The organism is Shewanella sp. SM95 (assembly GCF_025653595.1).
GTDB lineage: Bacteria > Pseudomonadota > Gammaproteobacteria > Enterobacterales > Shewanellaceae > Shewanella > Shewanella oncorhynchi.
The window spans coordinates 57,672-115,342 of record NZ_JAKKSE010000012.1 but is presented as its reverse complement, the minus strand read 5'-3'; the positions used below and the strand labels follow the sequence as shown (position 1 = coordinate 115,342).

Sequence of the window (57,671 nt, the reverse complement as noted above, 5' to 3'; positions counted from 1 at the left end):
TCCTAAAGCCTATATCGATGCGATTGGCGAGAATATGCAGGTATTAGCTGAGTCATTTCAGCATTCAACCGCTATGGTGTATTTGAACTTTTTGCCGGACGAATGGCTGCCATGGAATGACAAAGGCTATATGCGAGGCTTATTTGCGCAAGCCAAATCGCTCAACATGGGTGTGGGTGGCCCAGATTTGATGCCTTACCGTAAAAGTCATATGGCACAAAGTTATGCCTTTATTAAAGATTACCCAGCGACACTGGTGAAAGGTATGGCGGTGCAAGACGGTAATTTGCGGCAGATTAATCCTAAAACGGGTAAAAAGAATACTGTGCCTGAGCTGTTGGATTTTGCGCAAAACTACCTAGGCTTAGACTACATTTTTTGGGTTGAAGATGAACCCTATTTTACGGATGAAGTCCTGCAGCAGTTGCCAGATACAAAGGCGAATTAACTTAGGTTGCCGTTTTAGGCTGTTTTTAAGGCAGTGATTGTTCAAGCCGATTATTGTTCAAAGCGTAGATAACGAGCTAAGCATCGATAAAGACAAACTAAGACAAACTAAGACAAACAAAAACGCCCAATTCCATACGGAGTTGGGCGTTTCTGTTTAGGACTTAATACGGCTAAATCGCTAAGCAAGTTCGCTTAGCTTTTGCATTAATCCTGTGAATGTCTTGGACGACTCGCACCATTATTTGGGCGACGGGTGTTTTTCTTTGGGCCATTGGCGTAAGGATTCTCACCCGCTTGGCCACGATTCTCGCCAGCACCTGAACGGCTTTCAGTTGGACGACTAGCGCCTGTGCTATTGGCTCGGCCATCGTTTGAACGTGGTGGACGAGGTTTGGCATCACTGCGGGGGGCGCTACTGGCTTCACCGCTGTGTCTTGGATTCTTGTCATTTGGTTTGTGACCGCGCGCGACGTCACCGCTGCGTTGACCGTCTTTATGCTCGGCGCTTCTTGGAGCACCATCGCGTGAGCTAGGTTGGTTTGAGCTGCGGGTATTTCTACGGCTTGGTACTGATTTACCGCTACTTTTTCCGCCGCCACCTAAACGTGACTCAGGCAATACATGGTTAAAGCCTTCAACCATTTCTCGGTCTAATACGCGATTGATCAAACGCTCGATATCGTTCAGCAGTTTGATTTCTTCGTTACTTACCAGTGACACTGCTTGACCCGATGCGCCAGCGCGGCCAGTACGGCCGATACGATGCACATAATCTTCTGGCACGTTCGGTAAGTCGAAGTTAACCACTTGTGGTAATTGGTCTATGTCTAAACCGCGGGCAGCAATATCGGTTGCTACCAGTACGCGAGCTTGACCATTTTTAAAGTCGGCCAAGGCTTTAGTACGGGCGGTTTGGCTCTTGTTACCGTGGATAGCGGCGGCTTTGATACCTGCCTCTTCAAGGCTTTTCGCCAGACGGTTAGCACCATGTTTAGTGCGCGAGAATACCAACACTTGTTGCCAATCGTTTTGCTTGATGAGTTGGATCAAGAGTGCCGATTTTTGGCTCTTATCAACAGGGCAAACCCATTGTTTTACTGTGGTCGCTGCCGCGTTACGCGGCGTGACCGAAATTTCGACTGGATCATTGACTAGGCCTTTGGCCAGCTCACGAATTTCATCGGAGAAGGTGGCTGAGAACATCAGATTTTGGCGTTGCTTAGGTAAAATGGCCAAAATCTTACGGATATCGCGGATAAAGCCCATGTCGAGCATGCGGTCGGCTTCATCTAACACTAAGATCTCAAGCTGGCTGAATTTCACCGCTTTTTGATTATATAGATCCATCAATCGACCAGGTGTGGCGACTAATACGTCGACACCGTGGCGCAATTTCGCGATTTGTGGGTTGATAGGCACGCCACCAAATATCACCGCTGAGCGCAGTGGTAAATTCTTACCATAGGTTTCAACACTTTCTGCAACCTGAGCTGCCAATTCGCGTGTCGGAGTTAACACTAATGCGCGCACTTGGCCTGCTTGGGCACGGTTACCTTTACTCAGGAGTTCGAGCATAGGTAGGGTGAAACCTGCTGTTTTACCTGTTCCTGTTTGGGCGGCCGCCATCACATCTTTGCCTTGAAGCACAGCGGGAATTGCTTGAGCTTGGATTGGCGAAGGTGTGTCGTAGCCTTGTTCGGCAACGGCTTTAAGTATCGGGGCCGATAAGCCCAGGGAGGTAAAACTCATAGATTGGTCTCTTGTGGCAACACTGTGCTGCATTTATGGTCAATAGCCAGGTCTGCTGGCGGGCGTGCAGCTTACAGGATCAGGGCTTTAAGTGCCATCTAATAAAGGTTTTTGGGCTGGGTTTCATTCATATTGGCACATAAATCGCTTGTCGGCGGCTTTCACTCGGCCTCGCTTATCTTTTAGGCGCAAGTTTCCTCAGCCGAATTTGAGCTTATTGAGGGCGAATCTGCGTCCTACGAAGTGCCGTTTTGTACTGGTAGAGGCTTTGTGGGCGCACTTTTACTGTTATTTTGGGGTGCGGTTGAGACTAATGGACTCACCAAATGTACAGTATGGCTATCAGGCTGATTCAATCAGCGAAACAAGCCGGTTTAAAGTTAACTCGTCGACTTTTATATCTAAAAATTAGAGTGAGTTAGCGGTAGATCACGCTAGATTAATTTGAGTGGTATAAACTCAAGACGATAGGAGTAGAATTCATCAATATCTATTCTCTGCATGCTTGCGATTACTCTTGTGTTTATTTTAGGATGAGCCAACGCGGGAAACGGTTAAACGCCTCTCATTTATAGGTGGATTATGACAGCGATACAGCATATTGAACGCCTTGCACGAGGACGCAGTGAACAAGCCGTCGCTGTGATTAAAAATGTTCAGCAGATGTCAAATATCCCCATGCATGAGATGCAACTCGCGCTTAAACAATTGCTCAACTGTGGCCGAATTGCGCTGCATTTTCACCCCGATAGAATCGACAGCCGTGGTATGACTGTGGCCGAAGGTTTACTGCGCGATGGTCAATACCGCAGCCAGTTTGAGACGCATATTTCCAATGGTCAGTTGTCACCAGAGTTAGGTGGCCCACGAGATCATTGGGAAAATCAGCTTTTTGGGGATGTATACAAGGGCACTAAATCTCGGCCTAAATACGGCGCACTCGATCTGGGGATGTGGCAGGACGGTCCCGCGCCACGTTTTGGAAGCTGTTATTTTTTGACTCATACAAGTGCGATGGCGCGCTCAACCTTTAGTTATCTCGACTCGTATCGTAATCCGAAAGAGAAGGGCACGCTGTCATGTTTCGATGATATTTTAGCGGCGCTGCTGACTGAGAGTTTTGAGCGTCACTATGCCTTAGGCAAAACCGATTTTAAGCCGCTGAATGTGATCCATTATTTGGGGCATCAGCTCAATGCTTCCTTGCTGTCACGTTTCGAGCGGCCGCTATCGAATAATCTTGACCATTATATAGAGGCGCAGATCCATGGCGATGTTTCCCTCGATGAAGATATCGCCATGCTGGTGGCGGACCCCAGTTTTAAGGGGACTGATATTGGCGCAAGCTTAAGTAAAATTTGCGATAAATATGATATTGAGCTGCAATATCATGGTGGCTTTAGCCTGCATACGGCGCAGATCCCCAGTGATTTCCGTGGGCCAACTATGCCATCGCTGGCTAATCGGATTGCCATAGAAGACAGAGTCGATGCCTATGCCATAGGCGTGGCGGCGCGGGATTTATACCATTCGCCCCAGCATTGGCGTGACCGCGGTAATCGTGCGCAAGTCGCCCATGAACTTAAGTTGCTCTGGCATGTGCTAGTGAAATACGGTGGAGTGCAATAAGCGCGAACTCTTTAAAAATGCTTAATTGTAAACGTAAGCATTAACAACAAAATGAGTTTAGAACGTAAATAAAACAGCGAGATAACCTCAGGTTAACTCGCTGTTTTTATATAGATATTTTATCGTTAAGGTCGCCTAGCAACCAGTGTCGACTTTTTTATAAGTGGGAACGCCCGTTGTCTCCCATTTATAGTCGATATAGCAATTTGTCGCTTCGACTTGCGCTTCTGTGGGCGTGGCAAGGTTCAGTTTTTGCTTTGGTGTGGCGATAACTTCATAGGTGCCGTTGGTGGTGTAAATTCGATAGGACCACTCATTCACATTTAGCCCTGCCGCTTTAAAAATTTCTGGCGGAGTCGTGTAAGCCGTACTTGGCGTTATACCGCTGGTACTGGCAGCCCAAGGCTGATAGTTTTCGCCACGGATTTCGTCGTAAACGACTCTATTCGTGGTGCCGCTGTTAGCAATTTCCGACTTTGCCTTGAATAAAGTGACGGCGGATTTCATCGAAGCCAGTGCACCTGAGAGCTGACTCTTATAGGCATCTGATTGTAAATTAATGAATTTAGGTGCAGCTACTACGGCTAATACGCCAAGAATAATAATAACCACAACGAGTTCAATCAGGGTGAAACCAGCATTTTTATTTGGCATAGATAGAGGACATTTAATACAAAGAGCTTCATGCTACCTAAGTTTTTAAAATCAGGCTAGTACTAGGTAAAGTTCCGTTAACTCCTAGATTTATTTATCTTTAGCTCGTTTTTGTGAGTCCGCTAGCAAAAGTCTGTGATAGGGTTTCATCTGTTGTAGATGCCTGCGATACTGCGTCCCTATCGGAACTTTTTAGCTGTTGCAAGCCCCTTAAACTGAATTGTTATCGATAGTCGATCCCCGCTACGAGTCGCTTAATTGTTTTCTTGTTGGAGCACCATGGATAAGTCGTTAGAAAAATCCCTGCTTGTTTGGCTTAAAGCCCAGAAAAAAGCCTGTGGCCTGTTCCTTAAATTGTCGTTATGGCTTGGGATGATAAGCGCCGTCGCTATGGTGGCACAGGCTTATATTATTGCGACGATTCTGGATGGCGTGATCATAGGGCAGCAAGTCGTACCGCTAACTGACAATGCCCAAACGATCAGTTCCAGCGTGAGTATTGATACCTATATTCCTCATTTTATTGCGTTAATTGCCTTGATGTTACTGCGTGCCTTGCTGGCTTATGGGCGTGAGCGCGCCAGTTTTGAGGCGGGTAAGCGTCTACGTGGCCATATTCGCGCGGCAGTGATGGACAAGTTGACTAAGCTAGGTCCGGCATTTATTAAAGGTAAACCCGCAGGGAGTTGGGCCAGCATAGTTTTAGAGCAAGTCGAAGATTTACAAGATTTTTATGCCAGATATCTCCCACAAATCAGCCTTGCTGGTTTTATTCCCGTACTCATTTTAGCGGCGGTATTCCCGATTAACTGGGCGGCAGGCTTAATCCTGTTACTCACAGCGCCATTAATCCCTATGTTTATGATCTTAGTTGGCATGGGCGCTGCTGATGCTAATCGCAAGAACTTCAGTGCGCTTGCAAGATTGAGCGGCCATTTTATGGATAGATTAAAAGGCTTAAGCACGTTGAAACTCTTCCACCGTGGTGATGCCGAGCTTAAGGTGATCGCTACTGCTTCGGAGGAGTTTCGTAGCCGCACTATGTCGGTGCTACGCATGGCATTTTTAAGCTCGGCAGTCTTAGAGTTTTTTGCCGCGGTATCGATTGCAGTATTGGCGGTTTACTTTGGTTTCAGTTACTTAGGTCACTTAGATTTTGGCTATTATGGCGCCCATGCCAATATTAGTTCAAGTACAGTGCCTGACATGGGCGGTATTCCTTTCAGCTTATTTACTGGGCTATTTATTCTGATTTTAGCTCCTGAGTTTTATCAACCGCTGCGCGACATGGGGACTCATTACCATGCTAAGGCGCAGGCTATAGGCGCGGCAGAAGCTTTGATTACCTTGCTCGAACATCCGGAACCTGAGTTGGTGGGGCACGTCCGCATCAATAGCATAGAGACGCTGAGTGCCGACAATCTTGAGGTGTTCAGTGTCGATGGAACGCGTTTACTTGGCCCGCTGAGTTTTGAGTTCAAAGAGGGTGAACGCTTAGCCTTAGTTGGCCCGAGTGGGGCGGGTAAAACCAGTTTACTCAACGCCTTATTGGGATTTTTACCCTACAAGGGCCATTTGTTGATTAATGGCCATGAGTTATCCGCATTAGACTTAGCCCATTGGCGACAGCACTTAGCTTGGCTTGGACAGGAACCGCAGTTATTTCATGGCACAGTGCGGGATAACGTGGCCTTAGCCGCCCCCACTCTGCCCGACGATACGCTGTGGCACTTACTGGCTGAGGCCAATATCAGCGAGTTCGTTAAGGCGCAACCACTGGGTTTAGATGCGCCGGTCGGTGAACAATCTTCCGGTTTATCCGTCGGCCAAGCTCAACGTATTGCTTTAGCAAGGGCGATTGGGCAGCAGGCGAGTTTGTTTGTCCTTGATGAACCCACAGCTAGTTTAGATAGCCAGAGTGAACAGGCGGTGAGTTCTGCGCTGAATCGCGCCATGGCGGGTAAGATGTGCATTATGGTGACCCACAGATTAGCTCAGTTAGATCAAATGGATACTATTCTTGTGCTCGATAAAGGCTTGATAGTGCAGCGGGGCGATTACACCACTTTGTCTAACACAAACGGCTTATTCCAAACTTTACTGCGCGAGAATATTGAGTCCGTGGCGGATATTGAACTTGTACCGTTATCGGCCAGCGCAAGTGAGACGCAGCTTGATAGTGACGCTCCACTCGACATTGCCGCCGAGTCTACTAAAGGAGATGCCCAATGAAAGTGCTGATCCCCTTTATTCGATTGTTCTCGCGCCAGTGGCTGATGATGTCCGTGGGCTTGCTGCTGACCATTATTACTTTGATGGCCGGCATAGGTTTACTGTCACTTTCGGGCTGGTTTCTTTCCGCTACCGCTGTTGCAGGTTTGACGATAGTCACGGCGCAGTCCTTTAACTTTTTCACTCCCGCGGGCGGGGTACGTTTCTTATCAATTGCCCGTACTGCCAGTCGTTATGGCGAGCGTTTAGCGACCCATGAGGCGACCTTTAAGTTGCTGACTGAACTTCGTGTTTGGGCGTGGCGTAAACTCTTGCCGCTAAGTGCTAAAAATCTGCAGGGGCTGCGCCGTGGCGACATGCTCAATCGCTTAGTGGCCGATATCGATACCCTAGATCATCTTTACCTGCGACTGCTCACGCCTATGGCGGCATCCCTTCTGATGACGGGGCTCTTGTATCTATTCCTCGCTTGGTTCGATGCCAAACTTGCTCTCAGTCTTTGCTTATTCTTAGTCGCTGTTTGGCTGGTGATGCCACTGCTATTTTATCGCCTTGGACACGCGCCAAGCCGGACTATGCTCGAAACCAAGCGTCATTATCGGGTGCAGTTGCTCGATATGTTGCAAGGCCAAGCCGAACTTAGCCTATTTGGCGCGAACAACAGATTCAGGCAGAAACTGAATGATGCTGAAATTGCACTTTTTCGCAGCCAAAGCGCGATGGCCAATATCACTGCTCTCAGCCAAGCCATGTTGATCCTCTCCACGGGCTCAGCCTTGATCATGATGCTTTATTTAGCCGCTCAAGGTGTGGGTGATGCCGTGCCGCCGGGGCCCATGTTTGCACTTATGGTGTTTGCGACTATGGCCTGCGTCGAGATGATGATGCCGATTGCGGGCGCGTTTCAGCATTTGTCAGGTTGCGTATTGGCCGCAACGCGAATTAATGAAATCACCGAACAAAAGGCCGATATTCAATTTGCTGTCGATACTGGCTTGAGGGCAAAGTCTGGCGCATTACAGATTGAAGGTATCCACTTTGGTTATCGAGACGATCAAAATGTGCTGCAAGGTTTGTCCCTTGAGATAAAAGCTGGGCAAAAAGTCGCGTTACTTGGACCAACGGGGTGCGGTAAGTCGAGCTTATTGACGCTGATTACCCGAGAATGGCAAGCGCAGCAAGGGCACATCAAGCTCGATGGTCATGCACTTTCAGAGTACAGTGAGCGCGGTCTTAGGGATGCGATTACTGTGATTAGTCAACGCATCTATTTGTTTGCAGGTACTTTGCGGGAAAATTTAGTATTAGCCTTACCTGTTATCGAGGGCGAGAAACGCACGGCCCACGACGCACGCTTGATTGATGTGTTACAACGGGTTGGGCTTGGCGCTTTACTCACGGGTGATAAGCCGCTGGATATGTGGATAGGTGAAGGTGGACGTCAGCTTTCGGGCGGCGAGCAGCGCCGTATTGGTGTTGCTAGGGCGCTGCTGCGTGATGCACCGCTGTTATTGCTCGATGAGCCAACCGAAGGGCTAGATAAACGCACCGAGCGGGAAATTTTAAGTTTACTGTTTGAATTTGCTCAGGATAAAACCTTGCTGATGATTAGCCATCGTTTAACTGCTATGGCGAAGATGGATCAAATTCATTTACTCGGTCAGGGGAAGATTATTGCGTCTGGTACTCACCAGAGCTTAATTGAAGACAGTGCAGAGTATCAGGCCTTGTACCAAAGACTCGCTTAAGGTTTTGGATTTAATCTTTTGGAATTAAGACGTTGGCGCTCAATATTATAAATAGCGATATATTTTACCCATTAAAAGCGGATATGAATCTATGAACCCTGCGATGCCGGAAGCATTAGCCCCACAAATTAATGCCCATTTTAATGGTAAGTTTGAGGTCGAGCTTAAATACCACTTACTGGATCGCCACGCTTTTTTCGCTGCCTTACAAATGAGAAATCCCGAGGTCATGCTCGAAGATAACCTTGAGCATGACTGTTACTTTGATCTGCCATCACAGTCACTTAAAGGTGAGCACAAGAGCTTGTGTATCCGTGAGATGCAGCCATCGGGGATAATGCTGTGGATAGTGAAAGGGCCAGAAAAAGACCGCTGTGAAGCCGTGAATATCACTGAAGCAACAAAAGCAAAAAGTATGCTGCAGACCTTAGGCTATGAGTGTGTACTGGAAATTAAAAAGCGCCGCAGTATCTATTTTCTGGGTGAATTTCATCTAACAATCGATCATATCGAAGGTTTAGGGGATTTTGCTGAACTCGCGATTATGACCAATGATGAAACCCTATTGCCTAAATATGAAGTGCAATTACAACAACTCGCCGCTGACTTAGGCCTAAGTGAAGTGCAGCGGGAGTGGTTATCCTATCGGCAGTTGCAGCAGGCTTTAAATAATAAGTAATGGTTCAATCTTTTGGATTAACAGCTTGAGGCTTAATAGCTTAAAGTTTCATAGCTTAAGTTTTATGGTTTACACCGCTAGATTTTGCCTAACCAATCCTTCGCAACAAACCGCTATGGCTAAGTTCAAATCCCTTTGAGCGTCACTGTCCATATCGCATTCACTGTCTGTTTTAACTTGCTATCGACGACTTAAACTTAAGCAGCATACTTAAATTCGAGTATCACATTTCAATTCAAGCCACCTTTACAAATTCAAACGGCTTAAATACTGATGACTCAGTTTTATTTGCCGTGAGTTACTTGATGCGTTTTAGCCTAAGCGTTGTGAAAAGGCGAGGTAGCGTTTAACTTCCGCTTCAGGGAATTTTAATTCGTCACCATCTTGAACACTTGAGAGTAAATTCTCCCGAGCGAAGCGTTTAATGGTCGCTGGTGTTTTATCTAGCATTTTGCACACTTCATCTAAGGTTAATAAGTTATCGCTCATGGCACTCTCCCAGTAATTCAATAGAAACATGACCCAAAGAGTATAGAACAATAATTCCAATCAAGATGACGCCAGCGGCCTAAACCGCCAAGGCTATGATTCTATTTTGTGGTTGCGGGCGGTTTCCCGCACTTGGCTCTCTATTTGGAGATGGCCTTTCGCTGCCGTGATCGCCAGAACGGCACGGGACTTGAATTCGCGGCGATATAAGGTTGCGACCACAAATAAGCTGGCCGAGATAAAAAGTATCGGGTGTACAAACCAGCACAATACCGCCATTGAAAAGTAATAGGCGCGTAAACCATAGTTATAGGAGTGCGCCGCTTGATCTTGCACTGTTGCCATTTGTCTTGCATAGGCTTTGAGATTGTCATTTGAGCCATCGGTGTCCAGAGGACCCGCGCCTATCATCACGTTCACAAAGCCGTATTGGCGCATTGACCAAGTAAACTGGAAGAAGGCCATCACAAAAATGCCGACTAGCAGGGCTAACTTGACTTGCACCAGCGCATGATTCGGTGGCGTGGCGAAGGGAATCGTCGCAATAACACTTTCTAGTCGTTCAACTTGTGCAAATAAGGTCAGCACACCCGCGAGCACAAACAGCGTGGTCGATGCAAAAAAGGCAATATTGCGCTCAAGGTTGGCCAGTAGTGCCGCATCACCTACACGCACACCGCGGGTCATCACCTCAAGCATCCAGTAAATTCTATGCTTATGCAGACCACGGGCAATACAGTCTGTATCTCTCGCCTTGCTACGGGCAAAGGCGGTGTAGCCAGCCCAAGAAACGATAAACCACACCAATGCAGAAATATCTAACAACGAAAATGTCATAGCCACCTTAGTAAAATGTAATATGGGGAGAAAGAGAGAGATTAGTCATGTGCAGATTATGAGGTCTATGAAAGATTTGGTGCAACTGAGAAACGATTCCCAGTAATGATTTTTTTGCATAGTGATTGTGACTTCACATTAGGATAAAACTGTTTTATGACAACTCCTGTGTCAGTCGCTTAAATATCTTCGATATAAAGTTGCTCACAAATTTCAGCCTTAATTAATATTTTGGTTACATCAGTATCAACTTTAGATTGACTTTTTAGGGCTAATTCCTTCTAATCCTTAACTTAATTTATTGCATCTAAAATTCAATTTTGAATTTTTAAAAAGTTAGGGATGACTATGAAGTCAAATTTGAAATCCATATCGCTCGCAGTTGCTGGCGTATTAGCGCTTAGCAGTTGTGCCATCACTCAATCTGTTGAAGATAATAAAGAAACTGTTATTGGTTGTGCTATTGGTACTGGTTTAGGTGTATTGATTGGGAATTATTTAGGTGGCAATGAAGGTATGCTTTATGGCGGTGCCGCTGGTGCTGCGATTGGTTGTACCGTTGGTTATGATTTTCAGCAAAAACGCGAAGCATTAGAACAGTTAGCGAAAACAGAAAATCTTGATATTCAATTTACTTCAATCAGCGCTTCAAAAGCATCAGATGAACAACAAAGTAGCTTACTGATCAGTTCAACCGAACAAACCATGTCGAAGGAAGATTCAGAAAAGTACGCTAATTATCAAGTTGTGGGTATGGCTGCGACAGTTTCGAGTAATAGTGAAGTGATGTTTGCTTCTGGAGCTTCAGAGGCGACGCCACAAGCTAAACAAAAATTTCAAAAACTCGCCGCTATCTATAAAGACTCTAAACAAAACATTTTGATTACAGGTCATACAGATGCCAGTGGTGCTGAATCGTTAAATCAAGAGCTTAGCGAAGCGAGAGCGCGTTATGTGGCAACCCTCTTTAATCAAGCTGGCATTCCGACTGAGCGATTATTCTTCCAAGGAGCAGGGGAGTCACAGCCTGTTGCAGCTAATAGTGATGACGCTGGCAAAGCAAAAAATCGTCGAGTAGAAATTATTGAAATTGACGGTAAACCGGATCAATTACTGGCTTATTCATACAAACAGAAGGCAAATTTGAGTTATTTATCCCGCCGATCGCAGGATAAAGTGGCAGCAGCCAAGCCTACTAATCAAGTGGAAAAGCAGCCTACAACTCAGCCAACTAAACCGAGCACTTCTCGCCTTGAACCAGCTCAAATAAAAATGACGGAGTCGGAAATCGTCAAGTTACTTGAGCCAGTGAAACTGCAAAAAGCCTTGGTAGATTTTGGTGGTAAGAAAATGCTCGACCCATCGACAAACTTTATCCAGTTAGTGGGTGCTAAAAAAGAGAGCGGTTTTGCATTATTTAGCAAGGCGTATGCATCTGAAGTCTCTAGCCTAAATTGCGCCGTTGAGGGACCGAGAGTCACGGGGGACGTGAAGAGTTTAGCCACAGGTGAGAGTTATAATCGTAAGGATTACAACACAGCAGATTATTTACCGGGTATGAATGGTACTGCTTGGGGTTATAAAGTGAATGGCCATTATATTGGTTTGACCCCTGTTGCTGTAATTAAGGACAGTGGCACGGCTGTTTCTGCGCCTAAAGTGAATATTTGGAAGAATTACAAAGGTTCAAGTAAAGATGATCCAAATTATCAGCTTACGAGCCATGTAGAGACTTATTATGGTGATAAAGGCTTGTTATATCGTGTTTTTACAACGGAAAAAGACTCTCCTGTGCGCTGTATGGATGTGGTGATGCCAATCGATCGTTCAGCGACCGCGATTGCTGGCAAGTTGTACTACGAGAAGAATAAAACGGTTTATGAAGCCGATTTTGAACCCAAATTGTTATAAGCAATGTGCTTAGGAGCGGTAAATGGATTTTGTGTCTATGTTATTTAATGAGTATCGCACGTTAGTGTCGCTGTTACTTTCGTTGATGGTATTAGTGGTCATTATTACGGTTTGGTGGGATAAGGTCAGTTTCTGGTGGCTTAATACATGGTATGCCTTTCCGGTAATCGGTAAGGAGAGTCGCTTAGCGAAAGATTATGAAACCCAAGTTAAGATTTACGATAAGGATTGGTTGAATACTGAAGTCGCACTGTGTACTGATTTTGCCGCTCATTATGAGAAAGTGAATAAGGACGAGGAGCTTTTCAGTAAAAGCCAAGACTATTTAGGTAAAGTGACTGAAAATGGTCGTAACAACTTACATATTTTGGGGTGGATATTGATTGCCGCCTTAGTGTTTGTTGAAGCAATGGGATTTAGTTACGTTCTTTCAGGTTTCACGATTCCCGGAGCATCGGAAAAACTACAGCAGCAAGGTGCTGTGGGTATCGCCTTCATCATCTCGGTTTTACTGGTAGGTTTAACTCACTTTACTGGACATGAGCTGCATGCTAACTCGCTCATTAAAAAGGCCAAGGTCTGGTGGAAAAATGCTAAAAACCGCGACAAATCGACGCCAGAACTGGCACCTAATACTCGCATTAATTTAGATAAAACCTTTGAGGATGATAATGAGCCTCAATATAAGCAACTCATTAATCGGATCTCTACTAACGCAGAGGTTAAGCCCCGTTATTTCATCACCACGGTTACAGCTATTGCGATCCTAGTGATTGCAGTATTGGCAACCTATGTGCGTGGTCAAGTGCTTGAAAAAATGCACATTGATGAAGTCAATATTCAGCAAACGAGTGGATTGTATCAAGAACAAGACCCCTATGCTGAAGCACCTCCAGCACTCTTACTGGATGAGTCTAAAAGTGCAGGTGATAAAGCAAAGGATGACGTGTGGGATCGTGAACAGAAAGGCGGTTGGGGAACTTTTATTTTTCTTGCTTTCTTATTCATCCTATTACAGATTTTCGGTATTTTAATTGGTTTTAAAACCGGATTTGCTGGCAAACATTCTAAAGATGCGCGCAAAGAAATTGGCAACTTTAAAAGTGAGCGTGAGTTTAAGACGCATTATTCTCGTTTAAAGCAGCAAGTCGCGCGCGTGGCCCAGAAGCGCCTAACTAACTTGCAGCAAAGAATGAATCAAAAAGCCGAAACTAATTGCCAAGATCCTAAGGTGCTAGAGGTGTTAGAGGCCTGTGGTGAGCGTTCATTCTTGATGTATATGGAAGATTTAGGTAATGCCGAAAATCGATATGATCAATCGGTACGTTTACGTGAGCATCAAACATTAGCCAGCCATCAGGCGATGAAAAGTGCCGCTGTGGTGGCAACGTCTCATGTTGTTGAGGTAGAAACTTCCGAAGCACCAGAGGCGATGGAAGCAAGATTGAAAGCCGAGTTTGTTGCTGAAGCGAATGCTAAAAAGGCTGCAGAGGCCGAAACGCCAGAACAAGCTGAACAACGTATTCGACAAGAGCTGCTTGCTGAAATAACTCAGCAAAAAAAGGTTGTTGAAACGGAAGAACAGATGCGCGATCGTTTACGCAAAGAGATACTTGGAGAGTTAAGTTCATGACAGGAATGACAAAGCTTGCTAAGTTGGTGGTTACTGGCTTGTTTGGCACTTTAGCTATTTCTATGTGTTTGCCTGCGATGGCCGCTGAGAGAAATGATATTAAAAGTTGCTACGAGTTTGCCAAAATTGATCCACTAACGGCAAAGACAGTTTCTGGCCGACATTTATTTGTGGCGATTGATGGTACTTTTTCTCCGGACATAAATATTAAACAGTTAGTTCATGAGAAAGTGCATCTCTTCCTACAAGCTGGAGATAAAATCACTATCATTAGCTTTAGTGCTTATGTAAAAGATTTTTATACCGATGTTTTGTTTAGTGGCAGGCTGGATACTGATATTGCTGACAGGGATGACGTATCGAAGAAAAATCTAATGGCTTTTGATAATTGCATGAATAAGCAGGCTCAGTTCGTTAGAAGTAAAATTGATGCCCATATAAAACATGCTTTTAAACCTAATGATGTGGATTTGCCTAAAACTGAAATCCTCAGTAATTTATCTCAGGTTATTGCGCCGCAAGTGGCTGCCGATACCGAAGGACGCCGAGTATTGTTACTTGTGTCCGATATGGTTGAAAATTCAGATGTGACCAGCTTTTACAGTAAAAACACCTTAAAAGTTATCGAACCTGAGCAAGAAATGCTAAAAATACAAAAAGCGAACATGCTGAGTGATTTTAAGCAGGCAGATATTTACGTATTAGGTGCGGGTTGGGTTCCTGCTACATCAAAAGGATTTAGAGGCGGTCAAGTAATGTTGCCGTTGAAACAGTTTTGGCAGCAGTATTTTGAGTCCTCCCATGCTGAACTTAAAGGTTTTGGTCAACCCGTATTAATGACGGATATGTAATGACTGGGATTTTAATTAAGTTGTTACGTCATAGATAAGTACCGTTTTAGACTCTAATAAAAAAGCCAGACTCAGTCTGGCTTTTTTATTGTTATCGCGATGGCTAAAGATGCATCGCGATATTCTAAAGCAAGTTCAGTGTACTTATTCTTCGCTATCACCCAGTGACAGTAACGTGGCGTTACCACCGATGGCAGTGATGTTGTTGGTGCGAGTCTTTTCAGTCACAAAACGGGTTAAGTAGTGTGGGCCACCGGCTTTAGGGCCTGTGCCTGACAGACCTTGACCGCCGAAAGGTTGTACGCCCACTACAGCGCCGATTTGGTTACGGTTGATGTAGACGTTACCGACATTCACTTTATCTGCAACTTCAAGGGCATGGCCTTCGTTACGGCTGTGGATACCTAAGGTTAAGCCAAAGCCTGTGCTGTTGATCTCGTTGATCACTTGGCTCAGTTCTGCTGCCTTGTAGCGAATAATGTGCAGGATTGGGCCAAAGTGTTCTTTTTCGAGCACTTTGATTGAGTCGATTTCCACTGCAGTTGGCGACACGAAGTGACCGTTCTCAGTGCCAGCAGGCAGCGGCATTTGCTTGATAAGCTTACCGACTTGCTTGATATGATCGATATGCGCATCTAAGTTGGCTTTGGCGGTGGCGTCAATCACGGGGCCTACGTCGGTTTTGATTGAACTTGGGTTGCCAATCACTAACTCATCCATGGCGCCTTGCAGGACTTCGATCACGCGATCGGCGATGTCTTCTTGGAGGAAGAGCACGCGCAGTGCGGAGCAGCGTTGGCCCGCGCTGGTGAATGACGATGAAACCACATCGTTAACCACTTGCTCGGGTTGAGAGGTAGAGTCCACTACCATGGCATTTTGGCCGCCAGTTTCGGCGATTAATGGAATAATCGCGCCTTCGCGGTTGGCGAGTGTGCGGTTAATCAGTTTTGCTGTGCCAGTTGAACCGGTAAAGCACACGCCACCGATACGTTCATCGGCCGTAATTGCGCTACCCACAGTCGCACCAGTACCCGGTAGGAATTGCAGCACTTCGACAGGAATACCTGCTTGATGAGCGAGTTGAACCGCACGGTAACCAATAATTGAGGTTTGCTCCGCGGGTTTTGCGATGACGGTATTACCCGCCGCTAATGCCGCAGAGACTTGACCGAGGAAGATGGCCAATGGGAAGTTCCATGGGCTGATACACACGAATACGCCGCGGCCTTGGAGGAACAGTTCGTTCAGTTCACCCGTTGGGCCTGGAAGTAGTTCAGGTTTTGCCATCATCTTCTTGGCTTGTACTGCGTAGTAACGACAGAAATCAACGGCTTCACGGACTTCGTCGATACCGTCTTGAATGCTCTTGCCCGCTTCACGGGTACAAAGAGCGATCAATTCTTCGCGGTTTTCTTCTAATAAATCGGCCAATTTTTGCAGTGCAGATGTACGGGTTTCCACTGGTGTGCGTGCCCAAGAGGCAAATGCTGCTTCAGCAGACGCGACGGCTGCTTCGATTGCAGCTTTGTCGGCGAAGGCGACTTGACCTACGGTTTGGGTAGTGTCGTATGGGCTAACAACCGTTTTATGTTCGCCAGTTAAGGTTTTACCGTTAACCAGAGGGCCCGCTTGCCATTGGGTATTTTTAAACTGTTCTAGTGCCGCGAAAAATGGCTCAGATTCGGAAATGATGTTCATATTGAGTCCCTTGGAATTTTTGCGCTCGCTACCGAAAATATCGGCAGGTAAAACGATTCTGTTGTTAGCCAGGATTTTGTAACCCGTCAGTGTTGTTAGCGGATGTACCACTAATGACTCGATGGGGGTTTTAGGATCGACCAGTTTGTGGACGAACGAAGTATTCGCGCCATTTTCCAGCAGGCGACGAACTAAGTAGGGCAGTAGATCTTTATGCGCACCGATAGGCGCATAAATACGTACCGCTTTAGCACCGGCTTCAGCCAGAATCGTGTCGTACAGCTCTTGTCCCATGCCGTGTAAGCGTTGGAACTCATGGTTACGATCGCCCGCCATATCGGAAATTGCCGCAACGGTTTGCGCATTGTGGCTAGCAAATTGTGGGTAGATAGCACCGCGAGTCGCATCCGATAACAAGTAACGGGCGCAGGCGAGGTAAGAAACGTCAGTACCGGCTTTGCGAGTGTAGAGTGGATAAGCGGCTTCGCCAGCTTGTTGCGCCCACTTAAGTTCGCTATCCCAATAGGCGCCTTTAACTAAGCGAACTGGGATTTCATCCCCTTGATCTTTCGCTAGACGCGTTAACCAAACCAGTACGGGCAGGGCACGCTTAGAGTAGGCTTGTACTACTATGCCGAGTAATCCCCAGCCTTTAGTTGCTTCAGAATTAAACAGTTTTTGGAACAGTTTTAGTGATAACTCGAGGCGATCGACTTCTTCAGCATCGATAGAGATACCGATATTTAAGCCACGTGCCAGCTTAATCAGGCGAATCACTGTGTCGTACAGTTCAGTCAAGACGCGGTCTTCATTGGCCACTTCGTAACGTGGGTGCAATGCCGATAGCTTGATGGAGATTGTTGGGCGCGGTGATTCATTTTCGTTATAGCTTTGAGCACCGAGCTCAGTTATCGCATTGGCGTAATCGGTATAGTATTTCTCGGCATCTTTGCGAGTTAACGCCGCTTCGCCCAGCATGTCGTATGAATGGGTATAACCTAACTTACGTTTGTCTTCGCTGTTTTTTAGGGCTTCTTTCATGTTGCGGCCCAGTACGAACTGCTTACCCATGATCTTCATCGCTGCCATCATGGCTTGACGGATCACAGGTTCACCGAGGCGATTCACTAAGCGGCTCAGCAAGTTGCTTGGGGTGCCATCGAGTTTTTTATCGAGTTTAACGATTTTACCTGTGAGCATTAAGCCCCAGGTCGATGCGTTAACTAGCACTGAGTCACTCTTGCTCATGTGCTCATCCCACTTAGCGCCTGAAAGCTTATCTTCAATCAGCGCATCGGCAGTGGCCGCATCGGGAATTCGTAGTAAAGCTTCGGCTAAACACATCAGGATAATGCCTTCCTGTGTTTCTAAGCTGTACTGTTGCAGGAAGGCATCTATGCCGACCATCAAACCTTTTTTATCGAATTGACGAACCTTATTGACCAGTTCGTGGGCACGACGAGTGACGCGCTCTATGGCTTCATCACTTGAGGGAACTAGTTTGATCAGCTCTGACAAGTATTGTTCTTCATCGACAATGTAGTTGTCGCTGACTGCTTTGAACAGTTCGTCGAGATTGGCAGAATCGTAGCGGCCTGCCAGCACTTCACTCGCTTTGAACATAGTTATCGCTTCCATCTTGGCCGTTATTGGGGCGCTATTGTTGAAACAAATTGGGAGGCGCCAAACGCATTTGATATTTTGTATACAATATGAAGGTTTGCGCGCGCAGATTATACAACCAAAATGTGACGGACAACACTATAGCGTGAAAGATTGTGAAGCTTGTTTGATTAGCTTGTTAATAAGTCGATGTAACGCTTGATTGACAAAAAAGCCAGTGTTTGAAAACACTGGCTTTTGGAAGGTAAATTAAGACTTTTTGTGTGTCAGACTCACATCCAACGTTTTTTATTGCGACGTTGTGGTCTAGGTAAATACACCAAAATAATGCCTAGGATTAAGCCCATGCCTGCGATTAATCCACCTTGGCGCCAAAGTTCAAAACGCTCATCTTGAGCGGTGCGATCTACCGCATTTTTCAGTTGATCACGTTCTTGAGTCGTTTTAGCTAGGTTGGTTTCTAACTCGCTTAGTTTAGCCTTTAATTCGAGCAGTTCGTCGGCATGATTATCCGTTGAACTTGATACTTCTGCTAACTTAGCTTTGGCCTGTGCGAGTTCAGTTGTTAACGCAGGGACTTGCTCACGGAAACTTTGAGTCGAACTGATCAAGTTGGTTTGTACCCAACCTTCACGGCCTTTATGGTCGATTATTTTGGAGTAATCACCTTGAGTTTCGTTGAGCAGTGTCACAGGTTGACCCGCTTCAATTGATCCAACAATTCGAAACTCAGTACCAGGGCCACCTAAAAGATACAGAAACACGTTATCCGAGATGTAGCGGGATTGGCCTTCGGCCAGCAGGTTGGAAGACAGCAAGATCATTCCTACCAGAGTCAGGAGTCTAAACACTTTTGTATTCTCATCAACGAAATAGTCTGCACATGCTAGGGATTTGAGGCCTGTAATGCAAGAGGGAAGTCATAGACTTCCCTCAACTTTACGGCATCCATGCTATGACCATTCCAATTTAATTCAATCTTTCCTACGACCTTCTAGTCCTAGGCGCTAATACTGCTTAATGTCAGCAACACATTTAGCGAGACTTCTTAATTAAAAATACCTTTAATCATATAGAAGAAGATGATTGATAGGCCAGCACCTGCTGGTAGGGTCACAACCCAAGATACGACGATATTACGTACCACACCAATGTTAATCGCTGCGATACCACGGGCCATACCTACACCTAATACCGCACCCACTAAGGTTTGTGTGGTAGAAATAGGTAAACCAGTGCTAGAAGCAATAACTACAGTTGTTGCCGCGGCTAATTCTGCCGCAAAACCACGACTTGGCGTTAAGTGAGTGATGTTTTTTCCGATAGTTTGCATAACGCGCTGACCAAAAATCGCCAGACCCATCACAATACCTACGGCACCCAAAGGTAAAATCCACCAGACTAGAGGTGATTTCGCTGCAATCTCACCACCGCTATTGACGACAGAAACAACCGCCGCTAATGGGCCAATCGCATTTGCTACATCGTTTGAACCATGGGCAAAAGCCATACAACAAGCTGTCAGAACCATCAGGATCGCAAACACTTTTTCAACGTTTTTGAACTGGGTTTGACGATCTGCTTTATCACTCATTTGTAAGCGTGAAATGGCGATTTTACCTAAGATACCAACTACAGCTGCAATAGCACCTGCGAGTAGGTAAGACTCGGTAACTGAGAAATGCAGACCAACATGGGATAAGCCTTTCATAATCGTCATTAATGACATGATGAAACCAGCAAATGCCATATAGAAAGGTACGAAACGCTTAGCATTACTCAATGGATCGTCAGTGTTGAAAATGAGTTTTTGAGTGCTTTGGAAGAGGATGAATGCCATAAAGCCCGAAATAGCGGGGGTTACGACCCAAGAGCCTACAATCCCGCCCACTTTATCCCATGAGACTGAATCTGCACCAACACCCACGGCGGCGAAACCAATAATGGCACCGACGATGGAGTGAGTCGTTGATACCGGCCAGCCAAGGGCCGATGCGACGACAAGCCAAATACCTGCTGCCAACAATGATCCTATCATGCCGTAAACCAGCAATTCAGGAGTCGCAGTGAAATAGCTAGAATCAATAATACCGCTACGAATGGTATTGGTAACTTCGCCCCCAGCTAAAAATGCACCGGAAAACTCAAAGATCATTGCGATAATAATCGCTTGTTTAATTGTAATTGCGTTTGAACCTACAGAGGTTCCCATCGCATTGGCGACGTCATTCGCCCCAATACCCCATGCCATGAGAAAACCAAATGCAGCCGCAATGGCAATAAGCCACGGGCCATTGGTGACTAAGACGTTAGCCACCTCAATACCTGCATCAACCATATTGATACCTTGATAACCTTAATTTGTTAAACGCGAGCCAGCATAAGCTCAAGACGCGAACCGACGCGTTCGGCAAGATCTGCAAGACCACCGACCCATTCAATCGTTTTGTAGAGGAACATCACATCGACAGGATTCAATTCAGATTCCATAGCGAATAACTGACGGCGTAACTGAATTTGTAGATCGTCAGTATCTTCTTCGATGATATCGAGTTCGTTGATCATTTTTGCCACTAAGTCGACTTCACGGCCACGGAAACCTGTTTCTAACAGATCTTCGAGTTCATTAATGACTTGTTTTGCTAGTGCTACCGCATCGATACAGCGTTGTAGATAAGCAATAAATGGGACTTGCATGACCTGAGGGATTAACAGCTGACGGCCGATAACACGACCGGAAATATCTTTGGCTTTGTTGGCTATCTTGTCTTGTTGAGTTAAAAGTTCCAATAAATCTGTACGTTCTACTGGCATAAATAAACCGCTTGGCAGAGTAAGGCGGATTTCACGTTTTAGTGAATCTGCTTGCTTCTCGGCTAAACTAATTTGCTTACGTAATTGAACTGCACTGTCCCAGTTGCCTGTGATAGTGGCTTCGAAAAAGGGGACGAGTAACGATGCGCAATCGTGTACTTTGTCCATGTGCTCTTGAAGAGGCTTAATTGGCGATTTTGCAAACACGCCCAAAATAGAGTTTACTGGCATTGCCGTTTACCTATTTAGATTGTTCCATTATTGGAAAAAGCGGGCGCATGTTAACCTATGCGTCCGCGTATTGAAACTGTGTTTTTTCAGAAAAAACGACAGGTTTATTCTAACGGGTTATATACCAACTGCAAAACCAAATCCTACGGGATTTTTATGACACATTTGTGACATTATGAACTAAAGATGACGCATCGATGAATATTTGATGACAAAATGAGCGGTTACGCAATGAATGCTGAGATTGAATTAAAACTGTTTTTCCTGCCGATATATCAAGAATCCCTGATAAATAAGTTAGATAGTCTCGATAATGCCGTACCTCAAGGTCAACGTCGTTTGGCGAATGGTTACTTCGACACCCCTGACTTGCAATTACGTCAGTGGGACATGGGATTGCGGGTGCGCGGTTACGATGCGCACCGAGAGCAGACCATAAAAACCGCAGGACAAGTCGTGGGCGGCATTCATTCGCGGCCCGAATATAATGTGACTATCCAATCCGATAGCCCAGACTTAAGTCTATTTCCTACCAGCATTTGGCCCGCTGATGCTGATTTAGCGGCGACGCAAGCTCAGTTGACTTGTATATTTCACACCGATTTTTATCGTCGCGCTTGGCATGTTCAGATTGATAACAGCGTAGTCGAAGTGGCGTTAGACATAGGTGAAATCACCGCAAATGGTCAGCAAGAAGCCCTGTGTGAGCTCGAGTTTGAACTCCTCAGTGGCGATACTGAGGCGCTACTTAAGCTGGCGATGCAGGTGGCGAGTGTTGTGCCCGTGCGTTTAGGTAAGGCCAGTAAAGCGCTGCGGGGCTATCGATTGGCGGGCAAGGCTAAGCCGCTCGATTTAAAAGCATTGGAATTTCTGCCACTGGCCGAGTCACACGATTCTTCTTTACTGGATTTAAGTGCAAACTGCCAAATCCTGCTTGAAACCGCCCTTGAGCGCTGGCAATTATTAGAGAGCATGATCGCAGAGGAAAGCGACCCTGAAGCCTGTGTGGCACTATGGTGGCGGATGCGCGCCTGTATTCGTTTGTTGCGCATGACCTTAAATCAGTTCGAATTATTGAATGTGACACTGTCTAGCCAATTTATGCTGATTGAAAAGCAGCTCGATTTTATTGAGCAGGCACAGGCGTTGACCGCTTTGCTTGGTAGCCAAAGAGGCTTATTTGCTAAACTTGGCCAACATGCCCAAGTTAAGGCGCGACTTCTGGCGCAACTGACAGAGATTAATCGGACGGGACGCTTACTCTCCCTATGGCAACAGATCGAATATGGTCAACTACAGCTGGCTATTGTTGAACTGTTGCTAAAGATCAGTGCTGGTGAAGTGGACATCACCCATCAGCCTAGCTTACGCCAGCATGCCGATCGTGCTCAGCAAGCTTCTTGGATGGCGATAATTGAGGTCATGCCACTCAATAGCGTCATGACAGCGGCGAATTATCTACAAGTGGCCACAGTGTTGGATGCGAGCATTCTTGTGGGTCATGCCTACGGCAGTTTATATGAGGCGAAATCACGGGACGCATTTCGTGCACCTTGGCAAGATCTCGCGCTTGGGATTAAAACTTTGGCTTGTTATCGCGCCTTACAGGATGCGAGTCGGGAGTTAGATATCAATTTAGCTGAGTGGCTGGAAGACAAGCAGCAGAGTTTGTTGTTTGCTATGGAATCGACACGCCGTAACGCGATGCAACAGCAGGTCTACTGGTAGTATTACTTTTTATCGCTGATAAACGGAAAAGGCTCAATCTAAAATAGATTGAGCCTTTTCATTAGTCCGTTTTCGCAACAAAGTCAGCTATTTTTTGTTTCGATAGCCTGCTTAAGTTCCGCAATTTGAGCCAGCATTTGCGCTTGATTTTGTTCTATTTTTTGTTGGTTTTCTTCCATTCTTGCTAAGGCTAGCTCAAGTTCTGATTTGATTTCGGCTTTATGCGCATCTTGGCGTTCTTGGCGTTCAGATTCATCTGGCGCGACAAATACCGATGCCATATAACCTGAAATCACCCCAAAAAAACTCACACCGCTGACAATGACCACGCCACCTATGATGTGGCCTGCTGTGCTTACAGGATAATAATCGCCGTAGCCGACGGTAGAGATAGTGACTAATGCCCACCAAATCGCTTGCTCAGCGGTCTGGATATTGGCGCCTTCGGTGCCGCTTTCGACGATGAGCATAATGACGGAAGCTAATGTTAGAATCGTCACCATAGCAACCAGTAAACTGGCTAAGGTGGCTTGTTTACGTTGTTTTACCAGTGGGAGCAGCAGTGAGCGACTCATGCGGATCAGGCGTATTACCCGTAGGATTTGAAAAAGCCGTGCCATACGTAGGGCTTCAATCGCCGGAATACTGGCAATAAAATCAATCCAATGGTGTTTAATGAAAAAGCGTTTATCGCGAGCACGGATCAACCCAACAAAGAAGTTGATCATAAAAATCATGCAAATACTGGTATCGACAAAGAAGAGCAAGCGGTAGGTTTCGCTATCTAGGCGGCCGAAGGTCATGACAAGTACTATGATCACCGACAGCAAGGACAATAGCATCATCGCCATTTCGAATGGAGAAGGAGTGCCAAGGGTGCGAAGCGACCATGGGGTTTTATCTGTCATGCCAAACATGATCCCTGTTAAGTGCGGCGAATATCACTACTAAAGTAAAAGACTTTAGGCTGTGAGTAAATTGACTGAGTTAATAAAAGGGCTATAAATCGATTAATCGCGCCAGCCAATGGTAAGAAGGGTTGGCGCTTGAGATCAGCGTTGCTTTAGGTTTCATCAACAAAGTGGACTAAATCGTCGAGTACACGGCGTTTAATTTCTAGCTGTGAATCGGCACTTAAACCATATTTCTCTGCCAGTTGCACATAGTCATCTGCATTGAGTGACACGGTAAGACGCGGACGCGTTGGCCGTTTCGATACGCTAAGACCTAAAATAGTGCGAATTTGATCAGAAGGGCTAACGCCTGCATCTAACGCGGCTTTACGAATAGAGTATTGAAATTTTTCATCGAGATCGAAGGCAACCTGTGTCGCCTTAGCGGCTTGTTGGTTCTTTAACCATTGCTCGGGCAGAGGGTGTTTGGTTTTACTCATGGCGTATTACCTATTGCTATCAACCGTTTCTAGCGCTTATCTGTGAGATTGTATTGGGATTATTGATAAAGTGCGAGCACGCACTTTATCTTATTTTCGTGTTATTTCGCCGGCCAGTATTCCCGAATATCCGTTAGCGGGCGATATAGGGTCAAGACAACATCGGTATCACCCCCTTCGTAGACTTCCACTTCGACGGCGCAGCTTTCATTGTCATCAAGTAATAAATAGTACTCAAAGGGCTCACCTGTGGCGCCATTGGCATCCTGTGGCGGCTTTTGGCCACGATAATCCTGACGATGGAAATAGCCAAAAGCGGCAAAAGTCACTTGGTGGTATTGTTTTCCAAGCCATTGTTCAAGTTGTTCAGCTAAGTCGGCCGATAATACTTGCGTAGTTAACTCGGCATGACCCGGTTCCTCGAACAGGGCGCTGAATTGCTCGAGATCGAATAATTGCTCCACTTGGGCGCGGGAAACCTTAATCGAAAAGGCGAGATAGGTTTCGTCGTCTTCTTCAATGCTCAAAAAGAGAGTATCGCTACCATGTCCCTTGAGTAACCACTCGGAGTGTTGTTTACGTTCCGACTCGTAAGTATGTACGGCTTCGACTCTTAATTGTTGACCACGGAGTTGTGGTGGCAGGGCAAAACTATCATCAATTGAGATCATGTCGCCGACATTGAGCTGGGACGGGTGATTGAGCTCGCGCTGTGGCGGGGCTTTCTTACCAAAAATACTATTGAAAAATCCCATAGTGATTCCTGCTGACTATGCTCGCGTGCGGCCTCATATTGATTGGCAGCAGATATTCACGGGCAATAGTGGTCATTTTTATTTAATGAGGATGAAACAAAAAAATGCCGAGGTCAGTAGGGGGTGATGATCCCACTGAGACTCGGCATTCGGTCAATCATTGCTTAGCTTTTACGTGCTTTGATTCGATCTAGCACTGCATTTGCGTTTGACTTTTGCTCACCAATACCCGCTTCGGCTAGTTTGGCTTGCAACGACTTATCACTGTTTTCATCGGCTAAGGTTTCAGCCGCTTTTAAACGGTCGTCAAATTGTTGCTGACGTGCCTTGATACGTTCTAGTGAATCTTTAGCGTTCAGCAGCTTAGAGTTGCTAGACGCGAACGAGTCAGTAATGGTTGCCGTCGCTTTTTGGACGCTTTCGGTGGTTTTAACCATGCTCAACTGACGTTGATAATCAGACAATTGGCGTTCGGTTTTCTTCACTAAGTCTTTCAAGCGTGCAGCATGGGCGCTAAAGCTGTCGTTGGCGCTTTGTTGCTCAGACAACTCTTGGTCTAACTGAGCAATCTTTTCAGCAATTTCAATCGCTAAGGCTTCATTACCTTTGTCCAATGCTTGAGTTGCATAACCTTCGTGTTCTGCAATCGAACGTTTCAGACGGTCGATTTCACGGCTGGCTTGCATTTCTTTTGCCATGACATCGGTCAGTTCACGTTTAGCATTGGTTAAATGCTTTTCTGCATCACGGATTTCCTGTTCGAAAATACGGGTTGAGTTTGCGTCAACGATGCTTTGGCCAACTTCGGTGGCACCACCGCGAAACGCTGTTAAAATTTTATTCAGAATGCCCATTTTGTGGCTCCTTATTTCAGATAGTCGACCAATTCATCAATAACTTCTAAACAGTTATCAGATAAAACTGCTAATTCTTGCTCGATTTCGAGCATGCTAGATTGTAGTGATAGCGCACCGTAAACCACGTATTTGTCATCAATTTTTGCAAAAGCTGACAAGGGCATTGGAATGTTGAGCTCTAGCATGGTTTCAAACATTTCACTGCGACGTTCTTGATTTACTTCGTTCTCGCCCCACAGGTAGCTGATGCAAAGCACTTGGTTGTCCGTTACCGATACAAATACCGGGATTTCTTCACGGCCGACCACATTCACTTGCAACACTTCGACTTCACCATCGATTGGATAACAATCAAATTGAAAGCCAGTTTGGCTGTTGTTGCCAAGACTGTTGAGGTGATTGGCAATGGTATGGATATTCATATTTGTCCTTATTGACATATTATGTCTGTGTTCAAAGATAGCACCGAGACATAATATGTCAAGTACTATCTCATCCTATTAAAAAAGATCCAGTCCTTGATTCTCGGACCAATCTTGCAAATGGTAGTGATACAGCTGCAATGAACCCAATTCATTGGGTTTTATGTTGGCGGCATCTTGATAAAAATTGGCTGGAAACTCAAAGGCGCCATCCACTAAACCTAAAGTGAGCCAGTCATCTTTGATGGGCAACACAGTTAACTTCGCTAATCTGTGTTGTGCATCGAGTCCGCCTAAGGTTGCAATACTCCAGCCCCATTCACCAAAACTGGGCACATTATGATGGTACTGCTTGACGTCAAATCCCGCCAATGCCAAGGTTTTTGCTACCGAAATAAAGGCCTTAGGGGCATGGTAAGGCGATGTCGACTGTACAGTCAGAGCGCCATCACTGCTCATAAGTTCCTTTAATTTACGGTAGAAATAGTCCGAATACAGTTTATTAAGATCGGGATGGCTCGGATCGGGCAAGTCTACGATAATCGCATCGTATTTCACGCCTGTGGCAATCAGTTTATCGACACCATTAAATGCATCGTCGTTGATCACTGTGACACGGGGATCGTTCAGTGCGTTGCCATTGAGCGCCAACATAGCGCGACTGAGACTATCGGGCATATCTGTATCGGGCGATTTAAATAATTGCACTAGGCCCACATCGAGATCGAGCAGCGTGACTTGTTCAGGTTCCCAGCGCAGTACTTGTTTGAGACCGAGTCCATCACCGCCGCCAATGATCAGCACCTTGTTGTGACGGGCACTGGCCGCGAGCGTAGGATGAACGAGAAACGTATGGTAGATGTGCTCGTCTATGCTAGAAAATTGTAAGCGACCATTGATGTATAAAGCATAAACGGGCGGCAGACCGTTACCGCGCAACCGCTCGGTGAAGGTCAGCTGTTGGAAACGTGTCGCTTTGGCGTAAACCACTTTGTCTTTATAGAGCAAATTATTGAATTCTTGCTCCCAGCGTGGGCCGTGGATTGCTAATACGAGTAAGACGCCAGTCACGATAAAATGCCCACTCAAAAGCAGTTTAGCGCGGCGGATTTTAGGCCAGAATCGCCAGATAAACACAAAACCTGCCAATAGATTGAAACTGGCGGTTAAGGCGGCGGCGAGTTGGATATCGATGGCGAGCATAAAGCCAACCCAAATGGCGGCACCTATGCCTGCGCCTATGTAATCAGCGCCGTAAATGGTGCCCGCGTTATGCAGTAAATGCTCGTCGGAAAGGGATTGGCGAACCCTCGCAATCAGCGGGATTTCCATACCAATCATCAGGCCCAATAACACACCCCACACATAGGGTAAGTATTCGCTGAGTTTTTGCAGCGAGCCTATCATGCCACCTTCGGGCAGTTGATCTGGCGGTAAACCTAAGGTGTTAGCAATGATTAATGGCAGTTGTTGACCAAAACCAATCACCGCTGCTGTGATTAAAATGGCGAGTGAGCCACAGAGTGCAACTGTGAGTTCTAAGATCACAAAACCGGTAAAGGCATCACGGATCTTACGCGCGGCGAAGGCACCTAGCCCCATGGAGACAATCATTAAGCCTATCATGGTGTAAATGGCGGCTTCTAATGCGCCTAAAATGCGGCCCGCATAGTGGGATAAAAGATATTCGTAGATCAGGCCGCAACCTGCTAATACGGCCATAATGCCCAATAAGAGAACATCGTCGAACCAACCTAGGCGGCTAGGTCTAGCCGCCGAGGGAGTTAAGCTAATTTCTTGCATTCGATTAAGCCATCAGTGCCGTAAGAATAAGTGCGATAGCGATACTGATCGCCATTTCTACTGCGGCGATACCGATATTGTGTTGTCTTTCCACTTCATCGGCTAAATCGATACGGGCCAATACCAGTTTCTTCACGACGAACAGCAGTAAGGAGAGCGCGATCAGCATAATGACTGAGAACACTAACCAACCGATCACGTTAGTCACATAAGCCGTTGGATTATAAATAATAAAGTGACTGGCGGCATTAAAGCTCAGTGCCATAGCAATCATGTAACCCGCATGGCGTAGCGCTAACGCTGTATGACCTTGGGCTAAGGCTTGCTGCATAGACGAGTCTTGGTTGCGGCTTGCGAAACGGTTTTCACGCCAGCGCGTGAGTAGCACTAACATCAACTGCGAAATCGCAAAGGCGCTGAAGATGGCAATGAAGGTATCGACCGTTAAATCTTCTGCCCACAGCAAGACGGAGCGAATGATAATGGCGGTAGCAATAGCAACGCTGGCATCGACAATAGCGACGGACACATTACCTTTGATGATTTGCTCGTTTTTATCAAACTCATTTAGCGCTATTTTATCGTGGAGAAAACGGCCGAGTTTAATCAGTACTAAACCGAATAAACCATAGCAGCTCATGCCAATCGCTTCGGTAAGATAAGAGTGTGCCGCAGCGCCTGTGATAGCGCCAGTAAGCACTATGCCTAGGGCGGCAACTGCGCCAGCGGTACTTATGCCAAAGGCAAAGTTATCCCGCTCTGCCAGCTCCTTACTGCTATTGACCTTTACACTCCAACCTTGCAAATAACGCATTAGCGTTAGCAAAATTACGGCTATGGTGAGATCGATAGCCAGAATGATGGCTAGCTCTGGTGTGATACCGAAATCCTGAAATAATGTCATTGGAAATCCTTAGTTACTTGCCCCGGCGCACACTGCGGGTCGTGCGATTACTGGAATTGCGGAAACTGCTGTCTTTAGCATAGTTAGATCGAAACTTACTGTTCGAACTCTTGCTCGCACTTGTCGTGCTGGCCTTAGGTGCGCTGGTACTTTCACGGGATAACGCCGTGCCACCAGTTCGCGGCTTAGCATAAGGGCTGTCAAAGCGCTTGCCTTGTGAGTCGAAACGTTTTTTCGTTTGTTCGAAAGTCTTATTTTGCGCATCCGCTTGTTTGGGTGAGGTATAGCGATAACGACCTACGTCATTGTAATAGCTATAACCACGGTTACCCGACCAACGATCGTAGGAAACTGGGCGATTGAAAACATTCGAAAACATCGAATACATGCCATACCAAGCCCAAAACGAAGTGCCGCTTGAGTCGGTTTGCCAGTTGCCGTAAGAGGGATTACCAACTAATTGACTGCCTGGACCAAAATCTTCACCGCCATTGGCTAATGTTGCGGCCTCACGGCTAATCGCATTTACGCGAGCCAGTTTGCCGTCGGACATATCGGCGACCACGTTGACTGGATCAGACAACATATCGTTAAACAGACTGGGATCTGCGGCTTGATAAAGATTTTCCGCTTCGGCCAGCTGTTGATCGAGATCGGCAAAGTTACTCGCCACTTTCGACTCATCTAATCGACGTTTCAGCGAGGTATACATGGGGCCTTGGGTGCCAGAATCCTTTGCTAATTCATCAAGCAGAGGCGCTAAATCGGGTTTCTGCTGCTTTAACAGTGTGGTGTATTGTTTTAAGAGGTTAGCGTTACGCAACTGGCCGTCATCGATCATCGTCGTGAGCGTAGCGAGGCGTTGCTGCGTGAGTTGTTGATACTTCGCGATTTTATCCGGTCTGTCATCGCCACAACCCGTCAGCGATAGCGAAACGGCTAAAAAAAGTATCGATGTGAGAACACGGGTTAGCATTCCTGCCATGTTTTCTCCAAAAGGTAATGAAATAAAACTCAAATACTTGCAGGCAATAATAATCCGCTTGCCCAATATGCCTGCCGCGCAGGTTATAGTACCCTTAAATGCCACAGATAAAAGTGTAAACCTTTATTTGTGTGTTACATCAGGTAGCTGCAAGTCTCGTCAAACATAACATGATGTGGCGTCAATCTATATCATTTACGACATAATATGTCGATAGCTAAATTTGTTAGGGATTATTATGACCATGCAAAAAGACAGTAATAAGTCATTGTCTATTCTTATTAATCAAACCGCTGAACGCAATTGGCTGCGATTAGAGGAAGCATGGTCCGAAGGACTTGCGCAATTAACGCCTGCTCAGCAGCAAGAACTCAAAACGGTTTTGGGACTCAGTGATTATGTGGCGGCTCAACTATGCCGACATCCCGAGTGGATCGCTATGCTGTTTGCGGGCGATTTAAGCCTGATTGATCGTAAAAACTTTGATGTTGATTTACATGAAGAACTGGCTAGCACGACCACTGAGGAGATGGCTAAAACCACTCTGCGACGGTTTCGTAACTATCAAATGGTGCGTTTAGCTTGGCGTGACTTTTTAGACTATGCCAGTTTAGAGGAATCCTTGCTTGATCTGTCGGCGCTAGCCGAAGCGTTAGTAATCTGCGCCCGCGATTGGCTCTATAAAGATATGTGCGCTCAATATGGCACGCCGATGGACAAAGAAGGGAATCCGCAACCGCTACTGATTTTAGGCATGGGCAAGTTAGGCGGCCGCGAGCTTAATTTCTCCTCCGATATCGATTTGATTTTCACGTTTCCTGAGCATGGCGAAACCGTCGGCGGTCGTCGCAGTTTAGATAATCAACAATTCTTTATCCGCATGGGGCAAAGGCTAGTGAACTTGCTCGATCAAGTCACAGTCGATGGTTTCGTGTTCCGCGTGGATATGCGTTTGCGCCCCTACGGTGAAAGTGGCCCCTTGGTGGTGAGTTTTAGTGGTCTTGAGGATTATTACCAAGAACAAGGGCGAGACTGGGAGCGTTATGCCATGGTCAAGGCGCGTGCGCTCGGGCCTTGGAACCATTTCTCCGATGAACTACACCGCCTCCTGAGACCCTTTGTGTATCGCCGTTATATCGACTTTTCGGCAATTGAATCCCTGCGGAAAATGAAGCAACTCATCGCGCAAGAAGTGCGGCGCCGTCATTTGACCGACAATATTAAACTCGGTGCAGGCGGTATTCGTGAGGTCGAGTTCGTGGTGCAAAGTTTTCAATTGATCCGTGGCGGCCGTGAGCCTGCGTTGCGTCAGCAGAGTTTATTCGGTGCTATCGATACGCTTTACAGCTTAGGGCAGTTTGAATATTTGGCGGTGGATGAGCTTAAACACAGTTATTTACTGCTGCGCCGGGTTGAGAATCTGCTGCAAGCCATTGACGATAAACAAACCCAAACCTTACCGAATAATCCACTGGATTGGGCGCGATTGTGCCATGTACTCGATATGGCCAATGAGGTTGATTTACGCACTCATATTGAAGCGGCAATGAGCAAAATCCATCGTCATTTTAAAGCCACAGTAGGCGGCGAAGAAGGCGAAGAAAAAGCTGAACATTGGACGACGCAGCTGTGGAATATGCAAGACCTTGATGATGGCATCGCGTTGTTGGCCGAACAGCAAATTGATGATGACAAGCTGTGCCCTATGCTTAGCAGCTGGCGCGAAACAGTGACTAAGCGTTCCATTGGTCCACGCGGGCGGGAAACCTTAGATAAATTAATGCCGAGATTATTGGAAGAACTGATTAATCAACAGAGTCCATCGTCAGCCTTTGAACCCGTGTCTAAGGTGCTGGAGCAGATTTTAACTCGCACCACTTACCTTGAGCTTTTGTGTGAAAACCCAGGTGCGCGGCAGCAGTTGGTGAGCTTGTGTTGCGCCAGTCCTTGGATTGCCGCGCAGTTGGCTAAATTTCCCATGTTGCTTGATGAGCTTATCGATCCGTCGCAGCTCTATGACACGACATCCATCGACGATTATCCGAGCGAGCTGCGTCAGTACATGATGCGCGTGCCCGAAGATGATATGGAGCAGCAGATGGAAGCGCTGCGACAATTTAAGCTTTCACAACAACTTAAAATCGCCGCCGCCGATGTCACGGGTGTTTTACCCGTGATGCAAGTGAGCGATCACTTAACCTTTTTAGCCGAAGCCATCATAGAACAAGTGGTGATGCAGGCGTGGCAACAGGTTTCTGTGCGCCACGGCGTACCCGCACACCTTGAGGGCAATGACACCGGCTTTGCCGTTGTTGGTTATGGCAAGCTCGGCGGGATAGAGTTGGGTTACGGCTCCGATCTCGATTTAGTCTTCCTGTGTGAAAATAAAACAGAAAACGGCCTGACCAATGGTGATCGCCCGATTGAAGTTGGTCATTTTTACCTCAAACTCGCCCAGCGCATTCTGCATTTATTCTCGACTCGCACCACTTCGGGGGAGTTGTATGAAGTGGATATGCGCCTGCGTCCTTCTGGCGCCTCGGGTTTGATGGTCAGTGAGATTGAGCGTTTTGGCGAATACCAAGCTAACGAGGCGTGGACTTGGGAACATCAAGCTTTAGTTCGCTCGCGTTTTGTTTTTGGTGACAATAGTTTAGCGGTTAAATTCAGTCATATTCGCGCTTCAGTATTGGAAAAGCCCCGTGATAAAGCTGAGCTGCAAAAAGCGGTACGTGAGATGCGTCAGAAGATGCGCGATCACTTGCTTAAAGTCAGTGATGGCATGTTTGATTTAAAGCAGAGTCCAGGCGGGATTGCCGATATTGAGTTTATTGCCCAGTACTTAGTGCTGGCTAATGCCCACGAGTATCCAGAGCTAACGATTTGGTCCGACAATGTGCGGATTTTTGGGGTATTAGCTGAGCTTGAACTCTTGCCAATGATGAGTGCCCAGCATTTAACTCAGACCTATTGCTTACTGCGGGATGAAAATCATCGCCTGACTCTGCAACAAAAGGCGGGGCAGTTACCTGTGTTAGAGGTTGAGGAACATGCCGAGCGAGTGCTCAATATCTATCGCGCTGTGCTTGAATAGTACAGTCATCTATACAGTCATTTAAAGGGAGTAAGGCTGAAACGAATATCAGCCTTAACACCGCAAGAATGCACAATTTAGGCTAGAGTTTAATGAGAGCAGTTAGCAGAGAGCACCATGCAATTACCTACTATCCCTGAAAACGAGCTGCAACGTTTGGCCACGTTACGCGCACTCAATGTGCTCGACACTGATGCCGAAGAACGTTTCGATCGTATTACTCGGCTCACGCGCAGAATTTTCTCTTTGCCGATTTGTGTTGTGACCTTAGTGGATGCCGAGCGGCAGTGGTTTAAATCTCGCCAAGGATTGGAGGTGACTGAAACACCACGGGAAATCTCATTTTGTGGCCATGCAATCAATCAAGACGATATTTTTATCGTGAATGACGCCCTCAAAGATCCGCGCTTTAGTGACAATCCACTGGTGACTGAGCAGCCGCATATTCGCTTTTACGCCGGCTATCCCCTCACCATTCACGGGCAATATCGGGTGGGTACTTTGTGTTTAATCGGCACTGAACCGCGGGATTTTACGGCTGAAGACATTGAAACCTTAACGGATTTAGGACAAATGGTAGAGGCTGAATTACTCTCTATCGCGCAAAATACCTTAGATCCCTTGACGGCTATTTCGAATCGACGTGGTTTTGAATTACTGGCCCATCAGTCACTGGCGAGTTGTCGACGTACCGAATCTGAGGCGGCCTTAGTATTCTTCGATCTCGACTTTTTTAAGGAAGTGAATGACAGCTTTGGTCATCGCAAGGGCGATCAGGTGTTATATGATTTTGCCCATATCTTAATGACTGCTTTTAGGGAGTCGGATGTGATCGCAAGGCTTGGCGGCGATGAGTTTGTGGTGCTGTTAAGTTTTGTGCATAGAGATACAGTCAATCGGGTCATCGAGCGTTTTAAGCAGTTACTTGAGCAATATAATCAACAGCATCCTAAGCAACATAGATTGGCGACCAGCATAGGTATCGCCCATTGGACACCAAATTCAGATATGAGCTTAGAGGATCTGTTAGATTCCGCCGATAAAGCCATGTATCAGGATAAAGCCACACATCACAGTGATGCATCTTAAATTGTTTACGCTTATGCCAATGAAAAGGGAGACAATAATGCCCCCCCTTTCATTGGACTTTATTCGGCGAAGAAGCACTAAGCTGTAATGAGCGTTACCCAATGTTGATATAAGGGTAAGCCAATTAATACGTTAACCGGAAATGTGATCCCCAGTGAGGCTAGCATAGCCAGACCTATATTGGCTTCGGGGATTGCGGCACGAATGGCCGCTGGCGCTGCGATATAAGATGCGCTGGCACTTAATGCCGCTAACACTAAAATGCTGCCTGAAGGTAAGTCCAGCCAAACGCCTACACCAATACCACACCAAGCTAATACAAAGGGCGCTACGGCGGCAAACGCTAATAAGCGCCATTGTTTAAGTGGTAGCGGCAAACACACTTTGGCCGTTACTAAGCCCATTTCCAGTAAAAATAATGCCAGTAAGGTTTTGAACCCGCCTAGTAGCACAGGTGTAAGCGGCGCAAGTCCCGTTGGGCCATAAAGCCAACCTATCACCACACCGCCAAGAAGTAAGACAACGCCGCGGCTGGTTAAGGCTTCGTGCAACACGCTTGATTGATTTTCATTTTTGGGTGATGTTTCAATTGCTTTTTTGGCACTTAAGTATCTGTGTAACCAGAGCATTACGACAATAGCAGGTAGTTCCAGCAGCACGAGATATAGGGTCGTTTCTGGCCTTAAGATCAGCCCAGATTTTTCAACCATAGCCATCACCACCGCAAAGGTTCCCGCACTGACGGAGCCGTAATGGGCGGCAATACTAATGGCATCGGTATGGCCAATGCGAACCAGCCGAGTTAGTACAGGGTATAAGGCCAAGGGGATAATCAAACCTAAGGCAACAACCGCTAACAGCTCAGTGATCACTAAGTTTTGAGTGTGACCGTGGAGCGCCATTCCGCCCTTTAAACCTAAGGTAAGCATTAACAGTATGGATAGGGTTTCGTAGATCGCGGGGGGGACTTTAAGATCTGATTTCACTAGGCCAGCTAACAGGCCTAAGGCGAAAAATGCAATGACAATATCGGGCATAAGTATCTCATTAAGTTTGACTTTTAAGCCGTGCAAAACGCGCTTGTTTGTCGAGTGATCCTGATGGCTGGTGATTTTGGACCTAATTAGTTATATTGAAAAATAAATTGTTTACCACCTAGGTATAGATAATTGTCTATGGATAAGCGTTCGTCATCGACTCAGCTTAAATTGCGGCATTTGAGTTTTCGGTTACTGCAGGTGTATGTGCAAGTGGTGCGGTTAGGTAATATTTCCGCAGCGGCGAGGGCATTGCATTTAACTCAACCCACAGTGTCATTACAGCTTAAAAAACTGGCCGATGTGTTGGGCGAGCCATTACTCGAGAGTCGTGATGGCCGCATGTTACCGACCTTGATTGGTCATGAGTTGTACCGCGCAGCCTGCGATACCTTGAGTCGTTTTGAGGATTTCGATGCTTTTATGCAGCAGGCTAAAGGTGGCAGTGTCGGTCACATCAATATCGGTATTGTCACTACCGCCAAATACGTGTTGCCACGGATTTTAGGGGCATTTTATCGGCAGTTTCCACAGGTTAAAGTGACCTTAAACATTGGTAACCGTGCCCATGTATTAGGCAGATTTGAACGTCAAGAAGATGATTTATACCTGTTCAGTCATCCTCCAAGTGGCGATAACGTGTTATCTGCACGCATCATTAAAAATCCGCTGCAACTGATTGCACCAAAGGAGCATTGGGCAGTGGGTCGTGAACAAGTGAATTTTAACGAGCTTAAGAATGAGCGTTTTATCGTGCGCGAACCGGGGTCAGCCACCCGCTTAATGTTCGAGTCTTGGTGCAGCGGACAAGGCATCACGCTCGGTGACACTATGCAAATCGAGAGTAATGAGGCGATACGCTTGAGTGTCGCGTCGGGCTTAGGTTTGTCCGTAATTTCGGCGCATACCTTGCAAGAAGGGCGCGAAAAACCTGCAATTCTAACTGTTACGGGGTTTCCGCTCGAAAGTAACTGGTATCTAGTTGGCCGTAAAGATCGCCGTTTGCCCTATGCCGCCATGCAACTGGTGGACTTTATGGCGGCGCATTTGGTCGAGTGTATCGAGCCAGAATGGGTTGCCACAGATATCAGTGAATTGGCTATGCACTTTAATCATGCACCGCAAACTCGGTCCTAGCACTCTTGAGTCTCGCTTGTATTATGGAAGCTTTATTAAACTAGATCATAGCGTTATGCATTGAGGGTAACGGTTTAACACATCTTGTGCCATTACCCTCTGATTCTATTATAAAGTGATACTCTAGACTTTAAATCGCGTCAGTAGATTGTTCAGTTCAACGGCGAGTCTTGAGAGTTCATGTGCCGAGGCACTGGTTTGCTGTGCCCCCGCAGCGCTTTGGCTGGCGAGATCGCTAATGTTCACAATGTTTTTATCGACTTCACGGGCGACTTTCGCTTGTTCTTCTGCGGCGCTTGCGATGACCATATTGCTGTTGTTCATAGTACTGATTTGAGTGTTGATCGTGTTTAATGCATCCCCAGCGAGCCTTGCGACAGCGAGTGCTTGCTCTGCCTTTTGACCACTGTGCTGCATCGATAGCACAGCGGTTTCAGTGCCGTGCTGGATCTTGTTGATCATGTCTTCAATCTCGCGGGTCGAAGACTGAGTGCGGTGGGCTAGGGCGCGAACTTCATCGGCAACGACCGCAAAACCACGGCCAGTATCGCCCGCTCGTGCCGCTTCAATGGCTGCGTTGAGGGCCAGTAAATTCGTTTGCTCGGCAATTGCGCGGATCACATCTAAAACTTTGCCAATATCGACAGCTTGCATGGCTAAGGTTTGGACAATTTGCGAACTTTGCGTCACATCCTGATTCATGTCGATAATGGCGGCGACGGTTTGATCTACCTGTTTTTTACCTAATTCAGTATTGCGGGCGGTTTCTTCTGAGGCCTCTGAAGCGAGCACCGCCGTATTGGCCACTTCATCTACTGCCGAACTCATTTCGGTAATCGCAGTTGCCGCTTGCTGTATTTCATCATTTTGTTGCTGTATGCCGCGGGAAGCATTTTCAGTGACGGAATTGAGTTCTTCGGCGGCGGAGGCGAGCTGGCTAGAGGAGTTTGCTATATGGGATAAAGTGTCGCGCAGGTTTTGCTGCATTTCAGCTAATGATTGCATCAGTTGACTGGTTTCATCTTTACCCTCTGTGCTGATTTTCTGCGTTAAATCCCCCCTTGCGACTGCCACTGAAATGCCTACAGCTTCCTTCATTGGCTGCACGATACTGCGAGTTAAAAATATTGCCACTACAAATGCAGCGATTAAGGAGCCCACTATCATAATGCTGTTTAGCCATTTACTCTCGTCGTAGGCTTGTGCAGTTATTTGACCTTGTTCCTTTGCATATTCAGTATTCAAGCTGCCAATGCTAATGAGCGTCTTTGTCATTTTTTCGGCTTGCACTATCATGACATCATCCATGATCCGTTTAGCTTCGGCTGCATCATTCGCCTGTAGCTTGCTGATCATCTCATCTTGATGCTTTAAATACAGATCAAGGCTGCCACTAAATTCTTGATAGAGCTCCTGCTCACCTGGCAGGCTAATTAAAGGCTCATAGTTTTTTTGATCCGTTTTAATACTCTGGCGGATTTGCCTTAATGTATCGAGTCCTTTGTTAAGTTCTGCTGCCGAATTTGCTAATAACAGGCGAAATGTAAACACCCTAGCGCGCATCACATTGAGGTTGATGCTCGACAGACTGACCAGCGTAGGTAGGGTATTATCTTCAATTTCTTCTGCAGTGGATCGCATGGATGACATCGTCTGTAATGACATGATTCCTTGAAGTAGCAACACAAGAGCAAGTAATCCAAACGCAGCAATTAATCGTGAGCCAATCTTAAATTGTCGTAACCACATAAGTTAATCGTCCCTGTATTTAAAATAGTTCCGTTTAAGGCAGTTCTTAATATTTTCTAGCGAATACTTCGAACTAAGTGTCATGGCGCTTATTCAGAATCATGAGTCTTTAGTTGATTGCATAAACTATAGATTATATTTTTCAGCTTTTATGTTGCAGGTTGTAAATTTGATCGATTTAAACCTATAGGCTGTAAATTAGAACAATTGAAACTAAGTTACACCGTACCTTAAAACTCAAGGTTAGCAACAGCTAGAAGCAAATTGAACGTAATGAGTCATTTAGTTGTGTGAATTGAATCGATTATGGCAGATGAGTTTTCTATTTTATGTATTTGATTTTTAATTATTATAATTTTTTTTGTTGTACTAGTTTGTCTATGATTGCAGATTTTCAATTTAGGTACTTATTCATCTTTCTAGGCTTGTATCTGCAAATAGCGTATTTGACTTGTTATATTCTGAATGCATGAATTATCTTGTCACTAATTGTTCCTCGAATTTTTATCGTGATGGCTAACTTCTTGCTTATCAATATTAGGGGGTTGGTCTAACTCAACAGAGCGATAAATCGCTAATGTTTTACGGCCATTCACTTCGACTCATTGCTATTAATCGACTGTAGGTGCGGCGGAATTCAAAACTGAGTGCGCCACCTTGATAGAGTTCACTCAGTGGCACGTCACAGCTGAGATATAAGCTGACATTTTGATCGTATAACTCATCAATTAAGCTGATAAAACGCCGTGCTGGGTCGTCGTTGGCTGCATAGGAGAGTTTGCGCTCGCCCGTGGCTGCGGCTTGGTTATCACCTGTACCGTCCTCTGTGCCGCGGGCACGGATCCAGCTTTTCACTTCGCCGCCTAATTTGGGAACGCCGCTCACCATTAAGATCTTAAATCGGCTGGCGATTTCGATGTAATCGAGTTGGGATCTCGGGCCGTCACATAGGGCATAAAAGTCGAACCAAGCGACTGAGTTGCCTGTTGGCGCTATAGCGGCGCGGATCACAGGGATTTCACGGTTGCAGATGGTTAGGCTAGCATTACTCATTCTGCTATCACTAATGCCAATAGCGCTCATATTGGGTCTATTTGGCGTTAACCTATTCACTAGCTTGTCAAAAATCCGCTCAAAATCGAGTGTTCCGGTAATGCCGATATTGCGGGAAATCGAGGCGTTAACTTCAGCGCTATCAATGCCAATCTCGTTGCTTAATGAAGCATTGATGGCGTGCATTCTATGGTCTTGGTTGCCATTGAGATGCAGCATTTGAGTGTGTGTTTGCAGCAGTTGGATGCAAGGTAAAAATCTGTGTCTAGCCAGGCCGTTCTCATATAAGCGCTCAATAGGAATATTTGAGGTGGCGACCAGCACCACACCTTGTTTGAATAGGCATTCAAAGAGCCCAGCGAGTATCATGGCATCGCCAATGTCCGAGACAAAAAACTCATCGAAACACAGCACCTTGCACTCTTTTGCGAGATTTTTAGCTATGAGAGTTAACGGATCTCGTTTACCCGAATGTTCGCGTAATGCTTGGTGAATCCGTGCCATAAATCGGTGAAAATGCAGTCTTAACTTGCCTTCACTCGGCAAACAATCGAAAAACAAATCCATCAGAAACGTTTTGCCCCGACCCACATCGCCCCACAGATACAGACCTTTGATTGCTTGTTTGTTGATAAGGGGAAAGTGTGCTGAATGTGGCTGTAGCATCAACTGCTTAAATAGTACATCGAGCGCCAACACCGCCTGTTGCTGCGCGGGATCGTCAATGAGATCTATGCTCACCTTGGCGCGATACGCTTCAAGTGGTGTCACGATTGGGGTTATCGATTGCGAGCTAGCGGAGCTTGAATGTGCCATGTCGGGGTCTCGTTGGCGGTTTGTTTTCGGTGTTTGCTGCTAGTGTGTTCTTTAGCTTTGTTTTAGTGCGATATCAACACTCACCTTTTTGAGGCATCCTGTTACTCATATTCAGGTACTCGGGAGCCATATGGCAAGATGCTCAGGGTAACATAGTCGCTGGCGTGACTTAAGTCCCGCTCTGGGGCTTAGGTTAAATACTAAGCGAAACCAGTGCTTTATTCTCGAGGACTTTTACCATAACATCTTTGTCACAAAAATAATGATATGGAATGAATCCTATGGCGAGTAAGGGCAATGGCATTACGGTTATCAGTGCGCAAACCTTGATTGAGGGCGACATTCAGTTAGAGAGCGCGGCATTCATTGCGGGTAAATTGCAGGGCAAGATTAGATCAGCAGGACAAATTAAGATCGAACTTGGCGGCGAAATCTCTGGTGAAGTCAGTTGTCATGAGCTGCGTGTTTGCGGCGTATTTCGCGGAAGAGTCTGTTGTAATAAGTTGATTATTACCAGTTCTGGTGTGGTTGACGGTGAAGTCGCCAGTCATCAGATGGAGATTTACGAAGGCGGGCAGTTTATTGGTCAGCGTATTAAAGGTCCTGAACTTGATGCCTTGCCGGACATGCTACAAGCACTCGCGCCAATAGCTCAACGCTCGGATGCGCATTTATATGCCAGTGAAAGCACTTTACTAAGAGGTGATCATCTGGCGATTCGCCCTTGGCTGTATGTTGCAGTGGCAACTGTCGTCATAGCGTTAGGTTTTAGTTTTGGACCCGAGCAATTGCGTGAGTGGTTACCGAATCTTAGTGACAGCACGTTGAAAACTGAGGTGTCTCCGGCAATCGAGGGGCTTAAGGCCGTAAATGGTATGGCTACTGATCAACCTGCTACGCCAAATAGCGCGAATGCCGACAATATGGCGGTGTTACCGGCAGAAGATCCTGATCCGCAGGCCATACAGCAGGATTCGGCGATGGAAGATTTGCAACAAATGGAACAAGGCCATGAACAGATGACGCAGGGTGATAATGGCGCACCGCCTGCCAGTGACAGTGCGACCAATAAGCTCTAATCTGTCGATCGCGCATTTGAATCTTTTAGAAGGATTATTTGGCTTTAGTTGTCAGTTAGGCCAACCTTAACCCTTTCAAACTGCCACTCTGGTAGCTTAGTTTTTAAGTCAGGAAGAATTCGATCAACATCGCCCCGCAAGATAATCAATGGTTCACCGCTAAACGCCCCGTTGGCTAACTGCTGCAGCCTTTCGGGCGTTAGAGCTTGCAACTCTGCATTCAGCTTTTGCACATCAACTTGAGTTAATCCTGTCGCGACTTGGTGGATATATTGGTTTTCACGTTGAATGCTGTTGTCTTGGCTGAGCAAATCTTCACCGATCAAATAGGTTTTAAGTGCATCGATTTCACCTTGGCTAGCACCTTGCGTCTTAACGAGTGCGAGGTGATCGAGTATGCCCACCACAAACGCGCCCGTATGTTCTATGGCTGTACTGCCGTAAAATTTGATACTGCTGGACAGCGGTGCATTGGCGCACTGGCCATAAATGCCATAGGTGAGGCCGCGTTTTTCCCGTAAATCATAGTAGAGTCTGCCCGAAAAACTGCGGCCCATGAGTGCGGATAAACTGCGACAGCTTAAGGCGACTTCCTGTGGGTTCAGTAGCTGCTGAGTTGATGCATCACTTAGGACATGATCTATGGCATAGCCTAGGCGGACTTGGGTTTGCACGCTGCCCGGCGCATCAATAAGGTAAATCCTCTTGATTTGCTGAGGCTTTACTGTCTCTGGTTTATCCGCTTTCGGCACTGAATTAGGCAATAATGGCCACAGTTTAAGGCTAGCTTGAAGGTCAAATTTAGCTTTATTTGCCAAAGAGTTGGGTAGGGAAAGATGCCACTGTGCTTGTGTTACCGCCTGCTGTTGGATTTGTTGTAGTTGCCTTAGGCTGAGTGAATCGAACAATGCATTATTATTGATCACTCTATTGTAGGGATGTTCAGGGCCGAGCAGTTTATCGCGCCACACTTTATCTATCTCGGCGCCACTAAAGGCGTTTAAGTGTTTATTGAGCTTGAGTTGACGGCGAATATTGTCGACATCGGCGGGGGCGGTTGTCGCATCAACAAAGGCATCTGGCTGCCAAAATTGCAGTAGTAAGCCGTAGATATGGTTAACATCGTCGGGGCAAGTGAGGCTTAAATTAATGCTGTGCAAGCTGACACGCATATTGAAAGTCTCAAGACAGGGATCTGCGCGGCTAATGGCAAGTGCGCGGGCCTTTTCTTGAAAGGCAATCTGTAAAATATCAGGATTATTGAAGGGAACTTGCGGGCTCACTGCCGCTAAACTGACCCTGTTGCTCACAATGTTATTCATTTGAAGTGAGGCAAGGTGATGTAACTGATAGGGTAAATCCAATTCGGTATGGGCTTCATCGGTAAAAATTTCATCCGTTACGGGGATAATGACGCCGCTTTTGAGTAAATGATTGTTCAAAGAGCTAGGCAAAGAATGGGCTAAAGAGTTTGGCGTTTCAAAATGGGCTAAACTCGGCGGTTCGCTCGGCGTGAAGACGATTTGCGTCTGCTGGCAGGCGTTTAGTGATAAAGCCACAGCGCAGAACATTAAGCCTTGTAGCTGCTTTGACATTGTCTGAGTCGTCATAATACCGCATCCTCTAAACTGTCACTCATATCGTTAGGCAGCCATTCCAGTAGCGTTTTACCCCAGCGAATATACCAAGGTGGCAGTAGGTCGACTCGGACATAATCTTGGTTGAAATACCGTTTTGCGACGCTTTGGATATCGTCGGCCGTGACTGCGTTGATCCGTTGCCACTGTGCGGTAAAGGGATGGTCTTTATCTTGAGCCGACGTTGCGGAAAGCTTGATGGCTAAGGCCTGCGTGTCATCCAGTTGTTGTAATTGATTGTTTAACCACACTTGTTTAAGTGTGCAAAGACTTGCTTCATCCAGAGCATCTTGCTGCGTTTGTGCCACAAGTCCCAATACTTTTTGCACTAAGGCATCGAGTGAGGTCCGTGCCCGTGGAACCAAGACGATATTCGCTATGCCGTGATTTTCTAACTCAAAGGGCAGGGAGTAGCTGAGCATTTGTTCGGGATTATGCAGACTGAGTTTAGCGAGTGCACTGGCGGTGTTTTGAAATAAATAGCCTTCTAGCAGCCGAATTGCCGCAGCATCGGGGTGATCTTTACCAACTGTATGCCAAGCGAGCAGTAATCCGGGCCAAGGTCCGCGCTTATCCACTAACTCAGCATGTACTTGTTTAGGCTGGATTATTAACTCAGAAAATTCAGGTTCAGCAATTGTTGGCCTAGACCAAGCCGCAAAATTTTGCTCAATCCATTGTCGGGTTTGTGGGCTTAGTTTGCCTACAAGGGAAAGCTGCATCGCATCGGGGCGATAATAAGCACGGTGAAAGGCCGTTAGGTTTTCTGGTGTGGCTTGCAAGATATCTTCGCGACTGCCAATAATACCGTGACCGTAGGGAGTACCTTTTACTTGCTCGAGTAGAAACGCCATCGCGCTACGAACATAGGGCTGATTATCTATGGTTTGTGCCATTTCCTGCAGTACGGTTTCCTGCTGATTTTTAACCGTAGTGGCGTTAAGGCTAGGGCGGATAAAGCGATCGGCTTCGAGATATAAGCCCAGTTCTAATGCTTGGTTTGGCAGCGTCACATAGTAGTTGGTGTAGTCAAAATGGGTGCTGGCATTAAAACGTGCACCTAAAGCACTGAACTGCTGAGCATAGGTATCGCCGGGGGCATTTTCACTCCCTTTAAACAACATGTGCTCAAACAGATGGGCGTAACCGCTCTGACCTTGGGCTTCGTTGCGGGCGCCTAAATTAAATTGGCTGGCGACTGTGACTGTCTGTTTATCTGCCATGGGCAGTAATCGCACTGTCAGGCCATTTTGTAGCGTATAGGTCTCTATATTCGCTTCGAGCGCATATAAGGCTTGTGCATCTTGCTCGGCGCGACATTGGGCCTGTAGCGTATGACTGAAAACACTGGCCGAAAGGGCGATAAAAAAGCTGATTTGAGTTTTCATAAGTGCGTCCTGCCGAGCTTATTTTTTAATTTGTCAAATGTCTTACTCAAGCTGGATACCATTAACGACAGGCAATTGATACATTCGCAGGTATCGATACAGATTGCACCACTGTCGACGACTGCTCGGATTTCATCGAAATCAGTTGAATAGCATTCAGTTTTTGAAAAGAACTGCTATGATGGCACAGTTCTTTTTCTGGCATAAGTACAAGATATGGTAAGCAGATCTCCGTTCGAATCCTTTCAGTGGAAAAGCGATATTTTTAACTGTGAAAGCACTGATATTGATAATTTCTATCTGCTGCTTGAGCAGGAAATGACCCGTTTGGGCATGGTTGAGAAAACATTGGGTGAAGTGGGTAAATACGATGTTAGCTTGTATCAGTCACCGGCCGCTAAGTCAGGCTTACCTTCTTTATTGATCAGCACAGGATTTCATGGCGAAGAATCTGCAGGCCCATGGGGTTTGTTGCATTTTTTGAGTGAAGCTTCAGCAGACCTATTTGAACGGGTGAACTTGAGTTTATTACCTCTCGTCAATCCTACTGGATTCAGTCGTGGTCATAGATTTAATAAATACGGCGAAAACCCAAATCGTGGTTTTGTATTTGAGAACGGTAAACCTAAAGCGAATGAACATACATCGGTTGAAGGTAAGCTATTGTTAGAGCACGCACAGTTACTGCTTGCTGCGAGTCGAGACGGTATTTTAACTTGCCATGAAGATGTCTTGAGTCGTGAAGCTTATGTGTATTCTTTTGAGCCAAGCCAAGTGCCTGGACGTTTTAGTCTCGATCTGCGCGATACTTTAGGTGGTTATTTCCCGATTGCGGTAGACGGTGAGATTGATGGGTGTCCTGTAAAGGATGGTTTGATCTTCAATCATTTTGATACGTCTTTTGAAGCTTGTTTAGTGCGAAGTGGTGCTCGTGTCGGTGCTTGTACTGAAACGCCTGCGTTGCAAAACTTCGATCAACGCGTATTAGCAAACAGTGCTGCTATGACTCACTTCTTGGCCCTGTGTGCACCTTTATGTGATTGATATGTTAGTCTATTACGTTATTGAATAGCCTGACATGACAAAAAAATACCCGCAGATTGCGGGTATTTTTTTAGGTGGTACTCGCCAGTGAATTATTGATTAATTCGCATTGGTACACCAGTACGTTCATCGAGTAGCTTCTTGATCACAGAAGAATCAGTGTCAGCTTTAGCGATAAACTTAGCGATCTCTTTTGGCAGTGATATCGCAACGGGCTCATTTGATTCAAACTCCGCCACAGTGCGAGACAATGGTTGATGCACGGCTAAGTAGCGTTTACCGTCTGGCTCTTCGGTTGCTTTAATCGGCTGGTTCACAAATTGTACCCGGGTTCCCACTGGTACAGTCTTGAATAGATGCTCGATATCTTCATGGCGTAAACGCACACAACCTTGACTGACACGCAAACCGATACCGAAACTCGCGTTAGTACCGTGAATCGCATACAAGTTGCCGATATACAGTGCATACAGTCCCATAGGGTTATCTGGACCGGCTGGCCATACCGCTGGCAGGATTTCACCTTTAGCAGCATATTCTTTACGAATGCGCGGTGTGGGTGTCCAAGTTGGGTTCGCACGCTTGCGTTGTACAGTGGTCACCCAGTTTTCTGGTGTGTCTTTACCGATTTGGCCAATACCAATAGGCAACACTTCAACAGTCTTTTTGCCTTTTGGATAGTAATACAAACGCATTTCAGCCACGTTGATCACTATGCCTTCACGGGGAGCGTTTGGCAGGATCAATTGCAATGGAATGATCAGTTGGCTACCTGGTTTTGGCAGAAATGGATCCACACCTGGGTTAGCTTCGAGTAGGTTACTGAGACCAAGCTGGTATTTGGCTGCGATATCTTCGAGAGTGTGTTTACCCTCTGGAACCGTATAATACTGGTTCTCGCCAATTAGCCTGCTTTGGGCGGCTGGTAAAGGATATTCCGTTGCTAAAGCGGACAGACTAGGGAAAACCAAAGTCAATAATAAAGCTGTGGTGCGAAGCATACTCATAAGCGGATACTACGATTCCTGTTAATAAAAAAGCGTGTTTAACGCAGCTTTCTCTCTTAAAACGAGAGCGGCAATTTGACGAGCAAAATGCACTGGCGCGCGAAGCTCGCATCCTTCCTTATTTTGGACATTATTTCAACTGAAATATGATCAGTACGGCGTATTTATCGCTTAATTTTTTGTTTTAACGGTTTTCCTTGGCGGCGTCAATTGTCAGTATTTAGTCTTGTCGTTAAAACCTGCTGTACTCAATTGTCTTGTGCATGCCTTCCTGCTTGATGAAAAAATTAACCAATCTAAAACGCGTCTGTTTGAATGGCGAGCATGTATGGCGTTACTGGAATTGATTTGTTTTGGGAAAACAGAGTGCGGTCCTTTTCTGACAAGGCTATTGCTCATCGGATAAAGTGAGTTTAAATCATCTCATTGGCAAATAAATGGAGTTAAAACAATTAGCTTAAGAATAATGCTCAAATATTCACCCTTTACACGACATTATTTTATCTGGTACTAAATTGGCTATGATACCGTTAGTTTATACAGGTTTGTGAGCTGAGTTTTGCTTGAATGATTTGAGTTTACGTTCTGTTTGTTATTTTTAACTATTTGATATTTATTTATTTTAATTCTTATTAAGTCGTGTGGAGATGTTCTGCTATCCTTTAGGTTTTACGTTAGCTTTTATCTAAAGGTTAATAGAAAGTTGGTTTTATGACATTTTTTATGTAGATGATTGAAATTTAATATTTAACGCTCCAATAATTCGATATTTTTGTGCTAATATAAAATCATAAAATTGTGAGTTGAGTCATTTTTAACCTCGGTGATTTGTCTATCGTTTAACTAAACAACCTGTATTAAGGAGGCGTTTGTGGATGCAGATTCCATCAATAGTTTTTTTCTGATTGGCGCCTTGCTTACAGCAGTGAGTGTTTTACTTAGTCCTATGTCTTCCCGTTTGGGCATCCCTATTTTATTGATTTTCCTCGCTGTGGGTATTTTGGCTGGCGAAGATGGCCTTGGTGGAATCCAGTTTGATGATTATTCAACTTCCTATTTAGTCAGTAACTTAGCCTTAGCGATTATTTTACTCGATGGCGGTATGCGCACCCGCGTTGCCAGTTTTAGGGTGGCGCTATGGCCTGCATTATCGTTGGCGACTTTTGGCGTTGCCATTACTACCAGTATTACCGGCATGATGGCCGCATGGTTGTTCGACTTGCATTGGTTGCAAGGTTTGCTGGTGGGCGCAATTGTGGGCTCGACCGATGCCGCCGCGGTATTTTCCCTGCTTAAAGGGCGTAGCCTTAATGAGCGGGTTGGTGCGACCTTAGAAATTGAGTCCGGTAGTAACGATCCCATGGCGGTATTTTTAACCGTAACCTTGATTGCCATTCTTGCCAATGTCGACAGTGAGTTGTCCTTCAGCTTTATGCTTATTAGCTTTATTAAGCAATTTGGTCTGGGGATCTGTTTAGGTTTAGGCGGCGGCTGGATGCTGTGGAAGCTCGTCAATTTAAGCAAGTTAGCTGATGGTCTGTACTCTATTTTAGTTTTAAGCGGTGGTCTGATTATTTATGCTGCGTCCAACAAACTGGGTGGTAGCGGTATTTTGTCGATTTACTTAGTGGGTCTGTTCCTCGGCAATAAGCCAACCCGTGGCCGTCATGCGATTTTGAACGTACTGGATGGTATGACTTGGGTCAGTCAAATCGGCATGTTCCTCGTATTAGGGTTATTGCTTACCCCTTCAGATTTAGTCGATATCATGATCCCAGGTTTTGCTCTGGCATTCGGAATGATTTTATTTGCTCGCCCTGTCGCCGTATGGATCAGTCTATTGCCCTTTAAGAGCTTTAGCAGTCGCGACCGCTGGTTTATTTCTTGGGTGGGGTTACGCGGCGCTGTGCCTATCATCTTAGCTGTATTCCCTATGATGGCGGGCTTACCGGGTGCTCAGTTGTACTTCAACTTAGCCTTCTTCGTTGTATTAGTGTCGTTGCTGGTTCAAGGTGCATCTTTGACCACAGCAGCGCGTTTAGCTAAGGTGGAGCTGCCCCCAAAGCCGTTACCCGTTTCGCGCTCGGGAGTTGAAATTTACCCGAGCAGCGAATGGGAAGTGTTTGTCTATCGTTTGAGTGAAAGTAAGTGGTGTATTGGTGAGCCGCTAAAGCGCTTGGCTATGCCAGATGGGACACGGATTGCGGCGGTATTTAGGGATGACACTTTGCTGCATCCATCGGGTAGCACTCGTCTCGAGGCGGGCGATATACTCTGTGTGCTGGGTCAGGAGAAAAGTTTAGAAGCCTTGAGTAACCTCTTTAGCCAAGCGCCAGAAAATAAAGAAGTACAACGATTCTTCGGTGATTTCTTTATTGAAACAGACGTTAAGCTTGCGGATCTCGCGCCTATTTATGGTTTGAGTTTAGATAATCTCGCTGATGATATGACAGTCGCAGACCTTGTGGTATCTCAGCTTGGCGCCAATCCTGTACTTGGGGATCAGTTCCACTGGCAGTCGTTGCATTGGGTGGTGGCGGGGCTGTATGAAGGTAAAGTCACTAACGTAGGTATTCGTTTACCGACTGAGAATGCGCTCTAATCCTATGTGCTAGATGGTCCTTACTATCGAAAGTTACCATAAAAAATGCCAGCTTATTTGCTGGCATTTTTGTATTCAAAGCTAATTGAGCTTATTGATATAAAGATTTATCCGTTGGGTCGGGACGGGTCTTAAAGCGGCGATGTAACCACATATATTGGGCGCGGTTTTTATCTATGATGGATTCAATAATCTTGTTACCGCGAATGGCATCGGCTAATTCATCTTCGCCGGGGAAATTATCCAGCGGTGGCATCACTTCAATTCGATAGCCTTTATCATCTGTAGTACGTTCCACAAAAAAAGGCAGGACTTTGGCTTTGCCGAGTTTAGCTAACGTGGTGGCACCGGTAATCGTTGCCGCATCTGGCATGGCATAAAATGGGATAAATACCGCACTGGAACGGCCAAAGTCTTGATCGGCCGTGTACCAAATCACATCGGGATTGCGGAGGCAGCGTATCATTTGGCGCAAGTCGCGTTTAGAAACGAGACCTTTATTGGAGCGTAAACGGCCTTTGACCTGCAGGTATTCCATCACTGGATTATTGTGTGGGCGATAAACCCCCACGCCGGGTTGGAATTGGCCGAAGATACGTGCGCCCATTTCCAGCGGCAAACAATGCACGGCAAAGAGGATCACGCCGTGGCCAGCATTTAACGTGTCTTGTACGTGTTCTTCGCCTTTGATACTCATGTGCTGCTGCACTTTTTCATCGGGCCACCACCATGCATTGATGGTATCGAAAATGGCTTTGCCCGTTTCTTCAAAGTTACGCGTGAGTAAATCTTCTCGCTGTGCTTCCGTCATTTCAGGGAAACAGAGGGTCAAGTTACGGCGCGCTGTGTGGGTGCGGCCAGCTGCGAATTTCATCACTAAGCGACCCAATCCCTTACCCAGCGTCATCTGCCAAGGAAGCGGTAGAAGCTGAGTTAAACGCATCAAAAATACGCCAAACCACATGGGCCAATGCTTAGGATGATATAAAGAAGATGAAAACTCGGCTTTCTCGACCACAAAAATACTCACTACTTTTGAAAATTACTGCTCATTCTAACTCAATTTTTGCTGAAAATTAGGTACAATCACGGTTTAATTTCTGCATAAAGATAAGAGCACTATGAAGGTTTCTCTGCCAGCATTTGAAAAAGCCAGAGTGTTAGTCGTCGGCGATGTGATGTTAGACCGCTATTGGGTTGGCCCTACGGGACGTATCTCCCCTGAAGCCCCCGTACCTGTGGTGAAGATTAATCAAGTCGAAGACAGACCCGGCGGCGCGGCCAACGTGGCGCTCAATATCGCGACCTTAGGGGGGCAAGTCCAACTTGCTGGGCTCGTCGGTCAAGACGATACTGCCCATGCCTTAACGCTCGGCGTGCAAACTTTAGGGGTTGAACCCCAATGGTTAAGTATTGCTGATAAACCAACCATCACTAAGCTGAGGGTGTTATCACGTAATCAGCAGCTTATCCGCCTCGATTTCGAAGAAGCCTTCGACAAGGCCGATAGCGTGCGTTTATTGAAACAATCCGAGGCCTTACTCGATTCTGTCGATGTCGTGGTGTTATCTGACTATGCTAAGGGCGCTATCGATCAGCCGCGAGATTTTATTGCTTTAGCGCGTTCGAAAGGTGTGATGGTATTAGTCGATCCTAAGGGCAGTGACTTTGGTCGTTATCATGGCGCGTCGCTAATTACCCCCAATATGAGTGAGTTTGAAGCCGTTGTTGGCACTGTGACCTCTGAAGCCGATCTGCTGGAAAAAGCCCGTGGCTTACTCAAGCAACATCATTTTGATGCCATTTTAGTGACCCGCTCTGAAAAGGGCATGACCTTAGTGACCGCTAATGCGCCTGAGTTGCACATTCCTACCGTTGCCCGTGAAGTCTATGATGTGACGGGGGCTGGCGATACTGTGATTTCAGCCTTAGCAACCTCATTAGCCGCGGGCGCCGATTTACCGCAGGCTTGCGCAATTGCGAACACCGCCGCTGGCGTTGTGGTCGGTAAACTTGGCACTTCTACCGTGAGCCGCATTGAGCTTATTGAAGCCCTAGCTTTGCACCATGGAGAATCGGGTTTTGGGGTGGTGAGTGAAGATCAACTGGCCTACGCCTTAGAGCAAGCCAAACTACGCGGTGAACGTGTGGTGATGACTAATGGTTGCTTTGATATTTTACATGCGGGCCACGTGAGCTATCTTAAACAGGCGAAAGCTTTGGGCGATCGTTTGATCGTCGCGGTAAACGATGATGCCTCGGTTAAACGCCTCAAGGGTGAAGGCCGTCCAGTTAATCAGGTTGATCGTCGTATGGCTGTGCTCGCTGGCTTAGCTTCTGTCGATTGGGTTGTGCCTTTTAGTGAAGATACGCCGCAGCGCATCATTACTCGATTGCTGCCAAATCTGCTGGTCAAAGGTGGTGATTATAAGCTTGAGGATATTGCTGGTGGCGCTGAAGTGATTGCCGCCGGTGGCCAAGTGCAAGTGCTGGGCTTTGAGGATGGTATTTCAACCACGGCGATTATACAAAATATCATGGCGAATCAGTGAGCTTAGTCGCTCTGGCATTCGCATCTAGCCTGACTTGGACGCCCATTGCCGATAAGCAGGCTTTGATTTGCCCTTTACCAGAGCTTGGTACTTGCTTGGCATTATTGCCAGAGCAAGTGTTGGTGCAGCTTCCTGCAACACTCGAACAATTTAGGCTTGATTTAGGCCGCAGAAGTGCCATGGTCATGCCCGTCGATGACAATAAGATTGCGGGCCTAGTCTTAGTGAATGAGCAGCTGACACCACAAGTACAGTTAGCCAGTGTCGATATGGTGACCTATCAATTACCTTTGCTTGAACAGCCGCAATTAACCCTATGGCATGAGCTCGGTCATTTGGAGAACCTTGCTCTGCAAGGCTCTGTGTTACCTACTCACTTGAGTGCATATCAACATGAATGGCTAGCCGACATTTATTTGGTTTGGCGTATCGCACGGGAGAAAAATGATTTTGCCTTGGCGTGGCAGCAATACCACAGACGTAACCTTGATGCATTAACAAGCCCGCAATATTTGTCGCATTGGAGTTCGCCAATGTTGATACAAGTGTTTCATCGATATGATGTTGCTCAAGTGGCTAAATTTACCGAGTATCGGGACTTTTTAACGAATTTTTACCCTAAAGCCGAGCAATTAGAGCCGAGATTATTAGGTGAGTATTCGAGCTTAATGCAACGCACTTTTGGCGCGAGTGTATTGCAACCCCTTCCTGAATATCTATTTTGGCGAAAAGCCGATCTTGGACACTATCTCCAACCGACGTTCGTTTTACTCATGGGCGAAGAAAAAGCACATAACTGGTTGGTACAAAATTCAATGTTATGAATGTGTTAATTAAATCGGTGGTGAAGCCTGTTTTAAACTGAACCCTAGCTGAACAAAAGTGAAATACGCTGGTTACGGCCCAGTGAACAGCAGTAATCCCTGAGCGGCTTTGGTAAGCTTTCCCCCTAAAAATAAGAGGGGAGACATTACTATGGCTAAGCGCTCGCGAGTACAAACTGAGCAAACCATAAATCAAATTATGGATGAAGCGTTAAGACAAATTTTGACTATCGGCTTTGAGACTATGTCTTATACTACGTTATCTGAAGCAACGGGTATTAGTCGCACAGGTATTAGTCACCATTTTCCACGCAAAAGCGATTTTCTTGTTCGTTTAGATAGTCGTATCGGCAATCTATTTGTTGCTGCGCTGGATTTTTCTAGCCAAGAGGCATTGGAAACATCCTGGATGCAGGCCATGCAGGAAGAACATTACCGCGCAGTATTGAGACTGTTCTTTAGTCTTTGTGGTGGTGCGAATAATGAAATTACCCTCTTTAGAGCGGTGAGTACAGCGCGTCAGCAAGCGATTGCTGAGTTAGGCTTAGCGGGCGATCGCACGATAAACCATTTATTAGGCCGTACAGCTGTGATGTTGTTATCCAATTTTGATGTGGCAAAAGCAGCATAATAGACTGACCAATGAATATAAAAATGGAGCCTAATGGCTCCTTTTTTGTGGGTAAAAATCGTGATTTGTACTGAGGTAAGTCATACCCCAATAGTGTAGGATGACCACTCAATAATGATTTAAGTTAGTGATATTGCCTTGTACTCTTGATTTGACAGGATAAAACATATGGACATGACACCCATCTCTAATGAGGCAGATATGCCTAAACGCACCATTAAGCTTGATAACACTGAGCTTATCAAAACCAGTTTTTGGGTGAGTCAGATTTTTATAATCATTGCGACTGTTGTTGGCGTGTATTTAGCCGCGCAAGAAGGGTTGTCACAGGCAATTAAATTTGATGCCCTGAGCAATATGCAGAATAACTATCATCTGCGTCATGCCCTATATGACGAAGTGAGTGACAATGTTGGAATCTTAAGTCATTACGCTGACACAGTTGAGACTGTAAGTAGTAATAGTTTAGTGAAAATGCATCCGCAGATGGGATTATTTGTCTGGGATAACATGCGCTATTCTGCCAATGCACTAGAAACACCGAGTGATATTTTGTCTGATATTCGTCGTTTGTATTTAGAGTCTGAGAAGATCATTAGCAATATTGAAACCCGTCACTATAGCGTTTCTTACGGTAAGGATCAGTTGCAAAATGTATTGAGTAAAATCAAAGAAGATACTTTGCCAAAACTCAAAACGAATTATGAAACCCTGTCAAAAGAGCTTAATGATAACGATATTGCCGTCGACTAACGTATCTTGGCTTAGCTCCCCCCCCAAAAAAACATCAGGGGCCATTCTTATCCCTGATGTTTGAATCCATTGATGAATTCAGTGTTCCTGACAACACTTCTGTATGATCTGCTTTAGTCCCTATTATTTTATGGCACTTAAGCTAATGATGAATCTAGTCAGATTTTCTCCGTCGGTATTTATCATTAAAACCTTGTTGAGTTAGCTTAATTCCTGTCGATAGGCTTGAGTTAATTTTTGCTGTTGTAGATAGATGCGAATCGCCAAGAAGGTTAATGCGGCAGCAATCACGGCACTGATTGCGTGGTGGAAGACTAAGTGACTTATCAGGAATGTGGGCAAGTCTTCAAAGCTGTCGATAAGGAAAAGCTTAGTGATTAAGCCGATATAGACGAGAAGATGTAGAGCCGCGCCAGTGATAAAGAGTCGTTTAAATTTATCAATCAGTTTGATATCTAAATTGATATTAAACCATCGACAAAATAGGTACCCACTCAGGCCGATAGTAATCGATATCCAGCCAAGCCCGAGTAATGAGGTTTTGATTAATACGGCAGACAGGATAAACAATCCAAGCAACATTTATTATTTCCTTAAACCAGCTTTAGATTTAACTTACTGTTTTAGCTTACATTAAGCATATCAGCATTGTGGGCAGATAAGCCTCGCATCATATTGGCGCAGAGACTAGCTTAATAGGCTTAAAAAAATGTGAAAAGAAAGGGAGCCATTGGCTCCCTTCATTTCTTTAGAATAGTGTTTATCGCCTAAACGATTTCTACTCTGTTGATATTAAATCAAACTCAAAGTGCCTTTAAAATGGCTTCAACACTGGCCTTAGCATCCCCAAACAGCATTTGGGTATTTTCTTTGAAGAACAGTGGGTTTTGCACGCCGGCATAACCTGTGTTCATCGAACGTTTAAAGCCAATCACGTTTTGCGCTTTCCACACTTCCAGCACTGGCATACCAGCGATTGGACTGCCTGGGTCTTCCATTGCCGCGGGGTTAACCGTGTCGTTGGCGCCGATAACGAGCACGACATCTGTGTCTTTAAAGTCTTCGTTGATTTCGTCCATTTCGAGCACGATATCGTAGGGGACTTTAGCTTCAGCGAGCAGTACGTTCATATGGCCTGGTAATCGACCAGCAACTGGATGGATACCAAAACGCACTTTCACGCCGCGATCACGTAGTTTTTGAGTGATTTCCGCAACAGGATATTGCGCCTGCGCCACTGCCATACCGTAACCCGGAGTGATGATGACTGAAGTGGCATTTTTCAGCATATCCGCCACATCTTCTGCGTTGGTTTCACGGTATTCACCCATTTCTTCATCGGCAGTCGAGGCCACACCATCTGTGCCAAAGCCGCCCGCGATAACTGAAATAAATGAGCGATTCATGGCCTTACACATGATGTAAGACAGAATTGCACCCGATGAACCCACTAATGCGCCAACGACAATCAAGAGGTCGTTTGACAACATAAAGCCCGCTGCTGCCGCTGCCCAACCTGAGTAGGAGTTCAGCATAGACACCACCACTGGCATATCCGCGCCGCCAATGGATGCCACTAAATGCCAGCCAAAGGCGAAAGCAATCAAGGTCATCAACAGCAGTGCTGGCATAGTGCCGCCTGTCTGTACGAAGTATACCAACAGGGCGAAAGACACTAGCACTGCGACTAGGTTTAGCTTGTGGCGATGTGGCAGCATCAGAGGTTTAGATGAAATCAGTCCGCGTAACTTACAAAAGGCAACGATAGAACCCGTAAAGGTCACCGCACCGATGAAGATCCCGAGGAAGACTTCGACTAAGTGAATGTTAAGCATAGCGCCAGTGAGGTGCTCTTTGCTGGCGGTCTTCACCGCTTCACTTAGCGCATCTTGTACTGCGGCGAGGGTCGTATTGATATCACCACCGACAGCCACCACGACTTGTGATACTTCCTGTGGATGTAAGTCGATAAAGCTGTTGAAACCCACTAATACCGCGGCCATACCCACAAAGCTGTGCAATATAGCAACCAGTTCAGGCATTTCAGTCATTTCGACTTTTAGTGCTAAACGGATACCAATCGCGCCGCCAATCACCATAGCGATTAAGATCCACGCAATTCCGTTAGTATCGGGGTTGAAAATGGTAGCCAGTAGGGCGATTGCCATACCTAAGATACCGAATAAATTGCCGTGTTTTGCCGTCTCTTGCTTCGACAGTCCCGCGAGACTGAAGATGAAGAGAATGGCGGCAATAATGTAAGCTGCTGTTACCAGTCCTTGAGACACGTTAAACCCCCTTAATCCTTACGGAACATCTTCAGCATGCGCTGAGTGACGGTAAAGCCACCGAAGATGTTAATACTGGCGATCAGCACGGCGATAAACGCCAGTACAGTGACCAAAGTTGAACCCTGACCGATTTGCAGTAGGGCGCCGACCACGATAATGCCCGAAATCGCGTTAGTGACTGACATTAAAGGTGTATGCAGTGAGTGGGATACGTTCCATACCACGTAATAGCCAACAACGCAGGACAGCAAGAATACTGTGAAATGCGACAGGAACTCTGGTGGTGCTACCGATGCCACGGCAGCAAATCCTGCAACGCCTAAGGCGGCGAGCACGTATTTGAGCTTAGATGGTGCCTTCGGGGCGGTATTTTTAGGCTCGATTTTCGCCGCTGGTTTTGCTGGCGCCGCAGAAACCGAAATCGGTGGTGGCGGGAAGGTCACTTCACCTTCTTTAATCACTGTCATATTGCGCATGACTACATCATCAAAGTTGATGCTGGCTGTGCCGTCTTTTTCTTTACACATTAACTTCATCAGGTTGACTAAGTTAGTGCCGTAAAGCTGTGAGGATTGTGCCGGTAGACGACCGGGAAGGTCGGTATAACCAATCACTTTTACGCCGTTAGGAGTAACAAACAGCTCACCCGATTGAGTGTATTCGCAGTTACCACCCGTCGCAGCGGCTAAATCGACGATCACTGAGCCGCTCTTCATGCTATCGACCATGGCTTTGGTGATGAGCTTAGGCGCTGGACGACCAGGAATTAGCGCTGTGGTGATGATGATGTCGACTTCTTTGGCTTGCTCGGCAAACAGTGCCATTTCGGCGGCAATAAATTCATCCGACATGGTTTTAGCATAACCGTCCGATGAACCACCTTCCTCGTTACCAAAATCCAGTTTAAGGAATTGGCCGCCCATAGATTCGATTTGCTCGGCCACTTCTAAGCGGGTATCGAAGGCGCGCACTATGGCGCCAAGCGATCCTGCTGTACCAATGGCGGCAAGGCCAGCTACACCAGCACCAATGACTAACACTTTGGCGGGCGGTACTTTACCAGCAGCGGTAATTTGGCCAGTAAAGAAACGGCCAAAATGATGTGCGGCTTCAACAACGGCGCGATATCCACCAATGTTTGCCATAGAGGAGAGGGCATCAAGTGACTGGGCGCGGGAGATGCGTGGCACCATGTCCATTGCCATCACGTTGATCTTACGTTTAGATAACTTCGCAACCAGCTCAGGGTTTTGTGCGGGCCAAATAAAGCTGACGATAGTCGCCCCGTCTTTGATTTGTTCAATTTCGGCGTCGCTTGGCGCATTGACCTTAAAGATCAGATCGGCTTGCCAAACGTTTGTTGTCACCTTCGCGCCCGCAGCTTCAAAAGCTGCATCATCGAAACTTGACAGTTGACCCGCATTGGCCTCAATAACAACTTCAAAGCCGAGTTTTTTAAGCTGCTCAACGGTGGCTGGGGTCGCGGCGACCCTAGTTTCACCGGCGAGACTTTCTCTCGGTATTCCAATCTGCATGACTACTCCCTGATGGTTTATATAATCGTTCCGCCTGCTGTTCTTCCTTCATCGTACTCAACTGCAAAATCTGTCGTCACCAGCGTTTATTCGGCGGGTGATTCGAGTCAGTTAGGGCATTCAATCTAGGATGGACACTTTTTGTTTTTAAAACAAACTATTCTGTGGGCAACAGAAATTATTGTTCGACAGGCTCATGACCATTGTGGCAATACTTTAGCTTGGCACAAGTGCATATTTCTCAAGCAGGCCATTTCTGCACTGGTCGGATCAAA

Annotated in this window: 45 protein-coding genes (1 of these 45 only partly in view); 19 read left to right on the top strand and 26 right to left on the bottom strand. The window is 46.2% G+C overall.

The window, feature by feature from the left end; genetic code table 11:
- Window positions 1-448: the 3' end of a hypothetical protein gene (locus L5M29_RS14090; protein WP_263168347.1), read on the top strand. The gene continues 626 nt to the left of window position 1, outside the view; the window shows 448 of its 1,074 coding nt (coding positions 627-1,074); its start codon lies off the left edge, out of view; the stop codon is at window positions 446-448.
- A 206-nt stretch (window positions 449-654) separates the two neighbouring features.
- Here L5M29_RS14090 and L5M29_RS14085 read toward each other — a convergent pair whose 3' ends face one another.
- The gene (locus L5M29_RS14085; RefSeq protein ID WP_263168346.1) at window positions 655-2,199 is read right to left on the bottom strand and encodes a DEAD/DEAH box helicase; all 1,545 of its coding nucleotides are present in this window, start codon (window positions 2,197-2,199) and stop codon (window positions 655-657) included.
- 582 nt (window positions 2,200-2,781) lie between these two features.
- Between L5M29_RS14085 and L5M29_RS14080 the strand changes: the two genes are divergently transcribed.
- Window positions 2,782-3,828, top strand: a complete 1,047-nt coding sequence (locus L5M29_RS14080) for a DUF3626 domain-containing protein (RefSeq protein ID WP_212600442.1) — start codon at window positions 2,782-2,784, stop codon at window positions 3,826-3,828.
- Between the two features lie 135 nt (window positions 3,829-3,963).
- Here L5M29_RS14080 and L5M29_RS14075 read toward each other — a convergent pair whose 3' ends face one another.
- A complete protein-coding gene (locus tag L5M29_RS14075; RefSeq protein WP_113939039.1) occupies window positions 3,964-4,482 on the bottom strand; it encodes a type II secretion system protein in 519 nt (172 codons plus the stop codon).
- A gap of 279 nt (window positions 4,483-4,761) precedes the next feature.
- On the opposite strand from L5M29_RS14075, the gene cydD reads away from it, so the two are divergent.
- From cydD to cyaB, 3 genes are all read left to right on the top strand, one after another.
- The gene (gene cydD / locus L5M29_RS14070; protein ID WP_263168345.1) at window positions 4,762-6,714 is read left to right on the top strand and encodes a heme ABC transporter permease/ATP-binding protein CydD; all 1,953 of its coding nucleotides are present in this window, start codon (window positions 4,762-4,764) and stop codon (window positions 6,712-6,714) included.
- Window positions 6,711-8,462: a heme ABC transporter ATP-binding protein/permease CydC gene (gene cydC, locus L5M29_RS14065; RefSeq protein ID WP_263168344.1), complete on the top strand. Its 1,752-nt coding sequence runs from the start codon at window positions 6,711-6,713 to the stop codon at window positions 8,460-8,462. The genes cydD and cydC overlap by 4 nt, the downstream gene beginning before the upstream one ends.
- A 91-nt stretch (window positions 8,463-8,553) precedes the next feature.
- Window positions 8,554-9,141 carry a class IV adenylate cyclase gene (gene cyaB, locus L5M29_RS14060; RefSeq protein WP_113939036.1) on the top strand — a complete coding sequence of 196 codons (588 nt, stop codon included), beginning with the start codon at window positions 8,554-8,556 and terminating at the stop codon, window positions 9,139-9,141.
- A gap of 312 nt (window positions 9,142-9,453) precedes the next feature.
- Here cyaB and L5M29_RS14055 read toward each other — a convergent pair whose 3' ends face one another.
- Window positions 9,454-9,630, bottom strand: coding sequence for a helix-turn-helix domain-containing protein (locus L5M29_RS14055; RefSeq protein WP_006082937.1), 177 nt, complete (start codon window positions 9,628-9,630; stop codon window positions 9,454-9,456).
- Between the two features lie 93 nt (window positions 9,631-9,723).
- A complete protein-coding gene (locus L5M29_RS14050; RefSeq protein WP_131524297.1) occupies window positions 9,724-10,467 on the bottom strand; it encodes a DUF599 domain-containing protein in 744 nt (247 codons plus the stop codon).
- A gap of 348 nt (window positions 10,468-10,815) precedes the next feature.
- Between L5M29_RS14050 and L5M29_RS14045 the strand changes: the two genes are divergently transcribed.
- Genes L5M29_RS14045 through L5M29_RS14035 form a run of 3 tightly spaced genes read left to right on the top strand, consistent with a single transcriptional unit; the run spans window position 10,816 to window position 14,862 of the window.
- Complete coding sequence (locus tag L5M29_RS14045) at window positions 10,816-12,378, top strand: OmpA family protein (protein ID WP_263168343.1); 1,563 nt, start codon at window positions 10,816-10,818, stop codon at window positions 12,376-12,378.
- Between the two features lie 22 nt (window positions 12,379-12,400).
- The gene (locus L5M29_RS14040) at window positions 12,401-14,011 is read left to right on the top strand and encodes a hypothetical protein (RefSeq protein ID WP_263168342.1); all 1,611 of its coding nucleotides are present in this window, start codon (window positions 12,401-12,403) and stop codon (window positions 14,009-14,011) included.
- 38 nt (window positions 14,012-14,049) lie between these two features.
- On the top strand, window positions 14,050-14,862 hold the full coding sequence (locus L5M29_RS14035) for a hypothetical protein (protein ID WP_219251955.1): 813 nt from the start codon (window positions 14,050-14,052) through the stop codon (window positions 14,860-14,862).
- 144 nt (window positions 14,863-15,006) lie between these two features.
- Here the strand turns inward: L5M29_RS14035 and putA are convergent, their stop codons facing one another.
- From putA to L5M29_RS14015, 4 genes are all read right to left on the bottom strand, one after another.
- Window positions 15,007-18,201: a bifunctional proline dehydrogenase/L-glutamate gamma-semialdehyde dehydrogenase PutA gene (putA, locus tag L5M29_RS14030; RefSeq protein WP_263168341.1), complete on the bottom strand. Its 3,195-nt coding sequence runs from the start codon at window positions 18,199-18,201 to the stop codon at window positions 15,007-15,009.
- Between the two features lie 257 nt (window positions 18,202-18,458).
- Window positions 18,459-19,010: a TIGR04211 family SH3 domain-containing protein gene (locus L5M29_RS14025; RefSeq protein WP_113939030.1), complete on the bottom strand. Its 552-nt coding sequence runs from the start codon at window positions 19,008-19,010 to the stop codon at window positions 18,459-18,461.
- 224 nt (window positions 19,011-19,234) lie between these two features.
- Window positions 19,235-20,524: an inorganic phosphate transporter gene (locus L5M29_RS14020; RefSeq protein ID WP_212600432.1), complete on the bottom strand. Its 1,290-nt coding sequence runs from the start codon at window positions 20,522-20,524 to the stop codon at window positions 19,235-19,237.
- 26 nt (window positions 20,525-20,550) lie between these two features.
- Complete coding sequence (locus L5M29_RS14015; RefSeq protein WP_105251552.1) at window positions 20,551-21,231, bottom strand: TIGR00153 family protein; 681 nt, start codon at window positions 21,229-21,231, stop codon at window positions 20,551-20,553.
- A 231-nt stretch (window positions 21,232-21,462) separates the two neighbouring features.
- On the opposite strand from L5M29_RS14015, the gene L5M29_RS14010 reads away from it, so the two are divergent.
- The gene (locus L5M29_RS14010) at window positions 21,463-22,959 is read left to right on the top strand and encodes an inorganic triphosphatase (protein WP_263168364.1); all 1,497 of its coding nucleotides are present in this window, start codon (window positions 21,463-21,465) and stop codon (window positions 22,957-22,959) included.
- Window positions 22,960-23,042: 83 nt separating this feature from the next.
- On the opposite strand, the gene L5M29_RS14005 is transcribed toward L5M29_RS14010, so the two are convergent.
- The 8 genes from L5M29_RS14005 to L5M29_RS13970 all read right to left on the bottom strand — a co-directional run bounded on the left by L5M29_RS14005 (window position 23,043) and on the right by L5M29_RS13970 (window position 30,078).
- Complete coding sequence (locus L5M29_RS14005; RefSeq protein ID WP_105253058.1) at window positions 23,043-23,867, bottom strand: ion transporter; 825 nt, start codon at window positions 23,865-23,867, stop codon at window positions 23,043-23,045.
- 155 nt (window positions 23,868-24,022) lie between these two features.
- Complete coding sequence (locus L5M29_RS14000; protein WP_028761837.1) at window positions 24,023-24,352, bottom strand: hypothetical protein; 330 nt, start codon at window positions 24,350-24,352, stop codon at window positions 24,023-24,025.
- A 101-nt stretch (window positions 24,353-24,453) separates the two neighbouring features.
- On the bottom strand, window positions 24,454-25,107 hold the full coding sequence (locus tag L5M29_RS13995) for a DUF4178 domain-containing protein (protein WP_219253960.1): 654 nt from the start codon (window positions 25,105-25,107) through the stop codon (window positions 24,454-24,456).
- A 164-nt stretch (window positions 25,108-25,271) separates the two neighbouring features.
- Window positions 25,272-25,961, bottom strand: coding sequence for a PspA/IM30 family protein (locus L5M29_RS13990; protein ID WP_028761835.1), 690 nt, complete (start codon window positions 25,959-25,961; stop codon window positions 25,272-25,274).
- A gap of 11 nt (window positions 25,962-25,972) precedes the next feature.
- Entirely contained in the window at window positions 25,973-26,386 is a 414-nt protein-coding gene (locus L5M29_RS13985; RefSeq protein WP_105251554.1) for a YjfI family protein, read from the bottom strand.
- A 78-nt stretch (window positions 26,387-26,464) separates the two neighbouring features.
- Window positions 26,465-28,189 carry a polyamine aminopropyltransferase gene (locus tag L5M29_RS13980; protein WP_263168340.1) on the bottom strand — a complete coding sequence of 575 codons (1,725 nt, stop codon included), beginning with the start codon at window positions 28,187-28,189 and terminating at the stop codon, window positions 26,465-26,467.
- Between the two features lie 4 nt (window positions 28,190-28,193).
- Window positions 28,194-29,093, bottom strand: coding sequence for a DUF350 domain-containing protein (locus tag L5M29_RS13975; protein ID WP_113939026.1), 900 nt, complete (start codon window positions 29,091-29,093; stop codon window positions 28,194-28,196).
- Window positions 29,094-29,106: 13 nt separating this feature from the next.
- Window positions 29,107-30,078, bottom strand: coding sequence for a hypothetical protein (locus L5M29_RS13970; RefSeq protein WP_105251557.1), 972 nt, complete (start codon window positions 30,076-30,078; stop codon window positions 29,107-29,109).
- A 238-nt stretch (window positions 30,079-30,316) separates the two neighbouring features.
- Here L5M29_RS13970 and glnE point away from each other — a divergent pair, with 238 nt between their 5' ends.
- Together glnE and L5M29_RS13960 are read left to right on the top strand one after the other, a co-directional pair.
- The gene (gene glnE, locus L5M29_RS13965; RefSeq protein ID WP_263168339.1) at window positions 30,317-33,172 is read left to right on the top strand and encodes a bifunctional [glutamate--ammonia ligase]-adenylyl-L-tyrosine phosphorylase/[glutamate--ammonia-ligase] adenylyltransferase; all 2,856 of its coding nucleotides are present in this window, start codon (window positions 30,317-30,319) and stop codon (window positions 33,170-33,172) included.
- A 117-nt stretch (window positions 33,173-33,289) separates the two neighbouring features.
- Complete coding sequence (locus L5M29_RS13960) at window positions 33,290-34,261, top strand: sensor domain-containing diguanylate cyclase (protein ID WP_263168338.1); 972 nt, start codon at window positions 33,290-33,292, stop codon at window positions 34,259-34,261.
- Between the two features lie 77 nt (window positions 34,262-34,338).
- Here the strand turns inward: L5M29_RS13960 and L5M29_RS13955 are convergent, their stop codons facing one another.
- Window positions 34,339-35,298, bottom strand: a complete 960-nt coding sequence (locus L5M29_RS13955) for a sodium-dependent bicarbonate transport family permease (RefSeq protein WP_263168337.1) — start codon at window positions 35,296-35,298, stop codon at window positions 34,339-34,341.
- Between the two features lie 138 nt (window positions 35,299-35,436).
- Between L5M29_RS13955 and L5M29_RS13950 the strand changes: the two genes are divergently transcribed.
- Window positions 35,437-36,435, top strand: coding sequence for a LysR family transcriptional regulator (locus L5M29_RS13950; protein WP_263168336.1), 999 nt, complete (start codon window positions 35,437-35,439; stop codon window positions 36,433-36,435).
- Window positions 36,436-36,558: 123 nt separating this feature from the next.
- Here L5M29_RS13950 and L5M29_RS13945 read toward each other — a convergent pair whose 3' ends face one another.
- Together L5M29_RS13945 and zapE are read right to left on the bottom strand one after the other, a co-directional pair.
- The gene (locus tag L5M29_RS13945) at window positions 36,559-38,184 is read right to left on the bottom strand and encodes a methyl-accepting chemotaxis protein (RefSeq protein ID WP_263168335.1); all 1,626 of its coding nucleotides are present in this window, start codon (window positions 38,182-38,184) and stop codon (window positions 36,559-36,561) included.
- A gap of 582 nt (window positions 38,185-38,766) precedes the next feature.
- Window positions 38,767-40,053: a cell division protein ZapE gene (gene zapE / locus L5M29_RS13940; protein WP_263168334.1), complete on the bottom strand. Its 1,287-nt coding sequence runs from the start codon at window positions 40,051-40,053 to the stop codon at window positions 38,767-38,769.
- A 281-nt stretch (window positions 40,054-40,334) separates the two neighbouring features.
- Between zapE and L5M29_RS13935 the strand changes: the two genes are divergently transcribed.
- Complete coding sequence (locus L5M29_RS13935) at window positions 40,335-41,132, top strand: polymer-forming cytoskeletal protein (RefSeq protein ID WP_263168363.1); 798 nt, start codon at window positions 40,335-40,337, stop codon at window positions 41,130-41,132.
- A 44-nt stretch (window positions 41,133-41,176) separates the two neighbouring features.
- Here L5M29_RS13935 and L5M29_RS13930 read toward each other — a convergent pair whose 3' ends face one another.
- A complete protein-coding gene (locus tag L5M29_RS13930; RefSeq protein WP_263168333.1) occupies window positions 41,177-42,742 on the bottom strand; it encodes a M16 family metallopeptidase in 1,566 nt (521 codons plus the stop codon).
- Window positions 42,739-44,157: a M16 family metallopeptidase gene (locus L5M29_RS13925; RefSeq protein WP_263168331.1), complete on the bottom strand. Its 1,419-nt coding sequence runs from the start codon at window positions 44,155-44,157 to the stop codon at window positions 42,739-42,741. The genes L5M29_RS13930 and L5M29_RS13925 overlap by 4 nt, the downstream gene beginning before the upstream one ends.
- A 216-nt stretch (window positions 44,158-44,373) precedes the next feature.
- Here L5M29_RS13925 and L5M29_RS13920 point away from each other — a divergent pair, with 216 nt between their 5' ends.
- Window positions 44,374-45,201 (top strand): M14 family metallocarboxypeptidase, encoded by an 828-nt coding sequence (locus L5M29_RS13920; protein ID WP_105251567.1) that lies wholly within the window; start codon window positions 44,374-44,376, stop codon window positions 45,199-45,201.
- A gap of 92 nt (window positions 45,202-45,293) precedes the next feature.
- Here L5M29_RS13920 and L5M29_RS13915 read toward each other — a convergent pair whose 3' ends face one another.
- Window positions 45,294-46,208, bottom strand: coding sequence for a L,D-transpeptidase family protein (locus L5M29_RS13915; RefSeq protein WP_105251568.1), 915 nt, complete (start codon window positions 46,206-46,208; stop codon window positions 45,294-45,296).
- Window positions 46,209-47,079: 871 nt separating this feature from the next.
- On the opposite strand from L5M29_RS13915, the gene L5M29_RS13910 reads away from it, so the two are divergent.
- A complete protein-coding gene (locus L5M29_RS13910) occupies window positions 47,080-48,810 on the top strand; it encodes a potassium/proton antiporter (protein ID WP_105251569.1) in 1,731 nt (576 codons plus the stop codon).
- Window positions 48,811-48,901: 91 nt separating this feature from the next.
- Here the strand turns inward: L5M29_RS13910 and L5M29_RS13905 are convergent, their stop codons facing one another.
- Window positions 48,902-49,828 carry an LpxL/LpxP family Kdo(2)-lipid IV(A) lauroyl/palmitoleoyl acyltransferase gene (locus L5M29_RS13905; protein WP_168822581.1) on the bottom strand — a complete coding sequence of 309 codons (927 nt, stop codon included), beginning with the start codon at window positions 49,826-49,828 and terminating at the stop codon, window positions 48,902-48,904.
- Between the two features lie 103 nt (window positions 49,829-49,931).
- On the opposite strand from L5M29_RS13905, the gene hldE reads away from it, so the two are divergent.
- The 4 genes from hldE (at window position 49,932) to L5M29_RS13885 (ending at window position 53,570) form a co-directional block, all read left to right on the top strand.
- Window positions 49,932-51,362, top strand: a complete 1,431-nt coding sequence (gene hldE / locus L5M29_RS13900) for a bifunctional D-glycero-beta-D-manno-heptose-7-phosphate kinase/D-glycero-beta-D-manno-heptose 1-phosphate adenylyltransferase HldE (RefSeq protein WP_028761811.1) — start codon at window positions 49,932-49,934, stop codon at window positions 51,360-51,362.
- The gene (locus tag L5M29_RS13895) at window positions 51,359-52,186 is read left to right on the top strand and encodes a hypothetical protein (RefSeq protein ID WP_263168329.1); all 828 of its coding nucleotides are present in this window, start codon (window positions 51,359-51,361) and stop codon (window positions 52,184-52,186) included. The genes hldE and L5M29_RS13895 overlap by 4 nt, the downstream gene beginning before the upstream one ends.
- A 151-nt stretch (window positions 52,187-52,337) precedes the next feature.
- A complete protein-coding gene (locus L5M29_RS13890) occupies window positions 52,338-52,817 on the top strand; it encodes a TetR family transcriptional regulator (RefSeq protein ID WP_006082899.1) in 480 nt (159 codons plus the stop codon).
- 168 nt (window positions 52,818-52,985) lie between these two features.
- On the top strand, window positions 52,986-53,570 hold the full coding sequence (locus L5M29_RS13885) for a hypothetical protein (protein ID WP_263168327.1): 585 nt from the start codon (window positions 52,986-52,988) through the stop codon (window positions 53,568-53,570).
- Between the two features lie 201 nt (window positions 53,571-53,771).
- On the opposite strand, the gene L5M29_RS13880 is transcribed toward L5M29_RS13885, so the two are convergent.
- The 3 genes from L5M29_RS13880 to L5M29_RS13870 form a co-directional block, all read right to left on the bottom strand.
- Complete coding sequence (locus L5M29_RS13880; RefSeq protein ID WP_105251574.1) at window positions 53,772-54,152, bottom strand: hypothetical protein; 381 nt, start codon at window positions 54,150-54,152, stop codon at window positions 53,772-53,774.
- Window positions 54,153-54,373: 221 nt separating this feature from the next.
- Complete coding sequence (gene pntB, locus L5M29_RS13875) at window positions 54,374-55,858, bottom strand: Re/Si-specific NAD(P)(+) transhydrogenase subunit beta (RefSeq protein WP_105251576.1); 1,485 nt, start codon at window positions 55,856-55,858, stop codon at window positions 54,374-54,376.
- A gap of 11 nt (window positions 55,859-55,869) precedes the next feature.
- Window positions 55,870-57,396 carry a Re/Si-specific NAD(P)(+) transhydrogenase subunit alpha gene (locus L5M29_RS13870; RefSeq protein WP_263168325.1) on the bottom strand — a complete coding sequence of 509 codons (1,527 nt, stop codon included), beginning with the start codon at window positions 57,394-57,396 and terminating at the stop codon, window positions 55,870-55,872.
- Window positions 57,397-57,671: the final 275 nt, after the last annotated feature.

Bases quoted from the DNA above. Each gene is read 5' to 3' on its own strand.
- L5M29_RS14085 (WP_263168346.1), bottom strand. From the start codon at position 2,199: ATGAGTTTTACCTCCCTGGGCTTATCGGCCCCGATACTTAAAGCCGTT.
- L5M29_RS14080 (WP_212600442.1), top strand. From the start codon at position 2,782: ATGACAGCGATACAGCATATTGAACGCCTTGCACGAGGACGCAGTGAA.
- L5M29_RS14075 (WP_113939039.1), bottom strand. From the start codon at position 4,482: ATGCCAAATAAAAATGCTGGTTTCACCCTGATTGAACTCGTTGTGGTT.
- cydD (WP_263168345.1), top strand. From the start codon at position 4,762: ATGGATAAGTCGTTAGAAAAATCCCTGCTTGTTTGGCTTAAAGCCCAG.
- cydC (WP_263168344.1), top strand. From the start codon at position 6,711: ATGAAAGTGCTGATCCCCTTTATTCGATTGTTCTCGCGCCAGTGGCTG.
- cyaB (WP_113939036.1), top strand. From the start codon at position 8,554: ATGAACCCTGCGATGCCGGAAGCATTAGCCCCACAAATTAATGCCCAT.
- L5M29_RS14055 (WP_006082937.1), bottom strand. From the start codon at position 9,630: ATGAGCGATAACTTATTAACCTTAGATGAAGTGTGCAAAATGCTAGAT.
- L5M29_RS14050 (WP_131524297.1), bottom strand. From the start codon at position 10,467: ATGACATTTTCGTTGTTAGATATTTCTGCATTGGTGTGGTTTATCGTT.
- L5M29_RS14045 (WP_263168343.1), top strand. From the start codon at position 10,816: ATGAAGTCAAATTTGAAATCCATATCGCTCGCAGTTGCTGGCGTATTA.
- L5M29_RS14040 (WP_263168342.1), top strand. From the start codon at position 12,401: ATGGATTTTGTGTCTATGTTATTTAATGAGTATCGCACGTTAGTGTCG.
- putA (WP_263168341.1), bottom strand. From the start codon at position 18,201: ATGGAAGCGATAACTATGTTCAAAGCGAGTGAAGTGCTGGCAGGCCGC.
- L5M29_RS14025 (WP_113939030.1), bottom strand. From the start codon at position 19,010: ATGATCTTGCTGTCTTCCAACCTGCTGGCCGAAGGCCAATCCCGCTAC.
- L5M29_RS14020 (WP_212600432.1), bottom strand. From the start codon at position 20,524: ATGGTTGATGCAGGTATTGAGGTGGCTAACGTCTTAGTCACCAATGGC.
- L5M29_RS14015 (WP_105251552.1), bottom strand. From the start codon at position 21,231: ATGCCAGTAAACTCTATTTTGGGCGTGTTTGCAAAATCGCCAATTAAG.
- L5M29_RS14010 (WP_263168364.1), top strand. From the start codon at position 21,463: ATGAATGCTGAGATTGAATTAAAACTGTTTTTCCTGCCGATATATCAA.
- L5M29_RS14005 (WP_105253058.1), bottom strand. From the start codon at position 23,867: ATGACAGATAAAACCCCATGGTCGCTTCGCACCCTTGGCACTCCTTCT.
- L5M29_RS14000 (WP_028761837.1), bottom strand. From the start codon at position 24,352: ATGAGTAAAACCAAACACCCTCTGCCCGAGCAATGGTTAAAGAACCAA.
- L5M29_RS13995 (WP_219253960.1), bottom strand. From the start codon at position 25,107: ATGGGATTTTTCAATAGTATTTTTGGTAAGAAAGCCCCGCCACAGCGC.
- L5M29_RS13990 (WP_028761835.1), bottom strand. From the start codon at position 25,961: ATGGGCATTCTGAATAAAATTTTAACAGCGTTTCGCGGTGGTGCCACC.
- L5M29_RS13985 (WP_105251554.1), bottom strand. From the start codon at position 26,386: ATGAATATCCATACCATTGCCAATCACCTCAACAGTCTTGGCAACAAC.
- L5M29_RS13980 (WP_263168340.1), bottom strand. From the start codon at position 28,189: ATGCAAGAAATTAGCTTAACTCCCTCGGCGGCTAGACCTAGCCGCCTA.
- L5M29_RS13975 (WP_113939026.1), bottom strand. From the start codon at position 29,093: ATGACATTATTTCAGGATTTCGGTATCACACCAGAGCTAGCCATCATT.
- L5M29_RS13970 (WP_105251557.1), bottom strand. From the start codon at position 30,078: ATGGCAGGAATGCTAACCCGTGTTCTCACATCGATACTTTTTTTAGCC.
- glnE (WP_263168339.1), top strand. From the start codon at position 30,317: ATGACCATGCAAAAAGACAGTAATAAGTCATTGTCTATTCTTATTAAT.
- L5M29_RS13960 (WP_263168338.1), top strand. From the start codon at position 33,290: ATGCAATTACCTACTATCCCTGAAAACGAGCTGCAACGTTTGGCCACG.
- L5M29_RS13955 (WP_263168337.1), bottom strand. From the start codon at position 35,298: ATGCCCGATATTGTCATTGCATTTTTCGCCTTAGGCCTGTTAGCTGGC.
- L5M29_RS13950 (WP_263168336.1), top strand. From the start codon at position 35,437: ATGGATAAGCGTTCGTCATCGACTCAGCTTAAATTGCGGCATTTGAGT.
- L5M29_RS13945 (WP_263168335.1), bottom strand. From the start codon at position 38,184: ATGTGGTTACGACAATTTAAGATTGGCTCACGATTAATTGCTGCGTTT.
- zapE (WP_263168334.1), bottom strand. From the start codon at position 40,053: ATGGCACATTCAAGCTCCGCTAGCTCGCAATCGATAACCCCAATCGTG.
- L5M29_RS13935 (WP_263168363.1), top strand. From the start codon at position 40,335: ATGGCGAGTAAGGGCAATGGCATTACGGTTATCAGTGCGCAAACCTTG.
- L5M29_RS13930 (WP_263168333.1), bottom strand. From the start codon at position 42,742: ATGACGACTCAGACAATGTCAAAGCAGCTACAAGGCTTAATGTTCTGC.
- L5M29_RS13925 (WP_263168331.1), bottom strand. From the start codon at position 44,157: ATGAAAACTCAAATCAGCTTTTTTATCGCCCTTTCGGCCAGTGTTTTC.
- L5M29_RS13920 (WP_105251567.1), top strand. From the start codon at position 44,374: ATGGTAAGCAGATCTCCGTTCGAATCCTTTCAGTGGAAAAGCGATATT.
- L5M29_RS13915 (WP_105251568.1), bottom strand. From the start codon at position 46,208: ATGAGTATGCTTCGCACCACAGCTTTATTATTGACTTTGGTTTTCCCT.
- hldE (WP_028761811.1), top strand. From the start codon at position 49,932: ATGAAGGTTTCTCTGCCAGCATTTGAAAAAGCCAGAGTGTTAGTCGTC.
- L5M29_RS13890 (WP_006082899.1), top strand. From the start codon at position 52,338: ATGGCTAAGCGCTCGCGAGTACAAACTGAGCAAACCATAAATCAAATT.
- L5M29_RS13885 (WP_263168327.1), top strand. From the start codon at position 52,986: ATGGACATGACACCCATCTCTAATGAGGCAGATATGCCTAAACGCACC.
- L5M29_RS13880 (WP_105251574.1), bottom strand. From the start codon at position 54,152: ATGTTGCTTGGATTGTTTATCCTGTCTGCCGTATTAATCAAAACCTCA.
- L5M29_RS13870 (WP_263168325.1), bottom strand. From the start codon at position 57,396: ATGCAGATTGGAATACCGAGAGAAAGTCTCGCCGGTGAAACTAGGGTC.